Annotated in this window: 44 protein-coding genes (1 of these 44 running past the window's edge); 29 read left to right on the forward strand and 15 right to left on the reverse strand. The window is 47.7% G+C overall.

Features of this window, described 5'->3' with window-relative positions:
- Window positions 1–398: 398 nt before the first annotated feature.
- The 5 genes from KCG43_RS10055 to KCG43_RS10075 all read left to right on the forward strand — a co-directional run bounded on the left by KCG43_RS10055 (window position 399) and on the right by KCG43_RS10075 (window position 4,026).
- Window positions 399–551 (forward strand): hypothetical protein, encoded by a 153-nt coding sequence (locus tag KCG43_RS10055; protein ID WP_218384627.1) that lies wholly within the window; start codon window positions 399–401, stop codon window positions 549–551.
- 123 nt (window positions 552–674) lie between these two features.
- Window positions 675–2,156 (forward strand): hypothetical protein, encoded by a 1,482-nt coding sequence (locus KCG43_RS10060; RefSeq protein ID WP_218384629.1) that lies wholly within the window; start codon window positions 675–677, stop codon window positions 2,154–2,156.
- A gap of 1 nt (window position 2,157) precedes the next feature.
- Window positions 2,158–2,475 carry a DUF2523 family protein gene (locus KCG43_RS10065; RefSeq protein ID WP_218384631.1) on the forward strand — a complete coding sequence of 106 codons (318 nt, stop codon included), beginning with the start codon at window positions 2,158–2,160 and terminating at the stop codon, window positions 2,473–2,475.
- Window positions 2,476–2,484: 9 nt separating this feature from the next.
- Entirely contained in the window at window positions 2,485–3,615 is a 1,131-nt protein-coding gene (locus KCG43_RS10070) for a zonular occludens toxin domain-containing protein (protein WP_218384634.1), read from the forward strand.
- Between the two features lie 234 nt (window positions 3,616–3,849).
- A complete protein-coding gene (locus tag KCG43_RS10075; RefSeq protein WP_218384637.1) occupies window positions 3,850–4,026 on the forward strand; it encodes a hypothetical protein in 177 nt (58 codons plus the stop codon).
- Window positions 4,027–4,883: 857 nt separating this feature from the next.
- On the opposite strand, the gene KCG43_RS10080 is transcribed toward KCG43_RS10075, so the two are convergent.
- Window positions 4,884–6,968: an ATP-binding protein gene (locus tag KCG43_RS10080; RefSeq protein ID WP_218384640.1), complete on the reverse strand. Its 2,085-nt coding sequence runs from the start codon at window positions 6,966–6,968 to the stop codon at window positions 4,884–4,886.
- A 5-nt stretch (window positions 6,969–6,973) separates the two neighbouring features.
- A complete protein-coding gene (locus KCG43_RS10085) occupies window positions 6,974–8,146 on the reverse strand; it encodes an FIST signal transduction protein (protein WP_218384644.1) in 1,173 nt (390 codons plus the stop codon).
- Between the two features lie 152 nt (window positions 8,147–8,298).
- Between KCG43_RS10085 and KCG43_RS10090 the strand changes: the two genes are divergently transcribed.
- The 13 genes from KCG43_RS10090 to KCG43_RS10150 all read left to right on the forward strand — a co-directional run bounded on the left by KCG43_RS10090 (window position 8,299) and on the right by KCG43_RS10150 (window position 21,952).
- Entirely contained in the window at window positions 8,299–8,988 is a 690-nt protein-coding gene (locus tag KCG43_RS10090) for an SDR family oxidoreductase (protein WP_218384646.1), read from the forward strand.
- 781 nt (window positions 8,989–9,769) lie between these two features.
- Entirely contained in the window at window positions 9,770–11,197 is a 1,428-nt protein-coding gene (gene ccoN / locus KCG43_RS10095) for a cytochrome-c oxidase, cbb3-type subunit I (RefSeq protein ID WP_192017109.1), read from the forward strand.
- A 12-nt stretch (window positions 11,198–11,209) separates the two neighbouring features.
- Complete coding sequence (gene ccoO, locus KCG43_RS10100) at window positions 11,210–11,818, forward strand: cytochrome-c oxidase, cbb3-type subunit II (protein ID WP_218384648.1); 609 nt, start codon at window positions 11,210–11,212, stop codon at window positions 11,816–11,818.
- Between the two features lie 9 nt (window positions 11,819–11,827).
- Window positions 11,828–12,004 carry a CcoQ/FixQ family Cbb3-type cytochrome c oxidase assembly chaperone gene (locus tag KCG43_RS10105; RefSeq protein ID WP_027252218.1) on the forward strand — a complete coding sequence of 59 codons (177 nt, stop codon included), beginning with the start codon at window positions 11,828–11,830 and terminating at the stop codon, window positions 12,002–12,004.
- Between the two features lie 2 nt (window positions 12,005–12,006).
- Window positions 12,007–12,984, forward strand: a complete 978-nt coding sequence (ccoP, locus tag KCG43_RS10110) for a cytochrome-c oxidase, cbb3-type subunit III (RefSeq protein WP_192017111.1) — start codon at window positions 12,007–12,009, stop codon at window positions 12,982–12,984.
- Window positions 12,985–13,104: 120 nt separating this feature from the next.
- A complete protein-coding gene (locus tag KCG43_RS10115; protein ID WP_192017112.1) occupies window positions 13,105–13,596 on the forward strand; it encodes a FixH family protein in 492 nt (163 codons plus the stop codon).
- Complete coding sequence (locus tag KCG43_RS10120) at window positions 13,593–15,971, forward strand: heavy metal translocating P-type ATPase (protein ID WP_218384649.1); 2,379 nt, start codon at window positions 13,593–13,595, stop codon at window positions 15,969–15,971. Before KCG43_RS10115 ends, KCG43_RS10120 begins: the two co-directional genes overlap by 4 nt.
- Window positions 15,964–16,161, forward strand: coding sequence for a cbb3-type cytochrome oxidase assembly protein CcoS (gene ccoS / locus KCG43_RS10125; RefSeq protein WP_218384650.1), 198 nt, complete (start codon window positions 15,964–15,966; stop codon window positions 16,159–16,161). Before KCG43_RS10120 ends, ccoS begins: the two co-directional genes overlap by 8 nt.
- Window positions 16,158–16,835, forward strand: coding sequence for a sulfite exporter TauE/SafE family protein (locus KCG43_RS10130; RefSeq protein WP_192017115.1), 678 nt, complete (start codon window positions 16,158–16,160; stop codon window positions 16,833–16,835). The genes ccoS and KCG43_RS10130 overlap by 4 nt, the downstream gene beginning before the upstream one ends.
- 75 nt (window positions 16,836–16,910) lie before the next feature.
- A complete protein-coding gene (locus tag KCG43_RS10135; RefSeq protein WP_192017116.1) occupies window positions 16,911–17,660 on the forward strand; it encodes an FNR family transcription factor in 750 nt (249 codons plus the stop codon).
- 164 nt (window positions 17,661–17,824) lie between these two features.
- Complete coding sequence (gene uspE, locus KCG43_RS10140) at window positions 17,825–18,763, forward strand: universal stress protein UspE (RefSeq protein ID WP_218384651.1); 939 nt, start codon at window positions 17,825–17,827, stop codon at window positions 18,761–18,763.
- A 286-nt stretch (window positions 18,764–19,049) separates the two neighbouring features.
- Window positions 19,050–19,979 carry a tRNA 2-thiocytidine(32) synthetase TtcA gene (gene ttcA, locus KCG43_RS10145; RefSeq protein WP_192017118.1) on the forward strand — a complete coding sequence of 310 codons (930 nt, stop codon included), beginning with the start codon at window positions 19,050–19,052 and terminating at the stop codon, window positions 19,977–19,979.
- A gap of 485 nt (window positions 19,980–20,464) precedes the next feature.
- Window positions 20,465–21,952 carry a carboxypeptidase M32 gene (locus KCG43_RS10150; RefSeq protein WP_218384652.1) on the forward strand — a complete coding sequence of 496 codons (1,488 nt, stop codon included), beginning with the start codon at window positions 20,465–20,467 and terminating at the stop codon, window positions 21,950–21,952.
- Window positions 21,953–22,010: 58 nt separating this feature from the next.
- On the opposite strand, the gene KCG43_RS10155 is transcribed toward KCG43_RS10150, so the two are convergent.
- The 5 genes from KCG43_RS10155 to KCG43_RS10175 all read right to left on the reverse strand — a co-directional run bounded on the left by KCG43_RS10155 (window position 22,011) and on the right by KCG43_RS10175 (window position 25,503).
- Complete coding sequence (locus tag KCG43_RS10155; RefSeq protein WP_218384653.1) at window positions 22,011–22,697, reverse strand: RES family NAD+ phosphorylase; 687 nt, start codon at window positions 22,695–22,697, stop codon at window positions 22,011–22,013.
- 1 nt (window position 22,698) lies between these two features.
- Window positions 22,699–23,103 (reverse strand): MbcA/ParS/Xre antitoxin family protein, encoded by a 405-nt coding sequence (locus KCG43_RS10160; protein ID WP_036759448.1) that lies wholly within the window; start codon window positions 23,101–23,103, stop codon window positions 22,699–22,701.
- 157 nt (window positions 23,104–23,260) lie between these two features.
- Window positions 23,261–23,926, reverse strand: a complete 666-nt coding sequence (locus KCG43_RS10165; protein ID WP_192017121.1) for a DUF2987 domain-containing protein — start codon at window positions 23,924–23,926, stop codon at window positions 23,261–23,263.
- A 6-nt stretch (window positions 23,927–23,932) separates the two neighbouring features.
- A complete protein-coding gene (locus KCG43_RS10170; protein ID WP_237796429.1) occupies window positions 23,933–24,619 on the reverse strand; it encodes a glucosaminidase domain-containing protein in 687 nt (228 codons plus the stop codon).
- Window positions 24,620–24,696: 77 nt separating this feature from the next.
- Complete coding sequence (locus tag KCG43_RS10175) at window positions 24,697–25,503, reverse strand: hypothetical protein (protein ID WP_218384655.1); 807 nt, start codon at window positions 25,501–25,503, stop codon at window positions 24,697–24,699.
- A gap of 386 nt (window positions 25,504–25,889) precedes the next feature.
- On the opposite strand from KCG43_RS10175, the gene potA reads away from it, so the two are divergent.
- The 5 genes from potA (at window position 25,890) to KCG43_RS10200 (ending at window position 31,056) form a co-directional block, all read left to right on the forward strand.
- Window positions 25,890–27,008, forward strand: coding sequence for a spermidine/putrescine ABC transporter ATP-binding protein PotA (gene potA, locus KCG43_RS10180; RefSeq protein ID WP_218384657.1), 1,119 nt, complete (start codon window positions 25,890–25,892; stop codon window positions 27,006–27,008).
- Window positions 26,992–27,849 carry a spermidine/putrescine ABC transporter permease PotB gene (potB, locus tag KCG43_RS10185; RefSeq protein ID WP_192017124.1) on the forward strand — a complete coding sequence of 286 codons (858 nt, stop codon included), beginning with the start codon at window positions 26,992–26,994 and terminating at the stop codon, window positions 27,847–27,849. The genes potA and potB overlap by 17 nt, the downstream gene beginning before the upstream one ends.
- A 2-nt stretch (window positions 27,850–27,851) precedes the next feature.
- Window positions 27,852–28,622 carry a spermidine/putrescine ABC transporter permease PotC gene (gene potC / locus KCG43_RS10190; protein ID WP_027252235.1) on the forward strand — a complete coding sequence of 257 codons (771 nt, stop codon included), beginning with the start codon at window positions 27,852–27,854 and terminating at the stop codon, window positions 28,620–28,622.
- 134 nt (window positions 28,623–28,756) lie between these two features.
- Window positions 28,757–29,788 (forward strand): extracellular solute-binding protein, encoded by a 1,032-nt coding sequence (locus KCG43_RS10195; protein ID WP_192017126.1) that lies wholly within the window; start codon window positions 28,757–28,759, stop codon window positions 29,786–29,788.
- A gap of 245 nt (window positions 29,789–30,033) precedes the next feature.
- Window positions 30,034–31,056 carry an extracellular solute-binding protein gene (locus tag KCG43_RS10200; protein WP_225445315.1) on the forward strand — a complete coding sequence of 341 codons (1,023 nt, stop codon included), beginning with the start codon at window positions 30,034–30,036 and terminating at the stop codon, window positions 31,054–31,056.
- A gap of 82 nt (window positions 31,057–31,138) precedes the next feature.
- Here KCG43_RS10200 and cobB read toward each other — a convergent pair whose 3' ends face one another.
- On the reverse strand, window positions 31,139–31,858 hold the full coding sequence (gene cobB, locus KCG43_RS10205) for a Sir2 family NAD+-dependent deacetylase (protein WP_192017128.1): 720 nt from the start codon (window positions 31,856–31,858) through the stop codon (window positions 31,139–31,141).
- A gap of 386 nt (window positions 31,859–32,244) precedes the next feature.
- On the opposite strand from cobB, the gene KCG43_RS10210 reads away from it, so the two are divergent.
- Entirely contained in the window at window positions 32,245–32,781 is a 537-nt protein-coding gene (locus KCG43_RS10210; protein ID WP_192017129.1) for an outer membrane beta-barrel protein, read from the forward strand.
- Window positions 32,782–33,075: 294 nt separating this feature from the next.
- Window positions 33,076–34,215: a transglycosylase SLT domain-containing protein gene (locus tag KCG43_RS10215; RefSeq protein ID WP_192017130.1), complete on the forward strand. Its 1,140-nt coding sequence runs from the start codon at window positions 33,076–33,078 to the stop codon at window positions 34,213–34,215.
- A 3-nt stretch (window positions 34,216–34,218) separates the two neighbouring features.
- On the opposite strand, the gene KCG43_RS10220 is transcribed toward KCG43_RS10215, so the two are convergent.
- Window positions 34,219–34,536 (reverse strand): hypothetical protein, encoded by a 318-nt coding sequence (locus KCG43_RS10220; RefSeq protein ID WP_218384658.1) that lies wholly within the window; start codon window positions 34,534–34,536, stop codon window positions 34,219–34,221.
- Between the two features lie 734 nt (window positions 34,537–35,270).
- Between KCG43_RS10220 and KCG43_RS10225 the strand changes: the two genes are divergently transcribed.
- Window positions 35,271–35,981, forward strand: a complete 711-nt coding sequence (locus KCG43_RS10225; RefSeq protein WP_192017132.1) for a DUF3581 domain-containing protein — start codon at window positions 35,271–35,273, stop codon at window positions 35,979–35,981.
- Between the two features lie 297 nt (window positions 35,982–36,278).
- A complete protein-coding gene (rsgA, locus tag KCG43_RS10230) occupies window positions 36,279–37,337 on the forward strand; it encodes a ribosome small subunit-dependent GTPase A (RefSeq protein ID WP_218384659.1) in 1,059 nt (352 codons plus the stop codon).
- A 62-nt stretch (window positions 37,338–37,399) separates the two neighbouring features.
- On the opposite strand, the gene KCG43_RS10235 is transcribed toward rsgA, so the two are convergent.
- From KCG43_RS10235 to KCG43_RS10250, 4 genes are all read right to left on the reverse strand, one after another.
- Window positions 37,400–38,947 (reverse strand): BCCT family transporter, encoded by a 1,548-nt coding sequence (locus KCG43_RS10235; protein ID WP_218384660.1) that lies wholly within the window; start codon window positions 38,945–38,947, stop codon window positions 37,400–37,402.
- Window positions 38,948–39,180: 233 nt separating this feature from the next.
- Complete coding sequence (locus tag KCG43_RS10240; RefSeq protein ID WP_218384813.1) at window positions 39,181–40,101, reverse strand: Gfo/Idh/MocA family protein; 921 nt, start codon at window positions 40,099–40,101, stop codon at window positions 39,181–39,183.
- A 96-nt stretch (window positions 40,102–40,197) separates the two neighbouring features.
- Entirely contained in the window at window positions 40,198–40,554 is a 357-nt protein-coding gene (locus KCG43_RS10245) for a helix-turn-helix transcriptional regulator (protein WP_027252244.1), read from the reverse strand.
- 269 nt (window positions 40,555–40,823) lie between these two features.
- The gene (locus KCG43_RS10250) at window positions 40,824–41,075 is read right to left on the reverse strand and encodes a hypothetical protein (RefSeq protein ID WP_218384662.1); all 252 of its coding nucleotides are present in this window, start codon (window positions 41,073–41,075) and stop codon (window positions 40,824–40,826) included.
- Between the two features lie 253 nt (window positions 41,076–41,328).
- On the opposite strand from KCG43_RS10250, the gene KCG43_RS10255 reads away from it, so the two are divergent.
- Window positions 41,329–41,790 carry a DUF411 domain-containing protein gene (locus tag KCG43_RS10255; protein ID WP_218384815.1) on the forward strand — a complete coding sequence of 154 codons (462 nt, stop codon included), beginning with the start codon at window positions 41,329–41,331 and terminating at the stop codon, window positions 41,788–41,790.
- A 62-nt stretch (window positions 41,791–41,852) separates the two neighbouring features.
- Here the strand turns inward: KCG43_RS10255 and KCG43_RS10260 are convergent, their stop codons facing one another.
- The gene (locus KCG43_RS10260) at window positions 41,853–42,815 is read right to left on the reverse strand and encodes a hypothetical protein (protein ID WP_218384665.1); all 963 of its coding nucleotides are present in this window, start codon (window positions 42,813–42,815) and stop codon (window positions 41,853–41,855) included.
- Between the two features lie 176 nt (window positions 42,816–42,991).
- Here KCG43_RS10260 and KCG43_RS10265 point away from each other — a divergent pair, with 176 nt between their 5' ends.
- Window positions 42,992–43,690 carry a DUF2786 domain-containing protein gene (locus KCG43_RS10265; RefSeq protein WP_192017138.1) on the forward strand — a complete coding sequence of 233 codons (699 nt, stop codon included), beginning with the start codon at window positions 42,992–42,994 and terminating at the stop codon, window positions 43,688–43,690.
- 111 nt (window positions 43,691–43,801) lie between these two features.
- Here KCG43_RS10265 and KCG43_RS10270 read toward each other — a convergent pair whose 3' ends face one another.
- Window positions 43,802–57,671, reverse strand: the 3' portion of a protein-coding gene (locus tag KCG43_RS10270) for a non-ribosomal peptide synthetase (protein ID WP_218384668.1). Its footprint extends 3,974 nt past the window's final position; only the last 13,870 of its 17,844 coding nucleotides appear in the window; its start codon lies beyond the right edge, outside the window; it ends in the stop codon at window positions 43,802–43,804.

Genomic DNA, 57,671 nt, shown 5'->3' on the forward strand with positions numbered 1-57,671 from the left:
TGTTGGAGTAGGGCATTCAACACAGGAAATTGATCTAATGCCAGATGCCTTGTCTGTTTTTAATTCAGTAGGCTTAGGAGATGAAATTAGTCTTGTTGTAGAACCAAAGCCTACGAACCCTAGAATGACTTGGGTTGTTGGAATCCAGTAACTTATGGCTTATTGTGTGGAAGTATCACAGGATAAATTTATATATCTAACTGAGCAGCCACTTAGTGAATGTTCATCATTAGTAATTCAAACTATCGATGAATACAAAATAAATCAGATTGAATTAAACCCAGTTAACATTTCAGGCTTATTCTTTTTTTCATTTGGCCTTGTATTGATTTCGTACAAAGCTGCGTGGATTATTGGTGTAATAAAAAATATCATCGGAAAAATATAGGAGAATTTCCATGGAACAAACAGATATTATCACTCAGCTAATGAGTGCTATTGATACAACAACTCTTATTGCGACAGTAACCTCTATTGGTGTTGTTGCTGTTGGCGTGAAATTTGCGGAAAAAGGTATTACTTTTGTTAAGCGATTAATTGGCAAAGTGTAATGCAAGTAGCAGTTACTGCACTTCAATTTTATTCCGTAATAATGTTTTTAGGTGGTTTGAGCGGAATAGCTTGCGTACTTGGTTTTAGGGGCTAATCAGCCCCTTTTTTTATGGGGTTGTCACATGTGGAAGAAACTATCTGTTTATTTTATATCTTTCTATATTGCATTTCTGCCAATTCAAAGAGCCAATGCTGTAGTTCCTATTGTTGCGGGTGCTGCTTACGCTATTGATATAGCCGCCCCTATAGCAATTCGTTATTTAGCCTCTGAAATAGCAATTAGTTCTGTTGTTAAGGCTGTAGAGGTTTCAAATGCTTATTATGCAGCCAGTGCAAAAATATCAAATGCTAAGTTTTTGAAGTTTTTTAAGAGTAAGGCTGCTTTGGGTGTTGCTGCTTTTACTGGCGTTCTTGCTACTTTGGGGTATTACATTGCTGAAGATGGAAGTATTATGCAAGGGGGTATAACCGAGTACCCTGATAATGTTCCTCCTCCAGTTGCTGGGTATGTTTGGAACCTTAGGAGCCAATCAGGTGCAACCGTTCAAGAAGTTGCTGAAAGGGTATGTGTTAGCGTTGGTGAAACATACTGTTCTTCTTTTGAGATATTACCTTATCGCTACGATTCTACTCGTGAGGATTTAAGGACTATCAATTATTTTACAATTTCCGGTGATTTGTGGGCTGGTTCTGGAGACAGTGCAAGCCTCGTTACTTGTCAGTATGCTTACGGTACAATTTCGACGTGTGAAGACGGTTATATCCCTCCATCTGGTCAACCTACTGTTGTAGAGGATTCCGTTGCTCAAGCTGACATTGCTTCTCATATTCAGACTTTACCGGAGGATCAGCAAAAAGCTTTAATTGCTGATTCAGAAGGTGTTTTAGATAAGGATTTGGTTAGTGATTTAACTGCTGATGATGCGCCCCCAATGCCTGATAATGAGACTCCTATTCCTGATATTGGTGATCAAGCCTGGAAAAATGCTCATTTAATTGCTACTGGCATTGCTCAGTCGTCTGATTCTACAGCTCCTAATTATGTTTCCACTTCGGATTGGGATAAAGCTTATTACTTAGCAAACACTGTTGCTAATGGTAATGATTATATAACTGGTATTAACTCTGGCTCTATAACAGCCCCTGACACGGGCACTAGTACTGATACGGGAACTGGTGATATTACTATTATCGTTGATGTTAGCGGTGTTGAATCTCGTCTTGATACAACCAATCAGTTAAGTCAAAGTATTCTGGATGAGATTTCTCTGATTAATAATTCATCCGTTTCCTTACAAACAGTTCCTGATGAATCCGTAGCTACTTCTTTTTGGCCTGTTAAGTATCCTGATGGTTTGTTAGGAGTCCTTGATCAGTTTATCACCGACATGAAGAAAACACCTATCTTTGAGTGGCTAAATGATTTTATTATTGATTTAGGTACTGGCTCAATTCCTGCTTTTGTCCTTTGTTTTAATGTCATTGCTGGTATTGATTTTGGCTGCTACACACTTCAGGCGGATGCATACATTTGGTCTGCAATTAAATCTTGTATGATTTTGTTTTCTATTATTGTTTCACGAAGAATAGTTTTTGGAGGTTAACATGTTAAATTGGCTTTCTGAAAGGTGGAATGATTTTTTAAATCTTTGCCTTTCTGTCCTGTTTTCTATTTGGGACATGGTTATAGATTTGGTTTGTTTTGTGTTTGAAACAATATTTAATCTTGTCGTATCTATCGTTGATGGGCTAGGCGGGATGTTTAGCAGTTTTGGATTGCTTCAGTATTTAAATATTCTTCCTGATGACATGGTTAATGTCATGGCTTTGATTGGAATAAATGAAGCTAGTGCCATAATTGTAAGCGCAGTTATTGTTCGATTTTTACTGCAATTAATCCCATTCGTTAGATTAGGTTCTTAGAGAGGTAATATGTCTATCACTTTAATTAAAGGACGTCCAGGCGCAGGGAAATCGTATGAATGTGTTGTGCATCATATTTTACCGTCAATAAAAGAAGGCCGGAAAGTTGTAACTAACATACCCCTTAATATTGAACATTTTAATTTAGTTCTTGGGGAAGACGTTAGGCAACTCATTGAAGTCGTTCCTTTTGATTTCGACGGAGGTCATCGATACTTATCAGATCCTGACGACTATAAGAAATATCAAAGCTGGAGAAATGAAAAAGAGCAGGGCGTTTTGTTTGTATTGGATGAATGTCATTTATTGTTTCCCTTATCTGGTCGTGGAAAATCACAAACAGATATTGCAGAAAGGCAAGTTGAGTTCTTTTCGGGTCATCGTCATTGGGGATTTGATTTCATTTTTCTTACTCAGAGTGACAGAAAAATTAATCGCTTACTGCGTGAAGACATTGAGATATGTATTGAAGTTAGAAAAAATCGTGCTATTGGTGATAAGTCATATCGCCGTTATGTGTTTTACTATGGAGAAGGGAAAAAAGGAGGTTTGATAGAGCAGGATAGTAGGGAATATGAGAAAAAGTTTTTCCCTTTCTACAAGTCTCATACAAAATCACAAGGTGAAGTTACTGAAGCTAATATTAAAGATATGAAAAAATGGCATCAGCATTGGGGCATACGGATACCTCTGATTTTGATGATTTTCGGTATATTTTTCTCTATTAAGTACATCTCACATATTTTTGATGATAAGCCAAAATCTGAGCCCATTGCTCAGGCACCATCTAAGCCAACTCAACCAGTTAAAGCCGCTCCTGTTCAGTCAAGTTTTAAAGGGATGCCTTTCGGTGATTTTGATATCCATATTGAAGGGTATAGTGACAGCTCATACATAGACAAAAATGGTATATATCACCTTCAAAAACAGGTTTATTTTTCTGCTTTAAACTCGTCTAACTTTAAAATAGATCTTAAATTGGATGACTTCTATTTAGCAGGCTATCAGGTTTCTGTTTATGGGCCATGTATGGTCAGGCTGACATACAATTCTGCAACAAAGCTTGTTTATTGTCGTGGGAAAGAACCGACTAAAAATGCTGACTCGCCATCAGCAGTTCAAGACATAGTATCCTTATAATACTCACCCAACCTTTTAAAAGGGGTCCCCACGCCCCGTGGGGTATAGTTTAAAAGGTTGGTGCAGTGGCTTTAAGATAAACTTGATTTTACTGCAAAAAAAATTCAATTTAGAGTGAAAATGAACAGAAATCCAAACGCACCTGCCCAGTTGCAGCGCTGCAACTTAGATAACCAGAAATGTGTTTAGTAAATTAACACTAAGCATAAATAACTGATTTAAATAGGAAATTAAATGAATCTTAAAAAGATAAATGACCCGTACTTTAAAGATGAGATATCAAGTTTTATCAAGGTAATGCAAGGCTGGAAAAATGGAAAAGATATCAATCCAGATGAAGTTATGTTTATAAAAATGAGAATGGAATTGCTGCAAAAGCAGTTGGAAAATAAACCTTCAGTTAATTCGTGATAATTTCCGGATAGCCACATGGCCGCTCATGGCGGCCATATTAGGCCACACTTCGAAATCAAAGCAGAGCCACTCATAGTCAAATGGCCGAGGCCCGCGCAGCGGTACCCAACCTTAAAAGAGCACGAACCCCTTCATCCTGTTAGGCCGGAGCGCAGCGACTCTTGCCCGGAAACATGACGCACACACAAAAACCTATCGACGGTAGTTGGATACGTACAGCTTACAACAACTTTGTGTGGGAGACGCCCAAAGTGAACCCGCATAACCTAGCCATGTGAATATTCCAACTATGAAGGAGTTAACATGCAATATGAACGCTTTGAAAGATTGCTGTATCTAGTTATCTGGTTTTTTGATGTGCTTTTGAGATGGATTGAGGCTTTAAATATCCCGATGTAATTCAGAGCATGTCTGTGTAGCCGGCGATTTCACAGCCGTTCATCACCAAATAACTGGAGCTCGATTTTGCTGCTGCATGTGCCAAAGCACATGTGGCAGTCAAAATGAGCAGACAAGCGCAGCGCGTCAGCCAGATCACCAGTCAGTATGTCAAAGTTACAGCGCTGCAACTATCTGACATTCCTCAATAATCTCCAACCCTTAAGTGCGCATTATGTACATTATGTTAAATTAAGGGTGTGAGAGTCTACACGTTGGGCTCTCTGCTCCCTTCTGTATGACGGCCTCGCCAGACAGGTTCACGCAATTTAACCATAATGGTGATTTACCATAAAATAGGTAATTCACACTTGTATTTAAGTCCTGCTGCAAATTGTCAGTTTGCCTGGTTCTTCAATGTCAGGTGGAATTACCTAAGGCCGACAAGCGCCAATGCGTTCATCGATAAGAATGAATTATGCCAGCGAGACTAGCTCAGCATATTCGCACAGCAATTTATCCAATTCAGCTACGCGTATCGGTTTTGCTAGAAAGCCGTTCATGCCCGCTTTTTGATATTCAAGCTGATCTGAGTGCATGGCATTTGCCGTCAGCGCAACTATGGGTAAATCAACATGCTTTTCTCTGATCTTTCTGGTTGCTTCCATACCATCCATAACCGGCATAGAGATATCCATTAATATTAAATCAAATTGTTCGGGTGACGCTTCAATCATATCCAGTGCCATTTGCCCATTGTCAGCGACTTGAACATGATGTCCTCGTTTTTCCAGCATGAGTTTTGCAACCATCTGGTTTGTCTTACTGTCTTCCGCCAACAAAATTGATAATGCTCGGCGCGGAACTTTTCTTTGAGGTAGCTTTTCTTCTTCTATTTCAGCTGCAGCTGCGATGATCGGTAAAAACACAGAAAAACAGCTACCGTGGCCTAAATGGCTGACCAGTGAAATACGTCCTTGCATTTTCCCGACAAGATGGCGGCTGATGGCCAAACCCAAACCGGTACCACCATATTTTCTGGTAATACTACCGTCTGCCTGAACAAACGGATTAAAGAGATTTTTCTGTGCTTCATCAGAGATACCAATTCCAGTATCAATAACTGTAATCACAATCTCATTATTTGCTGTTGTGACAGCAACATTCACTGAGCCACTGTTCGTGAATTTGATAGCGTTGCCAATCAGATTAAACATAACCTGAGTCACGCGGTTCTTGTCACCTTGAGTTTTTTCAGGAACTGTTTCATCAACCCGGATATTCAAATCGATATTTTTCTTCTGTGCCTGATCTCGCAGCTGTTCAACGACCAGCGTGGCACAATCAGCGACAGACATGGGTTCCATGTATAAATCAAACTTGCCTGATTCTATACGAGAGAGATCCAGAATATCGTTAATGATCGTCAGAAGCAGTTGAGCAGACTGCTCCATTTGATTGACCCATTTAAGCTGCTCAATATTCAGTCCTGAATCAGCTAAAGTATCCATCAAACCAAGCACTGCATTCAGAGGCGTGCGAATTTCATGGCTCATCATTGCCAGAAACTGAGATTTAGCGGCGTTTGCAGATTCCGCTTGTTGCCGAGCCTGCTGCAATTCGACTAAACGTTGCTTCTTGCTGGTGATGTCTTTCGCTGTTCCCCGATATCCCCGGAGCTCCCCGTGTTTGCTAAAGTACGGGCTACCGCTGAAGCTAATCCATGCCCCACCCTCATTACCGGGTAGCTGCCATTCCAAGTCTTCAAAATCTTCATTACTGAGCAATTTATTTCGTAGCTTGGTTTGGAAATCGCTATCATCATCAAAGAGATCTAACAAACTTTTTTTATCTATCACGTGGTTAGATAAGTCTGGCGCAGAGATATACGTGAACCTGTATTCGGTATCTATCTCCCAAAACCAGTCACCAACAGTATTTGCAAAGTCTTTAAATCGTTGCTGATTGTGCAATAACTCTTGAGTTCGTACAGTCACCAGAGTTTGCAATCTTTCCCTGTAGTCAATGTCGATAATTGCGCGTTCAAGCAATGGGCGAAACCGTGCCAGCACTCTTTTACATGAAGCGCCAAACTGGCCGGGTTGAGAATGCAAAAATAGCAGTAACGCGTCACCAGAACTGACTTTCACTCCCGTCATCAACACTGAGCGACACAGTCCGATCTGGTCCTTGGGCAAATAACGAAATTCGGCAACTTGCAGCGGGTCGAAAAGTGCAATACTTTCGCCATTGATAGCACGGATAAAGGTTTGATTGACTTCCCAGGAGCAAGATTCGAAATTAGTACAGGTGGTGACAAGTTCTTCCAGATGCGAAGTTTCATCTTCACGAGTCAGCACCAGCGCGTGTTCGAAACCAATATATTTGCGCAGAACAGCAAGCAGGCTATTGAATACTTGCCGCTTGCTATTAGCGCCAGCCATCGCTGACATACCCGCTAAAATAGCAGAGTACTCATCTCTGAGCTGTTTCTCCCTTTCCTGGCTTCTGAGTAACGCAAGCAATGTTTCCTGTAGGGTTTCTGTTTCTCTGCCTGGCATGCTCATCATTCCCGGTAAAACAAAACGTTAGAAATCATTAAATTACCATGCTCATTCTCACCACCAAGGAACTGGCCTTGTTCTCCAAAAGTAAACGGAGAAATAAACGGCGCGTTGAGCATAGATTGCTGCATTTTCTCTGCAACCATACCCATTTTTGATTTCACCTGGAGCATACAGCCAGCACAATAAATACTTATTCCACCAATAGCCTCGATCTGCTGATGGCTATCATGAAGCAATCCATCCACTGCGCGACCGGTCCGGTTGACCAGGTTATCTTCCGTCCCTGTCATCAGGTAGAGTTTCTCTCCTTCCTTTATAGAAGCAAACAATGTGATTCCACCACGCGCAGTAACAGAATTGGGATGAGCGAGCTTAAAATAGGGTAAATCATGTAAAGTGCCTGCAATACGACCAATCGGATGTAAAGCAGAGAGAGACATTATGCTTTGACCATACTCTAAAGGTTGTTTAATCCATTCTTCATAGACCTCTTTTGCTGGCCGGTGATCAAGTTCTATGAGTTCCCTTCCCTCAACCTTAGTCGCCACTGCGTATTGTTCAGTTTTTGCGTAACCTGAGTGAAAAGAAAAATTTAAGTCGCATGTTGGATAAAAGACACTCACAGCAACGCCTTCAGAAGCTAAATGATCTTGAGTGAAAAGTTGCCATTCCCCCAAAACCCCTGCATCCGCGGCGCTCCCGCCAATAATAGGTACTGGTGTGCCAAACTCTTGAGATATGGCCTGTATCACCTCCTCTTCAGCGCCAGGACTTGCGTGCAGCAAAACGAGTGAAGGTAATTCCCCTGAGCGTCCGGTATTTTGAATGGCCTTCAGCAATGCCTGTTTCGCCATTTGGTGAGGAAGTTGATGGGTAGACACTAAAGCAGAGCCATACGCGCCATTGAAATCAAAAACAGCCCATAAACCGATCACCCGATCAGGGAAATACCCCTCTTCTGTCAGGATACCCTGGCATGATGAACAGCCTAAAATTTGAGTGTCAGGGAATTCCGCAACAAGCCGCTCTCGGATAACTTGCGCATTGTCATGCCCTGAAAAGTACACCAACAACAGGCTGGGACGCACTAATCTGGCTTTGAGTTGACTGACAGCTTCATCTACTGCTGCTGCTGTCGTTTCTATCGTTGAGTAACTGGTAACAATTTCCATGTAGTGTTCACGACTGGGTGTGTATCTTCACCATAATAGACAGTTTCAATTTGAGGATCAGCAGAGTATTGAATTTTTATAAAAAAAACTCTTAAGTCTGTGTGCGATTTACCGTTATTAGTATTTAACTATTCGACAAAGAAGATTTGGGTATGACAAAGCAACCAGTAATCATTGTCACAGAAGGAACAACAGAGTTAGGCAAACATATCTGTAAAGAGCTTGCTGCAACTCAGTCTATTGTCATGTCACTGAGCAATGACGAAAATGCAGGTTATGATTTGGTTGCAGAAGATCCACGAGTCCGGTTTCGCAATACAGATTGCAGTAAGGAATCAGACGTTGCCGCAGCCGCCCGGGAGATTGAATCTCAATTCGGCCGACTTGATGCACTTGTTATTAACCCATCGGTATCACTTCCGGATGTGGGCATCCCCTTCACTGAAATGGATTTATTTGATTGGAACCAGGCACTTCACCACCAGTTAACAGCAACCTTGTTCACCGCCAGACAATGCCTGCCTCTTCTGAAAACAACAAAGGGGGCTATTGTTCATGTTGTCCCTACCCCTCATGAATCTGCCATTAACAGCGAGTTACTCGCCGTATGCAGCCAAGGCCTGGTTGGACTGACTGAAGCTTTGGCCAATAGCTTATCACCTGATGTTACTGTCCATGCTGCCCGATACATTCTTAACCGGACAGATGTGCTAAAAAATGATGTAAATCAATTCAAAGACGTGGCAGCTATGGTACATTTTCTGGTGAGTCACAAAGCCTCGCACATCAACGGACAGGTTTTCAACGTTTCGAACCGAGTTTTGGATAAAAAACCATCATAACGACACAGGAAAAGATTCAACCTAGTGAATAGATGAGAGTTATGTTCTATGCGATTGTTTTTAATGAACTTTAATTATTTTCATATGAAAAATAATGTTCTGAATCCTTATCTGGTACTTGTAAGTTTGACTTATCAGAGCAACATGGTGTTAAAGCATTAAAATAACTCACATTTCAATAGCTTGAGTGCTAACACATACTCCTGATACCAAATTAATAAATCGTCCCCTTGCTCTGCCGAAGTTGACACCTTTAAATACAAAGAGAGCAGCTACTGGTACCCCTTTATTGCCTTTTTCCAAACAGATAACCCGGAGTGCTTTCAGCTTCTACTTTGCATCTTTGTTAGTGCATTCCTCTACTGAACCCTCGCAAGACCTTAGTGCTTCCTCTGCCTTATTGTCAGATTTGTATGTAATTGTTCTCCATACGAATGCCGCAATCAGAACAGCAAGTAGGAGCAAAATTTGGATCAACCGAGCTTTAGTTAGTTTCTGTGCGGCCATGATTGTATACATTTCCCATGTTACATAGTTCAAACTTTTTGCATAAAAATAGTGAGCCGCGGCATGAGCCCACCCTTCACACTGTCAATCATTTCTTATCTCAAGTATCATGCGTGCTGAAAATGCCACTTTTACAACAAAATAGCAATTTCCGTGTCGAATTGTTTATAAAAACAACACAGGATTTGTCTAAGCTTTGGGTGGCATTGCGAAATGAAGTTGTTCGCAAAGAAAACAAGAGTGTAGTTGAAATTTTTTAGTGGAAGCATGCAACATGAGCCAAGAAAAGCAGCTTGATCAAAACTACAACTATACGGTCGTTCGGCAATTCACCCTAGCTACCATACTGTGGGGTATTGTTGGAATGAGCGTTGGTGTATTTATTGCCGCTCAGTTGGTTTGGCCGGCGCTTAACTTTGACACCCCTTGGTTGACATACAGCCGTCTGCGTCCGCTGCATACTAATGCAGTTATCTTCGCCTTCGGTACCAGTGCACTGTTCGCGACATCTTATTATGTCGTTCAGCGTACCTGTCAAACCACGTTGTTTGGTGGCAAGTTAGCGTCGTTCACCTTCTGGGGCTGGCAAGCCGTGATTCTATCAGCAGTTATTACGCTGCCGATGGGGTATACATCCAGCAAAGAATACGCTGAACTGGAGTGGCCAATCGATATACTGATTGCCGTTGTCTGGGTCTCCTATGCTGTCGTGTTCTTCGGAACGATGATTAAACGAAAGACCTCCCACATTTATGTGGCAAACTGGTTCTTCGGTGCATTCATTTTGACGGTAGCCGTTCTTCACATTGTGAACAGCATGGCGATTCCGGTCTCAATGACGAAGTCGTATTCTGTTTACTCTGGTGCAGTCGATGCCATGGTTCAGTGGTGGTATGGGCACAACGCCGTAGGTTTCCTTCTTACTGCTGGCTTCCTGGGTATGATGTACTACTTCGTCCCGAAACAAGCCGGTCGTCCTGTTTATTCCTACCGTTTGTCTATCGTGCACTTTTGGGCACTGATTTCTCTGTATATCTGGGCTGGCCCGCACCACCTGCACTACACCGCATTGCCTGACTGGACTCAGTCGCTGGGCATGGTGATGTCTCTGGTACTGTTTGCGCCATCCTGGGGCGGCATGATCAACGGTATCATGACGCTGTCCGGCGCCTGGCATAAACTGCGTTATGACCCGATTCTGCGCTTCCTGGTAGTGTCACTGTCGTTCTACGGCATGTCTACTTTCGAAGGTCCGATGATGGCAATTAAGACAGTCAATGCCCTGTCTCACTATACCGATTGGACAATCGGCCACGTTCACTCAGGTGCGTTAGGCTGGGTTGCCATGGTTTCTATCGGTTCGGTATATCACCTGATTCCAAAACTGTTCGGCCAAGAGCGTATGTACTCTATCAAACTGGTAAACGTGCATTTCTGGCTGGCTACTATTGGTACGGTTCTGTACATCGTAGCTATGTGGATTTCTGGTGTGATGCAAGGTCTGATGTGGCGCGCGGTGAATACCGACGGTACCCTGACCTACAGCTTTGTTGAAGCTCTGCAAGCGTCTTATCCGTTCTACTTCGTGCGTTTCTGTGGTGGTCTTATCTTCGTAACCGGCATGTTCCTGATGGCTTACAACGCTTACAGAACTATTGCCGCACCGAAAGACAGCTTGAAAGCCATAGAGCAACCAGCATAAGGAGTAAAACTGATGAGCTTTCGTCACGAACTTGTTGAAAAAAATGTTGGTTTGCTGGCCATCCTGATTGTGATTGCAATCAGTTTGGGTGCGCTGGTAGAAATCACGCCGCTGATTTATCAGGAACAAACGACTGAGCCTGTAGAAAACCTGCGCCCTTACACTGCCCTGGAAATGGAAGGCCGTGACATTTATATCCGCGAAGGGTGTACCGTTTGCCACAGCCAGATGATTCGTCCATTCCGTTCAGAAACTGAACGTTATGGCCATTATTCTGTTGCAGGTGAAAGTGTTTGGGAGCATCCATTCCTGTGGGGCTCTAAGCGTACAGGTCCGGATCTGGCTCGTGTAGGCGGCCGTTATTCCGATGAATGGCACCGAGTACACTTGCGCAACCCCCGCGATGTAGTACCAGAATCTAACATGCCCGGTTTCCCTTGGCTGGAAGAAAATGTACTGGATGGCGAAATAACCTCTAAAAAACTTGCCTTATTCCGCGATAAGTTCGGTGTACCTTACACTGACGAACAAGTTGCGAAAGCAGGTGATGATGTGAAAGGCAAGACTGAAATGGACGCACTTATTGCTTACCTTCAGTCTCTAGGTCACGCGATGAAATAAGGAGGCACCATGGATATCGGAACCATTCATAGTATCTGGACTGTGATTCTGTTCGGTAGCTTTATTGGTATTGTCCTTTGGGCCTACAGTAAACGCCGTAAATCCCAATTCGACGAAGCTGCTAATTTGATATTTGCAGACGAGGAGAAGGATGTGGCCACGCGTGAAAAAGACAGGAGCAAATAAGAATGTCGACGTTTTGGAGTGTATGGATCATCGTCATCACGCTTGGCACCCTGGCTGCAATTGCTGCCATTCTTGCTTGGTGTAGCAAGGACAAAATGGGTGTTGAAGAAGGTGAGGACATGGGCCACGAATACGATGGTATTCGCGAGATCAATAACCCACTACCTAAGTGGTGGTCTTATATGTTCTGGGGAACCATTGTTTTTTCTTTGGTATATCTGGCGCTATATCCTGGCCTGGGCAACTTTAAGGGGCTTTTGGGGTGGCAGAGTTCAGATCAGACTATTCGCACAGTAGCTGAGTCAAAAGCATCTATTGCTAACTCTCAGCAAGCGCAAGAGCTTGATCAATATGCCAAAGAATTGGGTGATGCAGAACGAGCTTATGGCGAGCTGTTTAAAACCCTTGCCTATGACGAGTCTGGTAACAACCTTCGTCCAATCGAAGAAATTGCAGCCGATCAAGATGCTCGCCGTGTAGGTCAGCGCTTGTTCCTGCAGAACTGTGCTCAGTGCCACGGCTCTGATGCGCGTGGTCAGCAGGGTTTCCCTAACCTGACCGATAACGATTGGTTGTATGGCGGTGAAGCTGAAACCATCAAAACCACCATCATGCATGGCCGTACAGGCGCTATGCCTGCATGGATTGACACCTTAGGCGAAGACGGTGTACAAGAAGTAACAAGTTACGCTCTGAGTTTGTCTGGCCGTAAAGTGAATGCCAAAGAGGCTGCGGCGGGTAAACAACGCTTTGTGGTGTGTGCTGCCTGTCATGGTACGGATGGTAAAGGTAACCCAGCATTTGGTGCGCCTGACCTGACTGATAATATCTGGCTATATGGTGGTTCACGTCGTGCGGTCGTTGATACTATTACTCACGGTCGCCAGGGTGTTATGCCGGCTTGGGATAACATTCTGGGCGAAGAAAAAGTTCAGCTTATCTCTGCTTATGTGTGGGGCCTGAGCAACAGCGAGCAGTAATCCTGATTTCTGTTACGAATCAGTTAATTGTTGACGTTTGCTGACAATTTCACTGAAGCTAAGTCATAGGGCCCCTGCTAAAATCAGGGGCTCTTTTTATAGATACTAAAAGGATTCACAATGCAAAAGCCATGGTATAAGCAGTTTTGGCCCTGGTTCATAATTGCGATTCCAGCCCTATCCATTACATACAGCATGACTGCGCTGTATATATTCTCTCAGAATAAAGTGGATCTGGTTGCTGAAGACTATTACAAGAAAGGAAAAGGCATTAATCAGGACTTTTCGCGACTGCGTGTCGCCGACGCCCTGAAAATAAAGGCGGATATCAAGGTTACTGAGCAAGATATCACCCTATCTCTGGACAAAGGTGAGCTGCCTGACTTTCCAACGCTGCGAGTTCTCTTTACTCACCGCACCTTAGCGGAAAAAGACTTCACCCAAATGATCAGCCCGGACCAAAAAGGCCGCTACCGATTCACAGCACCAGAGTCGATTGATGGCCCATGGTTTGTCGAAGTAGAGCCGTTTCAGGGAGAATGGATGCTGAATGGCCGTCTTAACCTGCCCTCATCCGATCCAATTAAGCTGTATGGACAAAACAAAGGATGACAACCTCTTGCTACCACTGTGGTGATCCTGTACCACATGATACCCATTTAACAGTCGACATCCTGGGAACAGCACGCAGTATGTGCTGCCCGGGCTGCCACGCTGTGGCAAGCACTATAGTCGACAGTGGTTTGACATCCTATTATGAGTATCGGACTGCAACAGCAGATAAAGCCGATCTGATTCCTCAGCAATTGCAGTCCCTTGCCCTGTATGACAACGAAGAAATTCAGCAAGACTTTGTCAGAACCAGCGACAACACCAACGAAGTCACACTGTCACTCGAAGGGGTATCGTGTGCCGCCTGCGCATGGTTAATTGAACGACAACTCAAACGCGAAACAGGCTTAGTTAACATTCGCGTCAATACCACCACGCACCGCGCTCTGCTCAGCTGGAACCCCGAGCAGACTAAACTCAGCACTCTTTTGTCCGCCATTCACCGTTTAGGCTACAAAGCGGCCCCTTTTGAGGCAGATAACCAAGAGCAGCATTACCACAATACGATGAAGAGCTACCTGTACCGTTTAGGTATCGCTGGCTTAGCCAGCATGCAGGTGATGATGTTGGCGGTTGCGCTGTACTTTGAGGTATTTGGTGATCTGGATGAAAGCTTCCGAAACTATTTCCGCTGGGTCAGCCTTCTTTTCGCCACCCCGGTGCTTCTCTACTCAGCACTGCCCTTCTATCTGAATGCCTGGCGGAACCTCAAAGCACGCACATTAGGCATGGATGTCCCTGTTTCTATTGCGCTGATCTTCGCTTACGTGGCCAGCTTTTATGCCACTGTTACAACAAAGGGCGAAGTGTTCTTCGAATCCATTTCGATGTTTACCTTCTTCTTATTAATCGGCCGTTATCTTGAGATGAGGGCGCGCCGTAAAGCCGCTGCAGCCAGCGCCAATCTGCTTAAATTGATTCCGGCTATGGCAAATCTGGTTGATGGTCGCCAGATTGCAGCGAAAAGCCTAAAGACAGGTGACGTTGTCACAGTTTTGCCCGGAGAAAGCTTACCTGCCGATGGTGTTATTGTGGCAGGTCACAGTGTAATCGACGAGTCAATGCTGACTGGCGAGCCGCTCCCCGTACGCAGAAGCAAGGATGATACTGTATTTGCCGGCACAATTAACGGTGACGGTAACCTGACCGTGAAAGTGACTCAGGACCGCCAGCACTCCCTTATTTCGAACATCATTCGTCTTCAGGATGAAGCACAGGCAACGAAGCCAAAAATTGCAGAAGTTGCCGACGTGGTAGCCCGTTATTTTGTCGCTGTTATTCTTATCATTGCAGCGGGTACCTGGCTTTACTGGCACCAGGTAAAACCCGATGATGCATTATGGATAACACTAGCAGTACTGGTCGCCACCTGCCCTTGCGCCCTGTCGCTGGCAACACCAACCGCACTGACTTGTGCTACCTCACGTCTTGGCCGTCTAGGCATTCTGCTCCGGCGCGGACACGTTCTGGAAACACTCTGCAATGTGAACCAACTGGTTATAGATAAAACCGGCACCTTAACCGAAGGAAATGTCAGAGTCATCCAAACAGTCTGCTTTGACAGTTACGATGAAACAGAGGTCCTGAGCATCGCTGCCGAGCTGGAACGCTTTGCAAACCACCCTATCGCCCGGGCTTTTTCTGGTTATCGAAATTCAGCCTTTTCCTTTGATGAGGTTGAAAATGAAATCGGCTTTGGCCTCAAAGGCATGAGAGAGGGAAATGAATGGCGAATCGGGAAGCAGGCTTTTGCGTTAAACGGTGAAAACGCCCCTTCTCCAGACCAGGACTTTCAGGTTTGGCTCACCTGTAACGGTAAAGCTATCGCCGCTTTCCAATTGGATGATCCCATCCGGCATGACAGTCAGTCACTGGTCAGTGCCTTTCAGGCCGAAGGGATTCAGGTCACAATGCTCACGGGCGATAACTCCGACAATGCCGCTCGCGTGGCAAAAACGCTTTCTGTAGACAAGCTGATTAGCGGTGCGACTCCGCAAGGTAAACTCGATTACCTTAACAGTCTCGCCAAAGATCAGGTCGCCCTGATGATTGGTGACGGCGTTAATGATGCACCTGTGCTGGCTGGCGCTCATCTGTCACTTGCAATGGGTGGAGGTACGGATGTTGCTAAATCGTCTGCAGATATGGTTTTACTTGGCGATCACTTAAACCGAGTGCTGGAAGCACGACGCCTGGCGATGAAAACTAAGAAGATCATTCGGGAAAATCTATCATGGGCATTAGGATATAACCTTGTTATTCTGCCTCTGGCTGTTGCCGGACTGGTTGCACCTTATATTGCAGTATTAGGCATGTCTGCCAGCTCCATCATTGTTGTCTCTAATTCACTGAGGTTATTGAAAGAAGATGGCTAGCCTGTATTTACTCATCCCGATTGCAATCATCTTCGTCTGCATTGCCGTTGCCATTTTTATCTGGGCCGTCAAATCAGAACAATTTGAAGACCTCGAAAGACAGGGATACGACATCCTGTTTGATGAGAATGAAGAAAAGCAACCCGCGCAAAAAACGGATGATGAACAAGCGGGCAAGGAAAAACAGTGAACACAGATTTTTTCGCTGCTTTTGTTATTGGCCTGCTGGGTGCAGGCCATTGCCTGGGGATGTGTGGTGGTATCGCTGCCGCTATTACCTTAGGCATGCCAGGGCAACAGCAAAGCCACCGTTTTCCTTACTTACTTTGCTACAACGCCGGACGCCTGATTTCTTACGCAGCAGCCGGAGCTGTTATTGGTGGCGCAGTAGCAGGTATGGCTGCATTAAGTGGATTAAGCACTGCGCTCCTTTTCCTGCGCATTTTCGCCGCAGTGATGATGATTCTTCTCGCCCTGTATATTGGCCAGTGGTGGCAAGGGGTCACCAGAATTGAAGCTCTCGGCCAATCACTCTGGCGTTTTATCTCGCCTTTAGCTAAGTCGATGTTACCACTGAAATCTCCCCTTGCGGCCTTTCCGTTTGGACTGGTATGGGGCTGGTTACCCTGCGGATTAGTTTACTCAATGTTGAGTTGGGCGGCTGTGGCTGGCAATGCAGGCTCAGGTGCCGGCGTCATGCTGGCCTTTGGTCTGGGAACTTTGCCAGCCATGCTGTTAGTAGGCAGCTTTGCAGAAACGCTTAAACAATGGCTTTCCAATCAGATATTTAAAAAAACCAGTGCATTATTGTTATTGGCATACGGTATCCACACAGGTTATGTCGCAATCACACAATTTTCCTAATGTTTTATACTCGTCATTATGAATAAGAGTGTGATAGAGTGACCCGAGTATCCGAACTTGGTCAGGCCACAGTTTATGAATTCAGATAAAATCTCCACAAAACGCATTCAATCCGGTGGATGTGCTATCCATTGTCAGGATTGCAGTATCAGTCAGTTGTGTATCCCCTTTACTCTCAATGACGCAGAGTTAGATCAGCTGGACAGCATTATTGAGCGTAAAAAGCCTATCCATAAGGGTCAGGAGTTATTTAAAGCCGGGGACGAGCTGAAAGCGCTGTACGCTATTCGTTCAGGCACAGTGAAAACCTATACCATCACCGAGCAAGGCGACGAACAAATTACCGCTTTTCATTTAGCTGGCGACTTGGTGGGTTTTGACGCTATCAACGACCATAAACACCAAAGTTTTGCCCAGTCTCTCGAAACCTCTATGGTATGCGAGATTCCGTTTGAAACATTGGATGAGCTTGCCGGTAAGGTGCCTAAGCTCCGACAGCAAATTATGCGCCTGATGAGCAGTGAAATTAAAAGCGATCAGAATATGATCCTGCTGCTCTCTAAGAAAAATGCCGAAGAGCGTCTGGCAGCGTTTCTCTATGATTTGTCATGCCGTTTCTCAGAGCGTGGGTTTTCTGCCCGCGAATTCCGGCTGACTATGACCCGTGGAGATATTGGAAACTATCTGGGACTGACGGTTGAAACAATCAGCCGTCTGTTAGGACGTTTCCAAAAATCCGAGATCATTGGCGTGAAAGGCAAGTACATCACGGTTCTCGATCGTGAGCAGCTAGCTCTGCTAGCCGGTGCGACTAATTGTAAATAGTTTTATAAAAATTGATGGGCTTGATGCCCATCAACTTTTACTGTAATTCCTCTTCAAAGTCCTCCATTTCCTCGCAGCAATCCGTTACAGTGAATATACTAATCTGAATACAAACAGTTTTTCAGATCAGGTCGATTGCGAATCCGTTGAGACAGGGGGCAGTTATGAACACATACAAAAACATCCTCGTAGTGGCCGATCCACTGCAGAACAACCAACCGGCTTTGTCACGCGCAGTACACCTCGCTGAAAAAAGTGAGAATGTTCACATCACTGTATTCCTTGCCATTTACGATTTTTCTTACGAAATGACATCCATGCTCTCGTCGGATGAACGCCAGGCCATGCGACGCGGGGTTATCCAACAGCGCGAAGAATGGTTAAAAGACATTATCCGCCCTCATGTCACCGCTGGCGTTGATATCGACATCCTTGTTGTGTGGCACAATCGCCCCTATGAAGCCGTTATAGCCGAGGTGTACAGCCATCATCACGACCTACTGATAAAAGCCACTCATAAACACGACAAAATCGGCTCTGTGATTTTTACCCCTACCGACTGGCATTTATTGCGCAAATGTCCATGCCCCGTGCTTTTGGTCAAAGAGCACAGCTGGCCCGAAAACGGTAAGGTACTGGCTTGTGTCAACTTAGCAGCCGAAAGTGATACGCACGAAGCACTGAACGATAAAATCATCAGCGAAGCTAAGAACATGGCAGAAGTACTGGTTGCCGAAGTCAATCTGGTCAATGCCTACCCTGCCACCCCGGTTAACATTACGATTGAATTACCTGAATTTGACCCTGCAACCTACACAGATGCGGTACGAGGCCACCATCTGACATCAATGAAGGCACTGAGGCAAAAACACGGTATTGATGAAGGTAAAACCCATGTCGTCGAAGGATTGCCTGAAGACGTCATCCCAAAAGTGGCAGAAGAGTTGGATGCAGAACTCGTAATACTGGGCACCACCGGCCGGACCGGGCTTTCTGCTGTCTTCATCGGCAATACAGCTGAGCACACTATTGACAGCCTCAACTGCGACTTGCTTGCCCTCAAGCCAGACGGCTACATCAGCCCTCTGGATCCTAACCAATAATCTTGCTCTGAAAGCACGCCTTCAACCCGCAGGCGTGCTTTTCACCGACAACAATCGCTCAAACTGCCATTTAGCCGCTTAATTATCAATTAAGATGAAAATCACGCTGGAATCCGACGCTGGAATCCGTATCATACCCGCCATGAAATTTGCCAGTGAGCACAGATCGCGAACCCTGCTCACGGTAACCTTTATCGATGATAATTCATAACGACTTATATCATCGTGCTCAATGCATTTACCGTCGGTTGACAGAGTGATTCAATCGATGCGAAAGAGAGAAGCAATGACTCAGAATCAAGAGCTTACAAAGGCACAGAAATACAACTTCGATAAGCTGCAAAAGAAACTGCGCCGAAACACGGGCCAGGCGATTGCTGATTATAATATGATCGAAGATGGTGATCGCATTATGGTTTGTCTGTCTGGTGGTAAAGACAGCTATACCATGCTGGAAATGTTGAGCAGCCTGCAGCGCAGTGCCCCTGTCAGCTTTGAATTGATTGCAGTTAACCTTGATCAGAAACAACCTGGTTTCCCTGAACATATCTTGCCTGAATATCTTGAATCTCTGGGTGTTCCGTACAAGATAGTGAATGAAGATACTTATTCAATAGTCAAAGAGAAAGTACCGGAAGGTAAAACGACCTGCTCTCTCTGCTCTCGTCTGCGTCGCGGCATTTTGTACCGTACGGCGAAGGAAATAGGTGCAACTAAAATTGCGCTGGGTCACCACCGCGATGACATGCTGGAGACGCTTTTCCTGAACATGTTCTACGGCGGTAAAATGAAAGGCATGCCACCTAAGCTGGTCTCGGATAATGGCGAGCACGTAGTGATTCGTCCGCTTGCTTATTGCCGCGAAAAAGACATTGAACGCTACACCGAAATGAAAGCGTTCCCGATAATCCCATGCAACCTTTGTGGCTCGCAACCAAACCTTCAGCGTCAGGTCATCAAAGAAATGTTGCGCGACTGGGATAAACGGTATCCGGGCCGTATTGAGACTATGTTCACCGCTATGCAAAACGTCGTGCCCTCGCATCTGGCGGACTTTAACCTGTTTGACTTTAAATCAATCGACAAGGAATCAGGGGCGATTAACGGTGGTGATATCGCTTTTGATAAAGAAGACCTACCAAACTCACCCGTCTCTTCCGAAGGTGCCAGTGAATTTGATCCGGGTGAAAAGTTAGATATCTTGCAGGTTAATTAACTTTTACACCTATTAAAGCCGCAGACATTGCGGCTTTTTTAATCCTTTTATCATTTTCGCTGGCGAAGATACCTAATAGACATATTGCATATCAAACGCACCAGACAGAACTGATAAAGCTGAAAACACTAAAAACCAGCCAAAAATCATCACAACCTATAAAGATTTGTTCACAAAAAACCAAAAAAATTGCTAAGAACAGTCTGGTATATGGAAGTTTTATCCGTATCATACTATAGATACTTATGCGTTCAGGTACTCGCCGTGATATGTAACGCACCCCCCTGCTCAGTGGTACGTTGCGCAATAGGATCCGTGCTCATAACCAGCTATTCCTACGAATGATTTCTACAGGTTACCGAGCTGCTTCATTCCGAGTTGCATCTCCATACTCTGGCATTTTACAAGCGAGCCTGAAACTGAGTGAGGTCCAATTAAGTCTGTAGCCGTCCTGCACGCTACTAAGTCAAGATAAAGGATTAAAAATGACTTACTATCAGAAACTGGAGCAACACGCTAAAAAGCTTTCCAAGATTTCTCACTTATCCGCTATCTGCAGCTGGGATCAGGCTGCAAAAATGCCAGAAGGCGGAAATGCCGCCCGCTCCGAAGCAATGGCTGAACTGGCTCTTATCCATCATGAACTCGCAACGGCCCCTTCTCTGACTGAATGGTTCGCCAGAGCCGAAACCGAGTCTTTATCAAAAGAGCAAAAAATCAGTCTGCAAGAGATGAAACGTTCCTGGCAGAATGACAATATCCTGCCGGCTGATCTGGTGGAGAAAAAATCGCTCGCCGGTTCAAAGTGCGAGCATGCCTGGCGGACGCAACGCAAAGAAAATAATTGGCATGAGTTTAGCCAGAACCTTGAAGCCGTTGTTAAGCTGGCCAGAGAAGAAGCGCAGATTCGAGCTGAAGCAACAGGCTTAAGCCGTTATGACGCTATGATGGATCTGTATGAACCTGGCATGACGTGCGAGAAAATTGATTCTATATTTGGTCAGGTGAAAACATGGCTACCCGCATTGATTCAACAAGTCAGAGCAAAACAAGCCAGTGATCAGGTTATTACTCCTAAAGGTCCCTTCCCGATAGCTCAACAGAAAGCATTGAGTCTTGATATCATGGGCAAATTGGGATTTGATTTCAGACACGGCAGGTTGGACGTGAGTACGCACCCGTTTTGTGGCGGTGTACCGACTGATGTCCGCATTACCACCCGGTATGATGAAGCTGACTTTACCAGTGCACTCATGGGGGTTATCCATGAAACTGGCCATGCCCGTTACGAGCAAGGACTCCCTGAGCAGTGGCATGGTTTACCTGTAGGTCAGGCACGCTCAATGGGCGTTCATGAGTCACAAAGCCTGTTTTTTGAAATGCAGCTTTCGCGCAGTAAGCCTTTTATTGAAATCCTCGCCCCGTTAGCTCGCGAAGCATTTGACCGTAATAACGATAAGGCGCTGAGCACAGACAATTTGGCATTGTTCAGTACCCGGGTCGAACCTGGCTATATTCGAGTCGATGCCGATGAAGTGACTTACCCTGCACACATCATTTTACGTTACGAAATTGAGCGTGATTTGATTGAAGGCAAAATCGAAGTGGCTGATATCCCTGAGTTATGGGACAAGAAGATGACCGAGTATCTGGGGTTATCGACCAAAGGTAACTTTACTGACGGATGCATGCAGGATATCCACTGGACAGACGGCAGCTTTGGCTATTTCCCGTCTTACACTCTGGGGGCTATGTATGCGGCCCAGTTCATGGCGGCTATGCGCCGTGAAATGAATGTGGAAAACCTCATTCGTGAACGTAACCTTCAGCCTATCTTCAACTGGTTAGACAGACATGTCTGGAAAAAAGCCAGCTTCCTTTCAACAGATAACCTGCTGAAAGAAGCGACCGGCGAAACCCTGAATCCGGAACATTTCAAAGCACACCTTGAAAGTCGCTACCTCGAAGACTAACTACCGAGCAGACTAACGTGACAAGGTTGTAAACAAACAAGGGCCTGCCGGCCCTTTTTTATACCATGCTGATCTCCAGCACAGTATTGATGGCACTGCCATTCCATTTGTACACATAATGATTGGACTGACATACCTTGCTGACCAGGTTTGGCTTGTACAAGGCAAAACAATCATGGCCCTGGTGCCGTACGGAGTGATACAAGACACCATCTTGTCTTGCTTCCTTCAGCGTTATCGCCTCGGCCTGAGAATGCGCATAATTCGTAGGGTGGTAAAGCGCAGAATCCAGATACGTCTTATCTGTAAAATCAACCAAAGCGGCAGAAAACCAAGCCTGTATACTTCTCATCTGGATATCCTGTGACGGCTCCTGGGTATAGCCCAGTATCCGCTCCATGTGGTAACTCGTTTCCTTGATCGCAGTATTAATGTCTCTTGTAGCATAATACGCGCCAAAGTCCGCGGTATTAAAACGGCCCCCATCGGGGTTTACATGGGTAAAGGCGGCCATCACGTAGCTGCAGTGAGGAATACCAACCAGCCTTTCCTCGACCGGCACACGAGCAAACTGTCCCGTTTCCTCAGCCAGACGAGGGTTGGTCAGAGCTTCAACGGCAAAAATAGCTTCCAGTTGATCAGGCTCAGCGACATCTTCATACAGATTAATTGGCGGATACTTGGAGGGAATTAATCGATAGCATGGCTGCTCCCTGAATGGCTTGAGAGTGTATGCGTTCTGCATGTCAGGACCGTCCTCCGCGCCAGGCGTTCAACCGTGTAGCCACTTCGTACAAATCGGCAACCTTACCCTGGCCCATCACCTCCATCGCACTTCGCCCGGCAAAAAACGGGTGTGAATTAGGCTTCTGCACCCATTGATAAACACTGTCTTCATGAGTAAATAAAATGCGCAGGCATTTATGAATATTCAGTATGTAGCTCATCCGCTCCAGCAAGTCTTTAGACACTTTGGCCGACTCAGGGCTGGCACGGTATTTGTTCAGTGTTGAGCGGCTTGATAAACCAAGCAGAGCCATCTGCTGATTCTGGCTGCAACTCCACTTATCCAGAATGTTGAAAACGACTGGCAGTACCTTATTGCCTGCATGTTCAATCGGCTCATTCGCCGCCACGGTACGGGTGTTCATGATCACCGCCTTAGATTATCCATTTATGGACTTAGTTTAGCATTAAGTCTATAAATGAACAAAATACTGAGGCTATAGGTATCAAGCGACTTATCAATGTAAAACAGAAACTGGGCCGACCAACGCCGTGGTCAGCCCTAGATAGCGAGAAGTTAAGTTATTGCGGGGATGATTCAAGCCAGGGCGTAATGCGAATCGCTGGAGATGGTAAGGTCAACACAGTGTTTTCAGGGAGCTGCTTGACTTTCACAATCGCTTTCCCCGCTTCGATGGGGATCACGGCATCGTCAGAAACAGTGATAACACCCGTCTCCTCAGCAGCAAAATGCATCACAACACCGCTGACCTCTGGCATAAACCAGGATGAGAACATTCCCCCCAAGTCATTTAAGAGTATGTCCATTTGCGGTAGCAGGCGATCCAACGTTTCTTTGTTGATGGCTAACCCTAAAGGCTTGCTGACGATAACCTGCATAGACACATCGCAGGTGATTCCGTCATCTATCACAAAAGTGACGTCAGGATTTGCCTGGCGCAGGTTATTGTCGATTGGCACTACCAGGGCATTATCGGCAGGAATAACGAGCTCTTCATAATGCTCTTCTTTCTGCATCCAGCCTTTGCGGACAGTACAGGTTTCACCGGTTTGCTGATTGATCAGATACAAAGCAATGTTCACATCAGGGTGAGATTCAGCAACATTGTGCTTGAGTTTGCCGAAAAGATTGCTGTAACGCATCTCAATATTCTGCGCCCATACATTACCGGAAAGAGTGAGCAGGCCGGAAGTAAGAAGAAGGGTTTTAATAAAAGAAGTGCTCATCAACGGTTAGCCCTGTTGCCAAAATTGTTTGTTATGACGGATCATACCCTGAATTTCGTCCACGTACTCTTGTCCACGTTCAGAATATCGGTGCAGTCCTTCCGCAAGCTTTAACCCGGTAACAGGTTGACCTGCAGCACGCTCGTTAGCTCTGATATCCCGAAGCTCCGCATAAGCGCGATTGCGGTTCACATTCATAAAATAAGCGTGAACCGACTGAGCAGCATCAGAGAAAACGGCGACTTCATGCTTCGCTCCTTCCCCCCTGGCACTGGGAACCAAGCCACAGCCTTGGGTATAACACCACTGTCCAAAATAATTATGCCCTTCAACGGCAAACCGCGACGTCCCCCATCCCGATTCGTTGGCCGCCTGACTCAATACCAGCTCTTCAGGGATCATATCCACACGAAGCAACATAGCATCCAGCCAGGATTCTGTGACAGCGTCACTAGTGAGTTCGTGGTTATAAGCATCGCCAAGCTGGCGGGCTTCACTGAGATCGTTTGGGCTGATCGCCTGCCCGACCTTCAGCTGGGTTTGAATGGCCAGCAAAAAAGAACGCTCCTGACTGACTCTGGCATTCTCTTGTTGCACGAACGGACGTAAGAACGTGAAAAATGATTGCTTCTTCAGGTTCACGTCTTCCATAACGTTAAAATCTGGCCGGGTGGCTTCATCTTGGGTATTCACTGCTTGCTTTTCAGGCTCAGCGCAACCTACAAATAACAATGTGCATCCAGCAACCGCAAAGTGTCTGACATTTTTTATCACGCGTTAAATACCTTGCTTTCTTCTTCTGTTTTATTGCCTTGATCTTCCCCGTCACCGCCTTTATCAACTGTTGTGACTTGCAAGGTAATGCCGAACAAATTGCGGTAGACAATTGCTTTCACGTTAAAGAAGAAAGGAATTGTCCAGATCAATCCGATGCCAGCGGTAGCAAAAGAGATAAAGAACAAAACCAGCACCGCCAGAAAAATGGCCGATAAAGGCAAAATTTTACGGAATGTGGCCACGACAGAGTACTGGATCGCTTTTAATGGGCTGACACGTTTTTCACACACCAGTGTGATCGTCATGCTGAAAGCCATAGTTAAAAACAACCCAATTAATGGGAACAATGCATTACCTATGCCCTGCAGCGAGGATGTCAACAACATAGTGACAACAGAGACTACGGCAAATGGAAACCCTTTCACCAAATAACGCGGTTTGGTTGGCAGGCCAACCGCATGGTTCAGCGCCATCAGGCTGACACCGGCATACAAGGGGGCGCTTAATACATCCGACCAGAAATTGGCCATAAAACCCGCTTCAACAATATCAGGTGTGATCCCTTCGCCACTGACAATAGCATCAAAGAAAATAGCAGGGTTACCCAGTTGCACTTGCAGCGCTATCAGCAAGAGAGCAAGCTGCGCTAAAAACAGCCCTGCAATTGCTGGGAAGAAGGTCAGAAAATGCTTTGCCGTCACCTTCCAGGCTTCTTGAAGTACCGCGACAGACTGTAAGTCTGCTTTGCCTGACAGCGCCTTGTCGATTGAGCCGCCAACCTGAAGACTTTTATTACTCATGCAGATAGTTGATTCACATTAAATTAGAACAATGGGCCCGATTGTACGCTACCGTTTGCGCTAAACAAATCGCGTCATCGTTAAAAAATGCTTCAATGCCTCAAAATGGTGGAAATTTGTCGTTCAATTTAGGGTTTTGTTCAGATTTCATCTAAGATCAGTAGTCAATTTGCAATCTAAATTCTGCATTATTAGCCTTTAAACCCCTCAGATAATGCGATGAACTCCGTTGAAATCATTTGCAAAACTGATGAACGAAAAAGTCGCCTGTACAATATAAAAAATACTTTGAATTATACCTATGGGGGTCTATCATCCGGCTCCTGAAATTGACCAAGAAAATGCAGGCAAAAAAATTGCAGGCACGATGTGGAGACCAGGTAGAGTTGAACACAAACATCACATCCAAAGAACCGGTTATTCAGCTCAAAGGGCTGAGCAAGAGCTTTGACGGTAAACAAATTATCACCGGATTAGATCTCAACGTGAATGACGGTGAGTTTTTAACCATTTTAGGCCCCTCCGGCTGTGGTAAAACCACTGTCCTTCGCCTTATCGCTGGTTTTGAAGATGCTGACCAGGGGCAGATTATTATTGCCGGTCAGGACGTGACTGCCGTTCATGCGGAGCAGCGGCATGTTAATACTGTATTCCAGAGTTATGCCTTATTCCCGCACATGACAGTGTTCGAAAATGTTGCCTTTGGTCTGCGCATGCAAAAAGTGCCAGAAAAAGAGATCAAACCACGTGTGATGGAAGCTTTACAAATGGTTCAGCTGGAGCAGTTCGCTCCCCGCCAGCCACATCAGTTATCCGGTGGTCAGCAGCAACGCGTTGCCATAGCGCGAGCTGTGGTGAACAAGCCGAAAGTTCTGCTGTTGGATGAATCACTTTCTGCGCTGGATTATAAGCTACGTAAGCAGATGCAACTGGAGCTGAAACAGCTGCAGCGTCGTCTGGGCATTACTTTCATTTTCGTCACACATGATCAGGAAGAAGCGCTGTCGATGTCAGACCGCATTATCGTTATGCGTGATGGACGTATTGAGCAAGATGGCACACCGCGTGAAATTTATGAAGAGCCAAGCAACCTGTTTGTTGCCCGTTTCATCGGTGAAATTAATGTGTTCGATGCCACTGTGATTGAGCGTCTTGACGAAAAACGTATTAAAGCCATTGTCGAAGGCCGTGAGGCAGTGATCCATTGTGATCTTGATGTGCAGCAACATGCTCCGCTTAAAGTGCTGCTTCGCCCTGAAGATATCCGTCTGGAAGAAATCAACGAAAACGAAGAAAGCTGGGGCCTAATGGGCCATGTGCGTGAGCGAACCTATAAAGGGATGACGCTGGATTCAGTTGTTGAGATCGAAACGGGCAAGTCTGTCATGGTGAGTGAATTCTTTAACGAAGATGATCCAGATGTAGACCACTCCCTGGATCAAAAAGTAGCTATCACCTGGGTTGAAAGTTGGGAAGTGGTACTGGCTGATGACGAAGAAGCTTAATCTGCAAAATATCATCATTTCGGTGATTGTAGGATGGTTACTGGTTTTTGTATTCATCCCGAACCTGATGATTATTGGCACCAGTTTTTTGACTCGTGATGATGCAAATCTGATTGATTTAACCTTCACGCTGGAAAACTACGCACGCTTGTTTGACCCTTTATATGGTCAGGTGATGCTGCATTCGTTCTACATGGCTGGCATGGCAACAGTCTTATGCCTGCTGGTGGGTTATCCGTTTGCCTACAGTATTGCCAAAATGCCGGCAAAGTGGCGCCCGTTCATGCTGTTTCTGGTGATCGTACCGTTCTGGACCAATTCACTGATTCGAACTTACGGCCTGAAAATCATGCTGGGCACCCAGGGCGTATTCAATAGCAGCCTGATGGCCTTAGGGATTATTGATAAGCCCCTGCGTATTATGTACACAGAGTATGCGGTAATGATTGGCCTGGTTTATATCTTGCTGCCATTCATGGTGCTGCCCTTGTATTCCGCCATTGAGAAGCTGGATAACACTTATATTGAAGCCGCTCGTGATCTGGGCGCGAACAAGCTTCAGACGTTTATTCGTGTTATTGCACCATTAACAATGCCGGGTGTGATTGCGGGCTGCCTGCTGGTCTTTTTGCCGGCAATGGGTATGTTCTACATTTCCGACCTGCTCGGCGGTGCCAAAAACCTGCTCATCGGTAACGTCATTAAGAGTCAGGTACTGAACGCCCGTGACTGGCCTTTTGGCGCAGCAACAAGTATCGCGCTGACAATTTCAATGGCAATTCTGCTGTATGCCTATTACCGGGCTGGCAAGCTACTCAACCGTAAAGTGGAGTTGGACTAACTGTGGGACGTTTTTTCAAAGTCAGTCTGATGTCGGTAGTGTACGCATTCCTGTACATTCCCATCATTATTCTTATCGTTAACTCATTCAACGCCAGTAAGTTTGGGATGAAATGGGGCGGCTTTACCACTAAGTGGTATGAGCAGCTTGTGAACAATGACAGTTTAATGCAGGCAGCCTGGCACTCACTGAATATTGCCGTTTACTCTGCAACGGCAGCGGCCATTATTGGCAGTCTGACTGCCGTTGCCTTGTTCCGTTACCAGTTCAAGGGTAAAAGTTTTGTCAACGGCATGCTGTTTGTGGTCATGATGTCACCAGATATCGTGATGGCAATTTCGCTGCTGGCACTTTTTATTCTTATGGGCGCGAAACTGGGATTCCTGACACTGCTGCTGTCTCATATCACTTTTTGTCTCCCATTCGTTGTGGTGACAGTGTATAGCCGTTTGAAAGGCTTTGATGTGAAAATGCTGGAAGCTGCCCGTGATTTGGGCGCCAGTGAATGGGTCATACTCAAGCAGATCATCCTGCCACTGGCTAAACCCGCAGTTTTTGCTGGTTGGCTGCTCAGTTTCACCCTGTCACTGGATGATGTAATTGTAAGCTCTTTCGTAACGGGACCAACGTATGAGATCCTGCCGCTGAAAATTTACTCTATGGTAAAAGTGGGTATTTCGCCGGAAGTTAATGCACTGGCCACTGTCATGTTGATCGTGTCGCTGACCTTGGTTGTACTGTCGCAAATCATTGTGCGGGACAAGACGAAATAAGTTGCGTTTAATTTTATCTGCATGATAATCGTACCGAAATACGGCCGAGGAAACTCGGCCGTTTACGCAGGAGACAAAGGTTTGACTCCTGTTTTATTAACCATCCCAGCAGGGATTTTGGAGTTATCACATCAATGAAAAAATGGTCCGCGTTTCTGGCCAGCGCCGCATGCGCCGCTACTCTGGTATCTGGTAGTGTCAATGCAGCCGATGAAGAATTAGTCTTTATGAACTGGGGTCCGTACATTTCTACGGAACTACGTGAACAGTTCACTAAAGAAACGGGCATTAAAGTCATTTATTCGACTTATGAGTCGAACGAAACCATGTACGCCAAACTTAAAGCGCACCCGGAAGGATACGATCTGGTTGTTCCTTCAACCTATTTTGTCGCCAAAATGCGCGATGAAGGCATGCTGCAGAAGATCGACAAGTCGAAACTGAGCAACTTCAAAAACCTTGATCAGAATTATCTGAATAAGCCGTTCGATCCGAACAATGAATACTCTATACCTCACGTTTTGGGTATCACTGGCCTTGCCGTGAACACTGAAATGTATGACCCGGCTGACTTTGACAGCTGGGAAGATCTGTGGGATCCGAAATATCGTGGTCAGCTGATGCTGATGGATGACACACGCGAAGTTCACCATATCGCCCTGAAGATTCTGGGTTACTCAGGTAACACCACAGATCCGAAACAAATCGCTGAAGCTTATGAAAAGCTGAAAGAGCTGATGCCTAATGTACTGGTGTTCAACTCGGATAACCCGGCTGCACCTTATATGGCTGGCGAAGTTGGCTTAGGCATGCTGTGGAATGGCTCAGCGGCGGCGGCTCAGCGTGAAGGCCTGCCCATTGAACTGGTTTGGCCAAAAGAAGGCGGCATTTACTGGGTCGATAACCTATCGATAACCAGCAATGCAAAAAACACGGAAGCCGCTCATAAGATGATCGACTTCCTGCTACGCCCTGATGTTGCCGCGAAAATTTCAGAAGAAACCGGTTATCTGACAGGTGTGGAAGCATCAAATGCAAAATATAAAGACAACCCTACTCTGTTTCCACCTAAAGAGGAATTAGAGCGCGGTGAGTTCCAGAATGCTGTCGGTGACGCCAACATTCTGTATGAGGAAAACTTCCTCAAGCTGAAAGCTGGTCAATAAGCGCTTTCTTTAGGCAACCAAAATGATTTGGTTGCCTTTTTTCTTATCCCCTCTGCTATACTCTCCCACTGATTCTGTAATAAATTCCATACGTTAGTAATGAGTTAATACCTCATTCTGACATATTTTGTCATCTGAAATGACACACCCTGTCCGCAAGAGAGGTGGGCATTAGTATAGCTACCAGAATGCTATGTAGGGCTTCTGAAGTTGGGAGTAACTAAATGAAAAATTGGTCTTCAATCATGGTCGGCGGTCTGTTTGCCATGTCGCTGACATCACATTCAGCGCTGGCTGCAGACGAAGAACTGTATTTCTACAACTGGTCTGAGTATATCCCAGCCAGTGTGCTGGAAGCGTTCACCAAAGAAACCGGTATCAAAGTCATCTATTCGACTTATGAGTCGAATGAGACGATGTACGCTAAATTGAAGACCTACGGTTCAGGTTACGATCTGGTCGTGCCTTCTACATATTACGTCTCTAAAATGCGTGACGAGAATATGCTGAAGAAAATCGAAAAGTCTAAACTGTCGCATTTTAAAGACCTGGATCCTAACTTCCTGAATAAGCCTTTCGACCCAAGCAATGACTACTCGATTCCCTACATTTGGGGCGCAACAGGTATTGGCGTGAATACAGATCTGATCAATGCCAAAACGATCACTGGCTGGAGTGACTTCTGGGACAGCAAATGGCAAGGCCAGCTAATGATGATGGACGATGCACGTGAATTCTTCCACATCGCATTACGTAAGTTAGGTTACTCAGCCAACACTCAAAACCCCGACGAAATTAAAGCCGCTTATGAAGAACTGAAAAAGCTGATGCCCAACGTGCTGGTCTTTAACTCAGACTACCCTGCTAACCCTTACATGGCAGGAGAAACCTCTTTGGGTATGCTTTGGAATGGTTCTGCCTACATGGCACGACAGGAAGGCGCCCCAATTGATATCGTTTGGCCTGAAGAAGGTGCCATTTTCTGGATGGACAGCCTGGCAATCCCAGCCGGCGCGAAAAACGTTGATGCCGCACATAAGATGATCGACTTTTTGCTCAAACCTGAGAACGCAGCAAAAGTTGCACTGGAAATTGGTTATCCAACCCCTGTTGCAACAGCCAAAGATAAGCTGCCAAAAACATTTGTGGATGACCCGAGCATCTACCCGCCACAAGCTGTAATGGATGCCGGTGAGTGGCAAGACAGTGTCGGTGATGCGGTATCACTGTATGAAGAATATTACCAAAAACTAAAAGCTGGCCAGTAAACAACCTTTAAGGCGTCGTAAGACGCCTTATTTTTTTAGCTTTACTTGTCTATACAAGCCTGCACTCAAGAATATTAATGTACTAGTCAGTTGGCGCTAGCAACTCATCGACGAGCTCAGGGACAATTCTTGACGCCGGTCCATAGCGTTTCTCATCAAATTCACTTTCCACAATACTCGGCTCTAAGTTGAGTTCAAGGGTGTGTGATCCGTGCATTGCAGCCTCATGAACAAAGCCCGCCGCCGGATAAACTGAACCTGATGTACCAATAGCGATAAAGAGATCGGCCGCAACCAGCGCAGAATAAATCTTATCCATTGACTGCGGCATTTCTCCGAACCAGACAACATTAGGCCTTAACGGCGCTGGAATCTGGCAGCAATGGCAGCTGTCATCCAGTGAAATATCACCGCTCCACTCAATAGTTTGACCACTTTGACTGCACTGAGCTTTAAGTAACTCACCATGCATATGAATGACATTATGGCTACCCGCTTTCTCATGCAGATTGTCTATGTTCTGCGTTATCACTGTCACCGTACCGTCGAGTTCCTTTTCCAAACGTGACAGCGCATAATGCGCAGCATTAGGTTGAACAGTTCCACTTTCTAACTGTTGACGGCGCTGATTGTAGAAGGATTGCACCAGGTAAGGGTCTCTGTTAAACCCTTCCGGTGTTGCTACATCCTCAATACGGTGGTTTTCCCACAGCCCATCCTGGTCACGAAAGGTTTTGATCCCCGACTCGGCTGATATTCCAGCGCCAGTGAGTATCACTATATTTCGATAGGGAAAATGCATCTTTCCTTGCCCTTGTTAACGTTTACCACAGTTATACCATCGACCGGACAGCAATATAACTCTTACCTTGTCAGACAATAGTCGTAAGTAGATATCGTATGAGTAATCGTTGAGGTGTGATTAATGTAAACTCTGCCAGATGAAAAGTTATAGTGCATTAAACAAAGCCATTAATCTCGTAATTAAGAATCTAACGGATGATTCTGCTTGCACGACATGTTGTTTTGCCATTCGAATTTTTCCTGAGTTTTATTATAAGAATGATTAATAAAATAGTTTATGTATCTTTGTGAAACACGATGAAAACTTTGGAGTATTTATGCAACTTTGAATAGTCTCGTCTATGCTTCACCTGTATCACACACAAAAACAATGGAGTGATGGAAATGAAGCAAAAAGCATTGGCATTATTAGTAACAACACTGTTGGCTAGCCCGGCTGCACTTGCCGTAACTCTGGAAGAAGGTACGCAAGAATTCGGCTTACAAGGTAGTCTGGATCTTGATTATGTGGATGATTATTTATTCCTGTTGAACACCTCCTATGGCTATTTCCTGATGGATGACTGGGAAATCGGGGGGGTTTTGGATGTAAACATGAGTGACAGCACCAAGACCTTCCAGCTTGGTATGTTTACTGAGTACAACTTTACCAACGACAGTAACTGGGTTCCTTATCTTGGCGCCGCTGCTCAGCTAGCCAATCTTTCGGCAGATGCAGATGATGACGTCGATTTTGATATTGAAGATGTCACTGCTTTGAATATTAAAATCGCAGGTGGTGTGAAATACTTCATCAACCCACATGTTGCCATTAGTGCAGAGGTGAACTACAACATCGCGACCGACGATATCAGCGTCACAAAAGACGGCGTTGAGGACAGCTTTACCCGATTCATTTTTGGTACAAGATTCTACTTCTGACAGTTCCTCCCATACAACGCCGCAGCAATGTGGCGTTGTAGTTTCTACAGGTCCCAACCCATTTCACTTTATTGTTTATACCTCAGTTAAATATTTTCGAGAAATCACCGAAAAATTTTTCATGAGCTGTATCAAAAAACAGACAAGTTAAACAAACCAGTCTTGCTATACCTTAAAAAAACACAATAAAAATTTATTGCTGGGTTCGATCAGACTAAGGTTAGCAGGCCGATTATGAGAAACGCTTACCCGTTGTTGGTTTTGTCATTCCAGTTTCTGACAGGCTGTGGATCCATGTCTGTCACCAATGATGCACACAATGAAGCCTTCCAAAAAGCATTGCTGCTTGTTGCAAGTAAAAGCCAGCGATGCCCTATTCCGGAAGATGTTATTGATGGTCGCTATCTGGCAACAGGCTTACCTTCTGATTATTCGCCACCTCCCTTAACTGAGCTATCAATGATCAAAGAAGAGAGTCTCTGGCAAATTCTCGCAAAAGAAAGCGATCTTCCGGTACCAAACAACGCAAGAGTGCGGAACTATAAACAATGGTATCTGAGCCGGCCATTACACCTCAAGACAGTATCAAAGCGAGCTCAACCATTTCTTTATTACATCTACCAAAATGCTCAAGCTCGTGATCTACCTATCGAACTTGTTTTACTGCCTTTCATAGAAAGTGCATTTGACCCCTATGCTCATTCACATCAAGGTGCAGCTGGGCTGTGGCAGATCACGAAACCAACAGGTAAATCATTCGGATTGCAATTTCGGCCTGGATATGACGGCAGGCTTGATATTATTGCCTCGACTCAGGCTGCACTTGATTTACTGGAATATCTTCATGATAAATTCAATGGTAACTGGCTACATGCGATTGCCGCATATAATTCCGGTGAAAGCAGAGTTCGCAAAGCAATCAAAGCCAACAAAGCGCTGGGGAAATCAACCGACTTCTGGTCGTTAGCATTACCCCGTGAAACAGAGCATTATGTCCCTAAACTGCTGGCATTAAGCCAGATAATTAAAGAAGAGAATCATACCTCTCTTCCTTTGGTATACATACCCAACAGCCCAGTATTGACGTCAGTAACGATAACACGGCAAGTGCCCCTTGCTCAGATTGCCAGTGATGCAGGACTGACCGGAAAAGCACTGTATCTGCTTAACCCAGGATACTCTGCCGGGCTAACATTAAGGCAGGAACAGAGCCAGTTACTCATACCTAAAAAACAGCTCAATCACTTTTATCAGCAGCCTGAGAAATTACACTATGTCAAGAACAAATACAGCGTTCGACATATTGAGCCTGGCGATTCTTTATATAAACTGGCCACGTTAAACAACACATCGATCAGAGATATAAAACAAGCCAACCAGTTAGTGAACAATAAAATACATGCAGGTCAGCTTTTGCTTATCCCAGTCAAATAACATTTATTCTTGAGCGCTGCCATTCACAAATTGCCAGGCTTGATTAATTTCCCAGTCAGGCTGGATGGCTAATTTCATCACTTCACCCATATTAATTAACAACTTTACGTCTGACTGATTATGCGATATTGCCAGGCCGACAATGACCCCGGCGAGTAAACAAGCCGGAGCAATCAGGCTACGAATAGCCATCAAACTTGTCAGTGCCAACACCATCAGGATAGTTGCTATATACAAATGCCCTGGGAGCTGTGTAAAAAACGCAACATAAATAGCAACGGCCTGAATGATTGCGCCCACAACTAAAAACACGATTGTCATTAATCCACCACAATAAATATTTTTATCTTATTTTTTATGAGTATAGACAAATATTTCGTCATAGGATGAAATTCTTATCACCATTTTTTTATGTGAATTTTTTATGCTTATACACCAATTCTCAGTCTAATTGTTAAAACGAACTATACTGAAAATAAAGAAAGTGCCTTTCTTGCAATAATGAAAGGAGCATAACAACAGTGAGCAGTCACCGGGGGAGTATTCATGCATCATGACGAAATGATCGTACCAAGCGCCGTTGGTCTTATCGGCCGGACAGCAAGTGTGGCCGGTTTCATCTTAGCGGCAGGACTGCTATTAATGCTCTTTTAAACTCTACTCACTGGCACATCCAACTGAACGTCAACTGCCTGAGCACAAACTGGCGTTCGAGAGCGAATGCATTGATAGTTGTAGACGACAATTAGCATCAACCACATGAGATAAAATTTGGGTACTCAGCCAGCAATACTGACAGAGTACCCATTAGCATGCAGTTTCCCTACCGCTTATAATATCTGGCTCTTCTACACGCACAGATGGGTGATTCAGCAGAGCTGATTACAGCTCAAAGGTCTCGGATATTACCCTAGTATGTGATTTGTTGCATCACTTTTGTTTTCACCTCTGAATCAAATCAGTGTTCTGCCACATTTTCAGCTGGCTAGACCATTTACTCTGTTGATATCAGGTAAACTACCAGGATTACGATGATCTAAGGTAGTTCCAACTCAATGTTTTTAGATTCTTACTTCGCCGAGCATAATGGTGCTTATACATTTACCCGCGAACAAGCCAGCCATTTTGCCAAAAAAGTCGCTGGCGATTTCAACCCAATCCACGATGCCGATAACAAACGTTTTTGTGTTCCGGGCGACCTCCTCTTTTCTGTCATGCTGGCAAAAACAGGATTGAGCCAGAAAATGCGTGTGGAATTTGCAGGTATGATCACTGATGGCGTAGCCCTGGCTATCAACACGAAATCATCCAACGATCTGTCACTCGTCGATGAAAAAGGCAAAGAATACCTTCACGTCCTTCGCGAAGGTGAAGTCACCCACAATGCCAGCCTTATCGAAACAGTTACCAAAAATTATGTGCAATTTTCCGGAAAGAATTTCCCGCACATCATGGTGCCTTTAATGGAGTCTAAGCAGGTAATGATCAATCCTGCCCGCCCGCTGGTTATCTATGAAAGCATGGAACTGGAATTCAGCCGGCTGGACCTTGAAGCGCCAACCGTTGAGCTTACTGATTCCATTCTCGAATCTGACGGTAAGCGTGGTAGCGTAACGCTGGCATTCAGCTTTACAGAGCACGGTGAAGTCGTGGGTGAAGGTCGTAAGCGTATGCTGATGAGTGGTCTTAAGCCATACTGCCAGAACGACATAGATGATCTGGTCGCCCGCTTTAACGCCAGAAAAGAAGCTTACCAGGCAGCATAATTTGACAAATGTGTCTGGAAACCTTAAACCGCTTCTAGACACACTTTACTCCGCCTGCTACATTTCATGCACTTAATACCTGTTTATTACTTTGGAGGACACAAGATGATTGTATTAACAACTCTCTGGGCACAGAAACAGGCAAAGAACCAGTAAGCGAAAAAGATAACAGGACACCCTCTCCGCTTCTGCCCTTTCCTCTTCTATTGCCCGGTTCTGAATAACCGGGGACATATTGCCCCTGAATTTTACCATTTCAGTTAATGACGCCTGTGCTGCGTCAGGGGTAAACACATCATGACAACAACGATTTCTACACCAACGTATTCTTTGCAAAAACTTGGTTGGAAACCTTATTTTCAACAGCTGCTGTCTCTCGATGAATGGGATCAGATGAAACCAGCCCGGGTATGTGCTTTACACAGAAACCGACTGGACGTTTTCTCAGAGCACGGCCATTTGTCGATACCTGTTCTGCCTAATATGCCTGAACTCGCTGTCGGAGACTGGATATTACTGTCTGGCGAAGACCATTTTGTCCGCCTGCTGGAGCGCTTTTCCCGCTTCTGGCGAAAAGCCGCAGGTAGCAAAATTGAAGAACAGCTCATCGCCAGCAATGTCGATACCGTTTTTATCGTCTGCTCACTGAACCAGGATTTTAATCTCAGTCGTATAGAGCGTTATCTGGCTCTTGCTCACCAGTCTGGTGTTGAGCCAGTTATTGTTCTGTCTAAGGCCGATTGTGTTGACGATCCCACCCTTTTCGTCGAACAGGTACGTCACATCGATAACATGTTATTGGTTGAGTACGTCAATGGATTAGACAGAGACAGTGTCGCTAAACTGGCACCTTGGTGCAGAACAGGTAAAACGGTTGCTTTTCTGGGCTCTTCGGGTGCGGGGAAATCCACCCTGGTCAATACCCTGCTTGCCACTGAAACACAGCAAACAGCCAGTATCAGAGAGGAAGACAGTAAAGGCAGACATACCACGACCGCAAGGTCACTGCATCTGATGCAAGGTGGCGGTCTTCTGCTGGACACACCTGGTATGCGTGAACTCCAGTTAGCCGACTGCAGTGAAGGTCTGTCAACCACTTTCGCGGATATAGAAACGCTGGCAGAACAATGCCGGTTTGGCGACTGTGCTCACCAGTATGAGCCTGGCTGCGCCGTACTGGCTGCCATTGAATCCGGCGCGCTTGAAGAACGCAGGTTGCGCAATTATCTCAAGCTGAATCGCGAAGTGACCTTCAATACTGCCAGCATTGCGGAGAAACGAGCCAAATCGAAACAGCTGGGGCGCATGTATCGTACGATACAAAGCACTAACCGGAAGCATAAAAATCGAGAGTAACCAGCAACGAATAAACAACGCCCTCCGAAATGAGGGCGTTGTTTCATAGTGAAAAAGTCTTGCTACTCAGTAACCAGCGAACTCTCAGATGGGGCAACTTCTGTTTCTCGGTGTAGCCTGATGGCGGCCAGCGGACCAGTCAGTAATGTGAAGGCCATAAGCAATGAAACAGGTACAGCCGTAATCACAATAAAAGATTGCAGGGCATTCAATCCCCCATCACCGGCCAGCAGTAATACCGCGGCCACAGCCCCCATTGCGATCGCCCAGAACAAACGATGCCCTCTGGCCGGTTCATTCTTACCTGAGGTCACCATCGCAATGGCATACGCCATAGAATCCCCGGTTGTGACAACAAAAGTTGTCGTCAGCACAAGAAAAGCCGGAATGAGCCATTCGCTGAAAGGCAGTTGAGACAAGGTTGCTAATAACACTGCAGGCAAGCCCCCTTCACTTAAGGGTTCTGAAATAACACCAGGTTGAGTCAGTTCAAAATAAATACCTGAGCCGCCAAGCACAGTAAACCAGAAATGGGTCACCAGAGGCGCACCGATAGCCACTGTCATGACCAGCTCCCGAATACTGCGGCCAACCGTGATGCGGGCAATGAAGATTGCCATCATAGGCGCGAAGCCGATAAACCACCCCCAGAAAAACCATGTCCACCAGGCGTTCCAATCCGGAGAAGCGTTTGTCAGGCTCATCGCAGGAAAGTGCTGGATATAAACAGTCATCGCTTCGGCAAACTTTTCAAAGATGAAGCCCGTTGGCCCCAGCAATAACATAACCACCAGCAGCAAGACGGCGACGATCACATTAAAGCGACTCAACCACTGCAGTCCCTTATCCATCCCTGTCGCTGCAGATAAGGAATAAATTGTGACCACTACCGCCAGCAAACCAATCTGAGTCAGTACCGAGTTATCCAATCCGGCAACAACATGCAGGCTGTAACCCAGTTGTGAGGCTAAAAAGCCTATCGGTCCGATTGTGCCAGCGGCGACGGCAAGTATTGAGCTTGCATCAATCACCGAACCCAGCCAGTGATTTTCCAGTCGGTCACCCACCAGCGGATACAACAAAGCTCTCGGTCTGAGCTTGATCCCTTTCTGATGGTGCGCATACATCAGCACGATTGTTGCTAATGTACCCAGCACAGCCCAGGCCAGAAATCCCCAGTGCAAAAAGCTTTGACTCAGCGCAGGCGCAGCCGTTTCTGGCTGACGCGCCGCCAAGCCATCAAAGGATGGCGGCGTGGTCACGAAGTGATAAATAGGCTCAGCTGCAGACCAGAACACGCCGCCACCAGCAAGCAGAGTGCACATGATCATGGCAGTCCAGCGAAACTGACCGATTTCAGGCCGTTTTGTATTACCGAGCTTTATTTTGCCCAGGGGCGACAGCGCCAGACACAGTGCAAGAATAAAGTTCAGTACCATCAGCCATTGCCAAAAGTAGCCGAAGCTAGCGGTTGAAAGTGCAAAAAGGGATTGGATGGAAGAGGATACCCATGACAGGTCTACCAGCGCAGCAATCAGGAACAGACTGAGGAAACCAATGGTTAGAGCTGAAACCATTTTATCAGCACTATTTCGTTCGGAGGTTTGCATAAAATTCTCACCAGTTGTGTGAGGGGACGCACATTACCAGCTTAGAAACAGTAAATCTAACTCCATTGGTCAAATTAAGCTCAAAAAACAGCCAAAGAGAAGTAAGTGGTGAATTATTGAACAGGTAGATAAACCTGCATTGAATTTCCTTGCATTCTGAAAAAAGTTTGAACTCGAACCAATTTCCAATAACCAGACCCGTCAGATCTGGTTACATTCAAGGGTCTCTGAGGCTATGGTTTGACTTTCTGGCAGATGGCTTCAGCAAGATAGTGAGTATTCAGGTTTCGTGCCACCAGAGAGGCTTCCATTTTTCCGTTCGCCACCACATCCAGCCAGTGGGCAATCATGGCAGTAAACCCTTTACTATCGAGCATGGGGGTCCAGTCTGGCAGCGCCAGCGCCTGTTCACGGCCTTCATCCCATTGCTTACCCGTTACCAGTGAATCAAAATGACAGGTCAGATTCTCATAGTTGATCGTCACATGTTCTGCTGTCACGCCATTCAGTCGATTCATTGATGCCTGAAATATGGCTTCATCAAGCTGCCATTCAACATCCAATCGCGCAAGTTTTCCCTGGTGAGACTGAGTTACAATATGCAGATCATTTTCACTCACCTGCCCGGAAATATTCACGCTGTCCAGCGCATGGATAAAATCATCAAACACAAAGGTTCGGGTATCACCGGGCAGATTCAGTCGGTGTTTTTGCCATTTCAAACCCAGTAATTTCTTACCCTCAGCCACTGACGAATCGCTCAGATAAGGCTTTATCAGTGGTAAATATCGGCGATTAAAACCAAGGAACAATGGGCATTGTTTTTCTTCGGCCAATTCATAAAGAGTCTCGCACTGCTGGTAATTATCGGTAAGAGGCTTATCAACGAAAACGGCAATGCCTTGATTCAGAAAAAAGCGCGCAATATCAAAATGGGAAGAGGTTGCGCTGTGAATCATGACACCGTCTACGCCCAGCGCCACCAGTCCGCGATAATCTGTCACCGCATCCTGAATTCTGTGTGTTCGGACAAGTTGCTTTAGTGTGTCTTCATTGCGGGTACAGAATACCAGCTCAAGGTCCGGCCATTGAGTGAGTACAGGCAAATACGCTTTGCGAGCTATATCCCCTAAACCAATAATGCCAATCTTCATCATTCCTCCTTGTTAAAGCCCAAATGGCCGATACAAAAAAGCCCTCGTCTGTGACAAGGGCCTGATTCGCTGATTTGCAAACAACACGTGAACTGATCAGTGAGTTGTCACGCTGTGCTCATATTCAACAACGATTTGATTGCCACTATATCGCACATTTTTGATATTGCCATCAACTATATACGTATTTGTTAATGTGACAGTGTTAGGCAAACTGCTGCCAATCTGCTCCCTCAGAGAAGGAATGGTAAGTACAGGATCAACACCCATATACTGACAGAACTGACTGACAAAACGATGTTCAAGCGGTAAGTTACCACGCAGAATGTCAGAGAAAAACAGCTGGCTTACCCCAAGTTTCTTGGCCATTTCAATCTGAGTCACCCGCATTTTTGCCTTATAGCTCATCCATGTTTCATAGAGTACTTTTCTGTCTTCTTCTGTGTATTGCATACCTGTTCCTAGCGCAAAAAAATGTCAATTCACCGCAATTAAAGCCTAAACCCTGTCAGGAAATGTCAGAAAAACGTTAGGCTTGTTCCAAATGCGACCCTCGCAAACCCGCATAGAATCTGGGTACAAGGCAGTTCCCTATCTTTCAGCAAGTTAGAAAACTTACCGTTTCTTGATTTTGGTTATGAATCCAATTTGTACTGGGGTTATAATCTACAACATTGATCATTAAGTAAGACACTCGCTAACAGCATGTTGACTCAGTTGCTTCACCAGCCGCATTGTTCAACGAACAGGATAATCATTGTTATCTTGTGCTTGCTGTTGCTGCCGATCAATAACGCCAGTGCAACTTTATTCCCGGCAGTCATGTCAGACGGATGTCCGTCGGTAATGACAAACTCAGACTGTTGTACCAATACTGTTACCTTACTTGCGAGTAAAGCAACCCACACCTCCTGCCAGGACGAGCTTCTGCATTCGGGGTGCTTACAGCATTGCCAGTCTTCCTGCCATACCACATTGATTCTTCCCGCTATTTTAGCGGCTCCAGTTTTGATGGCTTCAAGCCACAGTAACCATCCCTATTTATCAGGGTACTGGGACGAACCGGTCTCAACACTGTTACGGCCTCCTATTCATCTGTAACACAACGCTATTTTATGTACTGCCTGAGTAACGCTTTCGATGAGTGTAGCTTTTCGATTGGCGCTGCCCGATTAAAGACTGCTGAGCCTGTATGCCCAGCATCACAGATGAATAAAAGGTTAAATGATGAAAAAATCACAATATCTCCTGACTGCCACACTGTTACTGGCGGCTTTCCCCTCGATAGCTGCCGATACGATCAAGGGAAAGAATTACCAGTCTCCGTCCTGCGGTTGTTGTAAAGATTGGGTAAAACACATGAACAGTAATGGTTTTGAGATTGAAATGAACATGGCAAATAATCTTCATCCAATCAAACAAGCCAATGGGATACAACCTGAGTATGCATCCTGTCATACCGCTATTATTCAGGGGTACGTCTTTGAAGGCCATGTGCCTGCGCAAGATGTGCAACGATTTCTGAAGGAAAAGCCCGCCAATCTGAAAGGCCTTGCTGTGGCTGGTATGCCGATGGGCTCACCAGGCATGGAGTATAACGACCAGAAAATGCCGTATGACGTCGTCGCATTTGATGAAGAAGGCAACACAATCGTCTGGGCCAGCCATAATCAGGCTCAGACTCAATAAAGTGCAGATAAAGGCCAGGTATTCTGGCCTTTTTTCTTTAACTACCTGAGTTTTTTTAAAGCTTATTTCTTTAGCAACTTAGCGAACCATTGCCTGTTGGGATCCTGAGTGAGCGCCCAGTGGGTATCCTCTTCTCTCTTCTCCAGATAAACCTGCAAGCCTGTGAAATAACGAAAAGCTGTCAGTTCTGAATCCTGACTGAAATGCGCCAGAAAAACATCTTCCAGTTCGGCCAACTGCATCAACGTTGTCACACCGTTTTGCAAAGCCCATTGCACCGCATACGGAGAAACTTCGGTGCGAAAAAGTATCTGGGGTTCAATATACTTGATGCCAACCTCAATGCCCTGACTGAGCGAGACTGTCTGTTCAGATTCTGCCTCTTCCTGCAGTCTTTCTCGCAAACTGGCCAGACTGACAGCACGCTGAGTTTCTGAATAACCATGGGTGGTTTTACAAAAGCGGATAGCAAACCCTAACTGGTGACGTCCAACCAGCTCTAAAGTTTGTTCAAGGTATTCCTGCGGAATCACGTAACTTTTGGCCAATTGCTCAACGGCCTGTGAAATATTGGGATAAATAATACCATTATATTCAACCTGAAAAGCATTGCTTAGCTGCCCCACCGGCTGACCATCAATCGCCAGCGGCCAACCCGGATAATTAACTCTGTCCCGTGCAATTTCAAACATCATCCAGGCGCTGTGTTTAAAGCCTTCAAATGCCTTGCCTTCCAGTTCAGAGTCTTCCAGCTCTTCTCTGCTCCATTGTGCACCTATCTGTAAATGCTTCTGATACTGCTGATGCAAGCGCCCTTTCACTCTGTCACGCAGTATATCCAGCCCACTTGCTTTGGTGCGGGAACAAAAGCCATAGCATTCTTCGCAGCAAGGTACTTTGACCGGCGGATCATTATCATAGTTAGGCTCAGGACGGAACACATGGCATTCATAGTAAGGCTCACCGCAAAACCAGCAGGTATGGCGAAATTCAAATGGCACATCGATAGACTGGACAATCGTCATTACTTAGCTCGGTTTGATTTGCAAAAAGTGCGGCTCATTATGCGGTTCAACCACAATCAGTACAAGGCAAGCCCTTCATTTCCCATTCATCGCAAAAGAATACCAACAGAGAACTTTGCCTTCCTGATAGCGAACACGCTAAAATACGTGACCGTTTTTTAATGTGAGTGGTGTGGATGTCTGAACAAAAGCGAAAGGCACTGAAAAAAATAGCCAAATGCCTTGAGTTAGGTAACTCGGCCAACGTCAATGAAGCAGCGCAAGCCATCAAAATGGCTCATCGCCTCATGCTCAAGTACGGCCTGGAGCAAGATGACATTGAATTCATCCAAATGGGCAAAACAAAATCAGCCACCCTGTTACCGTCAGACATCAGTTCACACATTTTGAAAATCATTCGTGGGATCAACCGCCGCTTTGGTGTCGAATGTGTGCTGACCAATTACAAAGGACTCAAACAGGCTGAGTTTATTGGCGTGGCCGAACGTGCAATTTTCGCCGCTTTTGCCTTCGATGTCGTGTACCGCGAAATGAACCAGCAAACCGGCCAGTTCCGTAACAGCTTTGCCGGCACAGGAGCCAGTACAACCGAAGTCACACGCCGTGTTTCCTCTTTCCTTGCAGGCTGGATAGAAGGCGCGCTGGAAAAGCTGCCGATGCTGAACACTGATGATGACCATGACAAACGCATGAGTAATTTCATCGACCGTGAATTTGAAAACCTGGATCGTGAAACCTTCAAAAAACAATTACAGGAAGCCATGAAGGCGATGACAGATGATTACGAGAAAGGCATGAAAAAAGGCCGCTCTATTTCGGTTAACCGACCGGTCGGCGGAACACGCAAAGAAGCAACCAAGCTGCTGGAGCAGTAACTGCACAGCGTACAAAATCATTAAAAAAACAGCATAATTAAACAACAAAATAGTCAAAAAATCCGGTGCCTGTCAAAGCACCGGATTTTGAGTCTTTCCAGAGTGATTCAGTTACCGCGTATTCTCTGTATCCATCGAGCGGTTAACTAAAGTATCAGCCGATATTTCCTGCAACACCGCATCAATACATTCCCCTAACCGGCGCCGATTCTCAGCATCCGCCATCATAGTGACATGATCGCCATCCACTTTTTTCACAATCAGCGAATGTGCCGGTAAATGGTGTTCCCATCCAAGTGCCGAGTTATCCGTGCGGTTAAAGTCCTGAGGTTTGATAGCTTCCCAATACCGAATCAGATCATCACTGCGCATGGGAGGCATGTCTTCTTTTGCTTTGAATAAATGCACTGCCAGTTCCGATGGCGAGAGAGTTGTTGCGCCAACCAAAGTCGCATAGTGATAACGCTGGTTCCACAACAACAGCTCTGCCTGATGATCATCCATCTGTGTACTGATCCCCCTATCTTTCAACGTCCTGAGCACAGCCTGTAGCGGCATATCACGCAACTGTGCCAGCAAGGCCAGATCAAGCTCTGCATGTTCCACTTCGAGCCAGCTCAGGAAAAGGGCTGTTATGCTGCTCATCGCCTGTTGAGGCCGCATGGTATCAAACAGTCCCAGCAGGGCCACTTCTTCCCCTTCCCTTAGCAATTGCAGTGCAATCTGGTAAGCAAGAATACCGCCAGACGAATACCCGAACAGGTGGTACGGCCCGCACGGCTGTATTTTACGAATCAGCGCTATGCTGGCTGCTGCCATGCCGTCCATGGTTTCAGGCAACGGCTGAGCCATATCCGGCCAGGGTACGGCATAGACAGGGTGATCCGGGTTAATGACTTTCGCTATCTCATACACGTAAGAATGATCGCCAAAGCCTGTCGGCAGAAAGAACAAGGGTGGACGTATGCCACTGCGTCGAGCCGGTAACGCGCTTAACGGACGTCGCTCACCGAACTGGTTATCGAGCTGCTCAGCCAAGTCGGCCAGTACCGGATGATCGAATATGGCCTGTACCGGAAAACTCAGGCCAAGCGACTGTGCCATACTCACCTGACGCACCGCCAGCAGGGAGTGACCTCCCAATTCAAAGAAATGATCGTAACGACCCACCTGCTCCATTCCCAGCAAATCTCGCCACAGTTGAGCCAGCATGACTTCAGTGTCTCCCTGAGGCGGCACATAGCCTGCATCTGTAAAAGCCTGACCCTGCGGTGCAGGTAAAGCACGTCTGTCCACCTTACCATTCGGTGTCAGCGGCAGACATTCGAGCCATATGTAAGCCGAGGGCAGCATATAAGCCGGTAAAGACTCCGCCAGATACTTGCGCATTGCCGGTGTTTCCGGGGCTGATGCACCGTCATCGAGTGTCAGCCAGGCAACCAGTTGCTGACCATCCCCAAGATAATTTACATCGACCACCACATCACGAACCGCATCATGTGCACGCAGATACTGCTCGATTTCGCCCATCTCGATCCGGAAGCCGCGAATTTTCACCTGCCGGTCGTTGCGTCCCTGATATTCCAGACTACCATCCGGCAGATAACGCACCAGATCACCGGTCCGGTACATGTTTGCTCCCGCATTGAACGGATCGGGCAGGAACCGCTCGGCACTCATTTCCGGACGATTCAGATACCCCAGAGCCACACCGACACCACCTATGTAAAGCTCACCCACAGCGCCACGAGGAACAACCCGCCCCCGCGCATCCAGTACATAAGCACGCGTGTTACCTATCGGCTTACCTATAGGTAAACGATCGTGGCCATCAAAATGCTCTATATGCGCCGTGGTAGCAAAGGTCGTTGTTTCGGTTGGCCCGTAGGCGTGGATCAGTTTCACCGGCCCCTGGTATTGCAGCAGCTTCGCGAAAGCGGCCGGATCTTCCTTCTCGCCGCCGCAAATCAAATACCTGAGTTGAGACAAAGTGCTGCCAAGGGTATGAACATATTGATTAAACAAAGCGGTTGTCAGGAATAAGGCCGTGATCTGCTGCCTTTGCAATACCTCAGCAAAGGCTTTGGCATCCAGGACAGTTTGCGGGGAGATGACCACCAGCTGACCGCCATTGAGCAAGGCTGACCACACTTCCATCGTTGACGCATCAAAGGCCGGATTCGCTGCAAACGCGACAATGTCTGTCTCGTCGAAGCCCGCATAACCGTTGTTGATCACAAGCCGGCTGATACCCTGATGCGGTGTCATCACACCTTTAGGCTGTCCGGTCGACCCTGAGGTATACATGATATATGCCGTTGCTGTACTTGACCGCAGCCGTTCAGGATTGTCAGTGCGCTGACTGCGCTCATCGGCTAAGACATAAGACAATGCATCATCACCCGGCTGTTCTGTAATGACGATACATGCACCGCAATCACTGATGATCCATGCCTGCCGGGATTCCGGTAGTTTGGGATCAATAGGCACATAAACCGCGCCGGCCTTGAGTACAGCCAACTGTGCCACAACCAAATCCAGACTGCGCCCCAGCCTGACCGCCACAGGATCACCGGCTTGGAGACCCCGTTCAATCAGGACATGGGACAGTTGGTTAGCCTGAATATTCAACTCAGCATAACTGACAGATCGCAGACCATCGGTAACGGCAATCGCATCAGGATTAGCGCGTACCTGCTGTTCAAACACAGTGTGCACACAGCAGTCTGCCGGGTAAGCCATGGTCGTCTGGTTCCAGGTTTCCAGCTGCAAGCGATACTCAGCATCGGTGACAATGTCCAGCGTATTAACAGGCATGTCAGGCGTTGTGTCCAGAGCATGAGACAGTGAAGTCAGCGCCTGCAACATATATTCGCAAACCCTGGCTGCCTCAACCGGCTGACTGATTTGCGCCGTCAGACCAAGTGAATCGCCGCCATCTTCAACTGACATAACGAAGGGATAATTGGTCCGTTCCTCAGCACTGAGCAGTTCAATGCCTGCCGGTAATATTAACTCGTCACCCTTGTTATGGCGGTAGTTCAGTAATGCACTGAACAATGGCGTTCCTGCCGGCAGACCACTGCAGCGCTGAGCCAGCGCCAGAGGCGCATGTTCATGCTCAAGCAAACCACTAACATTCTGGTGTGCCTGCTGCACCGCACTCACTACATCCTTATCATTAATATCCAGGCGAAGCGGCAGAGTGTTAATGAACAGTCCCATCGCCTGCTCTGCACCTTCACCGGCCTGCATCCGGCCAAGCAATACAGTGCCGAATACCACAGTATCCCGGCCCGTAACGCGAGAGAGCACCTGTGCCCAGGCCAGATGACAGAGGCTGGCCAGGCTGACCCCCAGCTTGCGTGCCTGCTCTCGCAAAGCACGATTGAGATCGCCGGGAACAGACAAGTGAGAAGTCACAACACGTGCGCCGTCCCCCCGAACATCGCTCAGCCCGAATGGCAGCACAGGCTCCTCGATATCAGCCAGCAGCTGGCGGAAAAACACCTCATGTTGTGCCTGGCTCTTACCCAACCGACTTTGTGCAATCACGTTTCGGTATGGTGGCGCGACCGCCAGTTCGCTGGCTCTGCCAGCCAGAATAGTGGCAATCTCACTTTCTATCAGGGCAGACGTTGAATGATCGCCAATCAGATGGTGCCATTGCTGCAGCATTAACCAGCGACCGTCTTCGTCCTGACTTACCACCATATTCAGCAGTGGCGCCTTCGTCAGATCCAGACGGGAACACCGGGAGTCAAAGCGAGCCAGTAACTGCTCGGCCACTGGCCCGTCGGCCGGATTCAACGCTACCTCACTAACAGGTAAGGTGGCATGGCGCCAGACCACCTGTACAGATTCAGACAGACCATGGCTGATAAAAGCAGAGCGCAAAATATCATGACGATCAACTACTTGCTGCATAGCCGACAACCAATTGTCGAGCCGCTGGCGATTGTCAAAGCGCAGTAAAGCGGACAGCAGGTAGGTATCACCCTGTTCATTCAGTAAATGGTGGAAGTAAATCCCTTCCTGCAATGGCGACAAGCCATAGATATCCTGCACATTGCCCACACCGCCCGGAACCGTCGCCACTACCTGATCAATGTCCAGCTGATTCAGATCTGCCAGTGGTACTAACTCAGGGATAATACTTTTGGTGTCGACAGTGATCCGGTTCTCCGGAATCCGGACTTCCTGCTGTGAACCCAATGCTGAAGCCAGTGAGGCCAGCGTGGGGGCAGAAAACAGCGTTTTGACATCTGCGGCAAGCCCATAGCGACGGAGTTCAGCCATCAGTTTCACCACAAGCAAAGAGTGGCCACCCAACTCGAAGAAATTGTCATTCCGGCCAATGTATTCGCGTTCCAGTATTGTTGCCCAGATCTTAGCAAGCAAGATTTCCGTTTCACCCTGTGGCGCCGTATAAGCACGGCCAGCCTCAGCTTCCGGCAAAGGCAGCGCTCGGCGATCCAGTTTGCCGTTAGGGGACATAGGCAGCGCTTTCATGCGGACAAAATCTGACGGGATCATATATTCCGGCATACGCGTGCTCAGGAACAGGCGTAATTGATCAGTGAAAACAGACCATTCACTGTTCGCCTCCACCGAATCCTCAGGAACCACCCAAGCTATCAAACGTTTATCACCGCTGGTTCCTGCCGGCGCATCAATAACCACATCCTTTAACGCGGGATGAGCACCAAGCTGAGTTTCGATTTCGCCCAGTTCAATACGGAAACCACGGATTTTCACCTGATGATCATTACGTCCGAGAAATTCCAGACTGCCGTCAGCAAGATAACGCGCCAGATCGCCGGTGCGATACATACGTCCAGGCGGATGGAAAGGATCGTCAAGGAAACGCTCAGCCGTTAACGCTGGCTGATTCAGATAACCACGAGCCACCTGAACCCCGCCGATATACAACTCGCCAACAGCTCCCTTGGGTACAGGATTCCCGTAGTCATCCAGCAGATAGACGCGGGTATTACTCACCGGACGGCCAATCGAGGGAGCCGGGGCGTTGAGATCCAGCGGCATCGAAGTTGCCACCACAGTCGTTTCGGTAGGACCGTAGTTATTGACGACTGTGAGTCCCGGCGGAACATTCAGCGGCCAGCGGCGGACACTGTCTCCACCAATCAGCAACTTACGTAACGACTGAGGTACCATTTCGTTTGCCAGTGCGACTTCAGCAAGCGGTGTCACCATAAAAGACACCTGCGCGCCACTGTTTTGCCACCAACGCAACAAGGCATCACTGTCACCTTTTACTTGTAACGGCGGCAGCAGCAGCGTTCCGCCCAGCGACAAAGCAGGCCAGATCTCCCAGACACAGGCATCAAAACCCAGTCCCGCCATACAAGTGCTCTTCTCCCGAGCCTGCAACCCGGTTGCTTCAGCATGCCAGCCAATCAGATTCATCAGCTGAGCATGTTCAACCATCACCCCTTTAGGATGACCGGTAGAACCTGAGGTATACACCACATAGGCCAGATGCTCAGGACGAACCATCGTCTCTGGCGCACCAACAGACAAAGGTGTTGCCAGCGGCTCATCCAAAGCCAGAACAGGCACCTGCACATCACCCAGTGACTTACGGCCAGCCGAGTCGGCCAGCAAAAGCACCGGGGCGCTGTCTTTCAGAATATAGTGAAGCCGTTCAGCCGGATAATCCGGATCCAGCGGCACATATGATCCTCCCGCCTTTAACACGGCCAGCAGTGCAACGATCATATCTGGCTTGCGGACAGCGCACACTGCCACTCTTGTTTCGATGCCGACACCACGGGCAATCAGTCCATGGGCTAATCGGTTTGCCCGGTTGTCCAGCTGGCCGTAGCTCAGAACTTCATCACCGCATACTAGGGCAACGGCCTGAGGAGAGCGGCTGGCCTGCTCTTCAATCAATTGATGCACACTGGCAGAGCCGGGATACACACGTTCAGTCTGATTCAGGTTATGAAGCAACAGCTTACGTTCGCTGTCAGGCAATATATCAACCTGCGACACCGGCTGGCTGACATCGGCCGCCATCGCTGTCAGCACCGCCAGCAAATAATCACTAAAGCGATGTACTGTCTCGGCCTCAAACAATGCAGTGGCAAAATTCAGCATACCTGTGATCTGCTCACCGCTCTCTTCCAGTGCCAGGGTTAAATCGAATTTGGCAATATCGTAACCGAGACCGGCCTCGGCCACCTCCAGCCCTGGCAGCGAGATATCACGCACAGTGTTATCCTGCCAGGACAGCATCACCTGAAACAGCGGTGTTCTGTCAAGCTGCCGAGGCGGATTGAGCGCCTCCACCACCTGCTCAAAAGGTAAGTCACTGTTTTCACGTGCCGCAAGCACGGCCTGTCTGACCCTTGTCAGCAAGGTATCCAGAGAGGGATCCTCACGCAGGTCGATATGCAGGGCCAGTGTACTGACAAAGAAACCGACAATAGGCTCTACCTCCAGCCGCCCGCGGTTTGCATCAGGCATACCTATCACAACCTGCTGCTGCCCCGACAGCCGCGACAGCACGATCCCCCAGGCAGCCAGTACCGTCATAAACAGTGAGGTTCCGTGCTGTTTGCTGAGATGGCGTAATGACTGCGTCAGCGCCTCATCAATCTCAAGCGGCACCTCTGCGCCGGCAAAAGACTGAACCGGAGGGCGTGGTTTGTCCGTCGGCAATGTCAGTTGCGTCGGTGCATCGGCCAGCGAGTTACGCCAGAACTGTGCCTGCCTGTCCAGCTTATCCTGACTGAGGTGCTCTCGCTGCCAATGAGCATAGTCAGCATACTGCAGCCTGAGCGGCGACAGAGGATTTTCCCGGTTGTGACTAAACGCCTGGTATAGCTCACCCAGCTCTTTCAGCAGGATTTTGGTTGACCAGCCATCTGAGACTATGTGATGGCAAACCAATACAAACAGAGTGTGATTATCTGTAATCTGCCAGACATGGGCGCGGACCAGTGGTCCCTCAGACAAATCAAACGGTGCAGTCATCTCGCGACGAGCTTGAACCAGCGCCTGACGCCGGGCGTCCGCTTCCGGTTCGGCTCGCAAATCATGCCATGACAGAGGCATAGCCTGCTCAGGCAGGAAACGAACCTGAGGCTGATCTCCCTGCGTTGCTACAGTACTGCGCAGGCTTTCATGACGTGAATACAATGCATCCAGACTTTGGCTGAAAGCGGCTTTATCTATCAGCCCCGTCAATGTCAGTGCTACCGGGATATGATAGGTCTCACTGGTGCCTTCGATCTGACTCAGAAACCACAGCCTTTGCTGGGCAAACGATAAAGGCACTGGCTCTTGCCTTGAAACAGGCGTAACAGGACGCTGCCGGATATCTCCCTCACCCTGCAACTCTTCAGCCAACGCATGCAGTACAGGCGTAGAGAACAGAGATGGCAGCGACAGTGTCCAGCCAGCCTGTTCAATCCGGTTAGCCAGTTGTACCGCCAGCAGAGAATGCCCGCCCAGGTCGAAGAAATTATCATTGCGACCCACAGATTCCACACCCAGCAAAGAGGCCCACAAGGCAGCCAGCAAGCCCTCTTTTTCGCCCTTCGGCGGCTCATAAACTTCGCGGATCCCTGTCTGCTTTTCCGGTGCCGGCAGAGCACGTTTATCCAGCTTGCCATTGGTTGTCAGTGGCATTTCGTCCAGACAGACGAATGATGCGGGTACCATATAGTCCGGCAGACGGTTTGACAGGAACTGACGCCATTGAACGGCCAGTGTTTCCCTGTCAGTCTGACCCTTAGGGACAACCCAGGCCACCAGCCGTTTATCGCCATCAGCTGCCTGCCAGGCATCGACGGCCACATTGGTCACCTTCGGATGGGCCAGCAGTGCTGCTTCCACTTCACCGCATTCAATGCGGAAACCACGAATTTTGACCTGCTGATCATTACGTCCTAAATACTCCAGCTCACCGTTCGGCAGATAACGAGCCAAATCGCCCGACCGGTATAAACGCCCACCGTCATGAAACGGATCGTCAAGGAAACGCTCTGCATTCAACGCTGGCCGGTTCAGATAGCCGCGTGCGACACCGTCACCGCCCACATACAATTCACCAACCGCCCCATACGGCACCGGCTGACCGTGCGGATCCAGCAGATACAAACGAAGATCAGAGAGACGATGCCCGATCGGGCTGCCGCTGGCATGAATATCTGACGGTGACATGGCCCGATAAGTCACATGTACCGTTGTTTCAGTAATCCCGTACATATTCACCAACAACGGCGCATCAGCACTGTGGCGGTCGTACCAGGGCGTGAGATCGACCGGGTTGAGCATTTCACCGCCAAAGACGATGTATCTGAGCTGGTGCGGTGTATCATCCTGCGCTTGAATAAAGGCTTTGAACGCGCTCGGGGTCTGGTTCAGCACGGTGACACCGCTCTGGCAGACAAGGCGGTAAAAATCCTTTGCAGAACGGGCTGTTGTCTGTGGCACCACCACTAACCGGCCACCGTGTCTCAGCGCCCCCCAGATCTCCCATACGGAGAAATCAAACGCAAAGGAGTGGAACAGACACCAGACATCCTCAGCATTGAAACCGAAATCGGCATCTGTGGCAGTGAACAGACGGTCAACCTGACGGTGCTCAACCATCACTCCCTTGGGCTGGCCTGTTGAGCCGGAGGTGTAGATAACATAGGCCAGATTGGCCGGTGATAAACCCGCAACCTGCGGATCACGGCTATCCCCTGCCAAGGGCTTATCCAGCGACAACAAAGGGATCGCCTGTTCTCCGAGAGCAGAACGACCCGCTTCATCAGCCAGTAACAACACAGGCGCAGCATCCTGAACAATGTATTGCAGACGTTCGCCGGAATAAGCCGGATCTAACGGCACATAGGCTCCACCTGCCTTGAGAATGGCGAGAATAGCAACAACAGTGCCGATTCCCCGCTCTGTACACAGCGCAACCAGAGTATCAGGCCCGACTCCACGTGCAATCAGTTCATGAGCGAGCTGATTGGCCTGCTGGTTCAGAGACTGATAACTCAGTTGCTGGTCGCCGGACACCAGAGCGATGGCATCCGGTGTTTTCGCTGCCATGGCTTCAAATCTATGGTGGAGACAACGCTGCTCTGTAATCTGATTTTCAGACTGATTACTACCATCTAATAACCACTGACGTTCAGCTTCCGGGAGAAGGTTAATGCGGTTAACCGGCTCTGACACATCTTTTGCTATCGCGATCAATACCTGATGCAGATACGCAACATAACGTTCAGCCGTAGCCCGATCGAACAAAGCGGTTGCGAAATACAATGCCCCTGCGACTTCCTGCCCGTGATCGGTGAGATCCAGCGTCAAATCATACTTAGCGGCCGCGTAGCCCGGCGCAAGAGGTTCCGCATCCAGTCCCGGTAAGCGAATGTTATGGGCTGTATTCTCCTGCCAGGTCAGCATCACCTGAAAAAGTGGCGTATAAGCACGTTGTCGTGGCGGATTAACCTGCTCAACCACTTGTTCAAACGGCAAGTCGCCATTTTCCTGCCCCAGAAGCAATGTCTCGCGAACTTGTTGTAACAGTGCCGGCCACTCAATGTCGCCGGACAAATCCAGTCGCAACGCTAGTGTGCTGACAAAGAAACCCATCATGGGCTCGGTATCTAACTGCCTGCGATTGGCATCCGGCGTACCAATAACAACATCCTGCTGCCCCGATAGTCGGGACAGCACTATGCCCCAGGCAGCCAGTACAGTCATAAACAAGGTGGCACCATTACGCTGGCTGAACTGGCGTAATGCCTGGGCCAGTTCGGCCTCTAGCCGTATCACAACCTGATCACCAGCAAACGACTGCACGACAGGACGAGGACGGTCTGTCGGCAACGTCAGTAATACGGGTGCATCACTCAGCTGTTGCTGCCAGTAATCTGCCTGGCTCGACAGTCGCTCGGGCGTCAGCCACTGACGTTGCCAGCTGGCATAATCCGCGTACTGCACTGATAACGGGCGTAGCGGATTCTGTTCGCCTTGTGTAAATGCCTGATACAAAGCTGCCAGTTCACGCAACAAGATGCCGTTAGACCAGCCATCGGATACCAGGTGATGACAGGTAAAGGTAAAGATCTGCTCGTCATCACTGAGCCGGATAAGGCTGACACGCAGCAAGGGACCATTCATTAAGTCAAACGGTTTGCTCGCTTCACTCGCGGCGATCTGGAGCGCTTCTGCCTTGTCTGAATTGTCTGAATTGGATAATTGGCGCAAATCATGCACAGTCAGCGGCAGTTCCGCCGCAGGCAGGATCTGGGCACAGGGCAGGCCGTCCTGACTGCTAAACACAGTGCGCAACGCTTCATGGCGCGCATAAATGGTATCCAGGCTACGTTGCCAGGACGGGATATCCAGCGAACCCCGTAAACGCACCGCCAGTGGCATGTGATAAATTTCACTCATGCCATCCAGCTGTGTCAGGAACCATAATCGTTGCTGGGCAAATGACAATGGCAGCCGTTCACCGCGCACAACGGGCTCAATGGACGGTAATCCTTCTGTATTGTCTGTCGTCAGCTGACGGGCCAGTTGATGCAGCACAGGATTGGCGAACAACGCCGACAGAGCCAACGGCTGCCCTAACTGCTGCATCCGATTAGCCAGACGTACGGCCAGCAACGAATGGCCTCCCAGCGCGAAGAAATTATCATCCCGACCTACCCGCTCCACTTCAAGCAAAGCTTCCCACAAAGTTGCCAGCCGCTGCTCAGTTTCATTTTCGGGTGGCATATAGTCAGCACGTGACTGGCTCTGCGCCTGAGGATCCGGTAATGCACGGCGATCCAACTTGCCATTGGGTGATAACGGTATTGTGTCAATCGGCATAAAGGCCACAGGTACCATGTAGTCCGGTAGCAGACCTGTCAGATAGTCCCGCAATCCGGCTCCGTCCGGTTCACAACCCTCACCTGACACAAACCAGGCGATCAGGTGCTTGTGACCATGTCTGTCACTGCGGGCGTCCACAACGGCATCGAGCACCTGCGGGTGCGTCTGCAATACGGCCTCAATCTCACCACATTCAATACGGAAACCGCGGATTTTTACCTGCTGATCATTACGGCCCAGGTATTCAATGTTGCCATCCGGCAGGTAGCGTGCCAGATCACCGGTCCGGTACATACGTCCGCCATGTTCGGCATTGAACGGATCACTGAGAAACCGTTCAGCGGTCAGCTCAGGACGATTCAGATACCCGCGTGCAACCTGTATCCCCCCGATATACATTTCACCCACTGCGCCTAAAGGCACTGGCTGACCATATTTGTCTAACAGATAAATACGGGTATTCGCCACCGGGCGACCAATAGGAACGGTCACCAGATTTGTCTCGCGAGAACAATGCCAGGCGGTAACATCAACTGCGGCCTCGGTCGGCCCGTAAAGGTTGTGCAATTGTGCATGTGGTAACTGACGGTAACATGCCTTCACTAAAGAGGCAGGCAGCGCCTCGCCACTGCAGATAACCCGCGCGACAGGCTGACAGCGTTCTGCCGCGCCGCTGTAGGCCAGAAAACTTTGCAGCATAGAAGGCACGAAATGCAGGGTTGTTACTCCATAACGGGCAATAGTACGGCTGAGATAATCCGGATCTTTATGCCCTTCAGGACGTGCCATCACCAGTCTGGCCCCATACATCAACGGCCAGAAAAACTCCCAGACCGACACATCAAAGCCAAACGGTGTTTTTTGAAGGACCGTATCCTCTGCGGTCAGCCCATAAGCTTCCTGCATCCAGATCAAGCGGTTAACTATGCCCCTGTGCTCATTCATCGTGCCTTTCGGTTTACCTGTTGAACCCGATGTATAAATGACATAAGCCAGATTGTCCGGCTGGGACTGTGGTACTGGATTCTCGCAGCTCACACCAGATGGCTGGTTGCCGTTTAACGACATTTCAGGAATAGCGTGCTTGCCGAGCGCATTGCGCCCGGCTTCATCAGTCAGTAGCAAGACGGGATCAGCATCTTGCAGAATGTACTGTAACCGCTCGCCGGGATAAGCCGGATCCAGGGGAACATAAGCGCCACCGGCTTTCAGAATACCAAGCAGGCCGATCACCATTGCCAGACTTCGCTCAGCACAAACAGCTATCCTGCTGTCTGGGCCAACACCAAGTGCTATCAGTGTGTGCGCTAGTTGGTTTGCTTTCTCATTGAGCTGGGTATAGCTCAATGTCTGATCGTCACAAGCTTGATCTTCACAGACCTGATCGTCAAAAACCAAGGCAACGGCATCTGGTGTGCGTGCCACCTGCGCTTCGAACAAGGTCTGCAGGCACTCGGACTGAGGATAACCCCTGGCAGTGCTGTTCCAGCCATTGACGAGCATGGCATACTCATTGTCCGGCACAATCGGCAGTTCACAAACCGGAAGATCCGGCGTATAAGCCAGCGCATTGGTCAACGCACTCAGCGCCTGCTGCATATAACCGCATACCCGTTCTGCCTCTATCGGCGCAATGACCTGAGCCGTGATAGATAGCATGTCCAGACCGTCATCCACCGACAGTACAAAGGGGTAGTTGGTTCTTTCCTCTGCGGAAATCAGACTCACCCCTTCAGGCATAGGCAGGTTATCACCTTCGTTGTGGCGATAATTGAGCAATGCACTGAATAATGGCGTTCCTGCCGGTAAACCACTGCAACGCTGCGCCAGCGCCAGTGGGGCATGTTCATGAGCCAGCAGAGCACTCAGGTTTTGATGGGTCTGACGAACAGCGTTTTCTGTACTGCGGCTATCCATTTCCAACCGCAAAGGCAAGGTGTTGATAAAGAGTCCCAACGCACTTTCAGCCCCTTCGCCGGATTGCATGCGACCCAGCAACACAGTGCCGAAAACAACACTGTCCTGACCGCTGGTTCTCGCCAGTACCTGCCCCCACGCAAGGTGACAAAGGCTGGCAAGGCTGACCCCCAGTTGTTTTGCATGTACCCGCAACGCCCGATTCAAATCAGCGGGCAGCGTCAGGCTTGCTTCATTGGTTTGCAAACCATCACCGTGAACATTGCTCAGACCAAAGGGCAGCACAGGTTCAGACATATCAGCCAGCATGCGACGGAAAAATGTTTCATGCTCGCTGTCACTGACGCCCAGCCGGGCTTGTGCCACCGCATTGCGAAATGGTTGTGCGGGTTTCAGTGCCGCTTCGTTACCTGCCATGATTTCGCAGACTTCTTCAACCATCAAGGCCAGCGTCGTATGATCACCAATAAGGTGGTGCCATTGTTGTAACGCGCACCAGCTGCCATCTTGCTCTTGCGCAATTACAACATGCAGTAACGGTGCCTGAGTCAGATCCAGTCGGGTATGACGGGGATCATAACGCGATGCCAGTTGCTGGCTGATCTGCCCCTCCGCCGGGTCCAGCACCAGCTCTGTTGCATTGAAATTAGCCTGCCGCCACACAACTTGTACCGGAGACGCTGTACCAGTTGCCACAAAAGCAGTGCGCAGAATGTCATGCCGAGTGATAACCTGCTGCATTGCAGCCAACCAATTATCCAGACGGGACCGGCTGTCAAACTGTAAGGTAGCGGACAGCAGGTAGGGATCGCCTTTTTCTGCTAACTGATGGTGAAAATAGATCCCCTCCTGTAACGGAGAAAGTGCATAGATATCCTGCACATTAACGACACCGCCCTGCACACTGTCAGTGATCGCAGCAATCTCTTCCTGAGCGAGATCGGCCAGAGGCAACATGTCTGGCGTGATTGTTTCACTGCCAACCCGAATTCTGTTTCCAGGTACGGTCACATCGGCCTGGGGGACCAGCGTCTGAGCCAATACCGACAGCGTCGGAGCAGAAAACAATGCCTGCAAATCTGTCGCCAGACCGAACTTACGCAGTTGAGCCAGCAATTTGACCACAAGCAATGAATGGCCACCTAATTCAAAAAAGTTATCATCGCGGCCTACACGCTCAACACCCAACAGATCCTGCCATATACGCGCC

It is taken from the genome of Photobacterium sp. WH24, assembly GCF_019204055.1.
GTDB lineage: Bacteria > Pseudomonadota > Gammaproteobacteria > Enterobacterales > Vibrionaceae > Photobacterium > Photobacterium arenosum.

Coding starts and splice junctions, on each gene's coding strand:
- KCG43_RS10060 (WP_218384629.1), top strand. CDS start 675: ATGTGGAAGAAACTATCTGTTTATTTTATATCTTTCTATATTGCATTT.
- KCG43_RS10220 (WP_218384658.1), bottom strand. CDS start 34,536: ATGACAATCGTGTTTTTAGTTGTGGGCGCAATCATTCAGGCCGTTGCT.
- KCG43_RS10245 (WP_027252244.1), bottom strand. CDS start 40,554: ATGCAATACACAGAAGAAGACAGAAAAGTACTCTATGAAACATGGATG.
- KCG43_RS10240 (WP_218384813.1), bottom strand. CDS start 40,101: ATGAAGATTGGCATTATTGGTTTAGGGGATATAGCTCGCAAAGCGTAT.
- KCG43_RS10225 (WP_192017132.1), top strand. CDS start 35,271: ATGTTTTTAGATTCTTACTTCGCCGAGCATAATGGTGCTTATACATTT.
- KCG43_RS10260 (WP_218384665.1), bottom strand. CDS start 42,815: ATGACGATTGTCCAGTCTATCGATGTGCCATTTGAATTTCGCCATACC.
- KCG43_RS10215 (WP_192017130.1), top strand. CDS start 33,076: ATGTCTGTCACCAATGATGCACACAATGAAGCCTTCCAAAAAGCATTG.
- KCG43_RS10165 (WP_192017121.1), bottom strand. CDS start 23,926: ATGAGCACTTCTTTTATTAAAACCCTTCTTCTTACTTCCGGCCTGCTC.
- KCG43_RS10120 (WP_218384649.1), top strand. CDS start 13,593: ATGACAACCTCTTGCTACCACTGTGGTGATCCTGTACCACATGATACC.
- KCG43_RS10065 (WP_218384631.1), top strand. CDS start 2,158: ATGTTAAATTGGCTTTCTGAAAGGTGGAATGATTTTTTAAATCTTTGC.
- KCG43_RS10135 (WP_192017116.1), top strand. CDS start 16,911: ATGAATTCAGATAAAATCTCCACAAAACGCATTCAATCCGGTGGATGT.
- ccoN (WP_192017109.1), top strand. CDS start 9,770: ATGAGCCAAGAAAAGCAGCTTGATCAAAACTACAACTATACGGTCGTT.
- ttcA (WP_192017118.1), top strand. CDS start 19,050: ATGACTCAGAATCAAGAGCTTACAAAGGCACAGAAATACAACTTCGAT.
- KCG43_RS10085 (WP_218384644.1), bottom strand. CDS start 8,146: ATGGAAATTGTTACCAGTTACTCAACGATAGAAACGACAGCAGCAGCA.
- KCG43_RS10150 (WP_218384652.1), top strand. CDS start 20,465: ATGACTTACTATCAGAAACTGGAGCAACACGCTAAAAAGCTTTCCAAG.
- cobB (WP_192017128.1), bottom strand. CDS start 31,858: ATGCATTTTCCCTATCGAAATATAGTGATACTCACTGGCGCTGGAATA.
- KCG43_RS10155 (WP_218384653.1), bottom strand. CDS start 22,697: ATGCAGAACGCATACACTCTCAAGCCATTCAGGGAGCAGCCATGCTAT.
- potB (WP_192017124.1), top strand. CDS start 26,992: ATGACGAAGAAGCTTAATCTGCAAAATATCATCATTTCGGTGATTGTA.
- ccoS (WP_218384650.1), top strand. CDS start 15,964: ATGGCTAGCCTGTATTTACTCATCCCGATTGCAATCATCTTCGTCTGC.
- KCG43_RS10075 (WP_218384637.1), top strand. CDS start 3,850: ATGAATCTTAAAAAGATAAATGACCCGTACTTTAAAGATGAGATATCA.
- KCG43_RS10200 (WP_225445315.1), top strand. CDS start 30,034: ATGGTCGGCGGTCTGTTTGCCATGTCGCTGACATCACATTCAGCGCTG.
- KCG43_RS10105 (WP_027252218.1), top strand. CDS start 11,828: ATGGATATCGGAACCATTCATAGTATCTGGACTGTGATTCTGTTCGGT.
- KCG43_RS10255 (WP_218384815.1), top strand. CDS start 41,329: ATGAAAAAATCACAATATCTCCTGACTGCCACACTGTTACTGGCGGCT.
- ccoO (WP_218384648.1), top strand. CDS start 11,210: ATGAGCTTTCGTCACGAACTTGTTGAAAAAAATGTTGGTTTGCTGGCC.
- uspE (WP_218384651.1), top strand. CDS start 17,825: ATGAACACATACAAAAACATCCTCGTAGTGGCCGATCCACTGCAGAAC.
- KCG43_RS10090 (WP_218384646.1), top strand. CDS start 8,299: ATGACAAAGCAACCAGTAATCATTGTCACAGAAGGAACAACAGAGTTA.
- KCG43_RS10080 (WP_218384640.1), bottom strand. CDS start 6,968: ATGCCAGGCAGAGAAACAGAAACCCTACAGGAAACATTGCTTGCGTTA.
- KCG43_RS10160 (WP_036759448.1), bottom strand. CDS start 23,103: ATGAACACCCGTACCGTGGCGGCGAATGAGCCGATTGAACATGCAGGC.
- KCG43_RS10235 (WP_218384660.1), bottom strand. CDS start 38,947: ATGCAAACCTCCGAACGAAATAGTGCTGATAAAATGGTTTCAGCTCTA.
- KCG43_RS10195 (WP_192017126.1), top strand. CDS start 28,757: ATGAAAAAATGGTCCGCGTTTCTGGCCAGCGCCGCATGCGCCGCTACT.
- KCG43_RS10265 (WP_192017138.1), top strand. CDS start 42,992: ATGTCTGAACAAAAGCGAAAGGCACTGAAAAAAATAGCCAAATGCCTT.
- ccoP (WP_192017111.1), top strand. CDS start 12,007: ATGTCGACGTTTTGGAGTGTATGGATCATCGTCATCACGCTTGGCACC.
- KCG43_RS10070 (WP_218384634.1), top strand. CDS start 2,485: ATGTCTATCACTTTAATTAAAGGACGTCCAGGCGCAGGGAAATCGTAT.
- KCG43_RS10175 (WP_218384655.1), bottom strand. CDS start 25,503: ATGAGTAATAAAAGTCTTCAGGTTGGCGGCTCAATCGACAAGGCGCTG.
- KCG43_RS10055 (WP_218384627.1), top strand. CDS start 399: ATGGAACAAACAGATATTATCACTCAGCTAATGAGTGCTATTGATACA.
- rsgA (WP_218384659.1), top strand. CDS start 36,279: ATGACAACAACGATTTCTACACCAACGTATTCTTTGCAAAAACTTGGT.
- KCG43_RS10210 (WP_192017129.1), top strand. CDS start 32,245: ATGAAGCAAAAAGCATTGGCATTATTAGTAACAACACTGTTGGCTAGC.
- KCG43_RS10115 (WP_192017112.1), top strand. CDS start 13,105: ATGCAAAAGCCATGGTATAAGCAGTTTTGGCCCTGGTTCATAATTGCG.